The following is a 41,198-nucleotide window of genomic DNA, read 5'->3' as shown; positions in this document are numbered from 1 at the left end:
CAGATCGGCCACGCGCTGACCACGCTGGCCTCGGCGCAAGCCGGCGACGGCGAGGCCATGCGCGCCGCGCTGGCGCAGGCCACCCGCACGCTGCAACTGCTGGGCACCGAGTCGATCAGCGACACCCTGGCGGGCATCACCGATTCGCTGCCCTCGCTGGCCACCGAGCTGGGCAAGGAGCCGCCGCACGTGACGATCAACGCGCACGGCATCGTGCTGCGCAATCAGATCGTCGGCCTGCTGAAGAACGTGTTCACCCACCTGCTGCGCAACTCGATGGACCATGGCCTGGAGACGGCCGCCGAGCGGCAGGCCGCCGGCAAGAGCGCCGCCGGGCACATCAACCTGGAAGCCGGCCTGGCCGATGGCAAGCTGGTGCTGCGCCTGCACGACGACGGCCGCGGCCTGGCCGTGAGCAAGATCCGCCAGAAGGCCATCGACAACGGCGTGATCAGCGCCGACGATCAGAAGAGCCCCGAGGACATCGCCCAGCTCATCTTCGCCTCGGGCTTCTCGACCGCCGAGCGGGTCACCGAGGTGTCGGGGCGCGGCGTGGGCATGGACGCGGTGCGCGGCTTCTTGCAAAAGGAAGGCGGCAACGTGGCCATCCGCTTCACCGACCAGGACGCGACGGCCGACTGGCGCACGTTCGAGCTGGTGATCACGCTGCCCGACAAGTTCGCGGCGCAATCGTGAGCCGCGCCCGAACCCTCTCAGCCAACCATCAACCCCGCGCGGATTGAGCCGATAACCCGACAAGCCGCGCCGCATGCCGCGGCCCACCCTATCGAACGTTTTCAGGACACGACGATGCTGATCTATCTCTGTCTGACCCTGCTGTCCTTCGCGCTGGGCGCGGGATGCGCCTGGTTCTGGCAGCGCCGAGCCACCATCAAGCGCGGGCCGGTGGTGCTGCTGGACGAGGCCCGTTCGCGCGAGGCGAACTTGCAGGACAACATCGCCGAGCTGCAGGCGATGCTGCAGGAGCAGGATCGCAAGCTCGAGCACCAGCGCAGCAGCTCGCAACGCGAGATGACCGAGCTGTCCGACTCGCTGGGGCAACAGCTGCGCAGCCTGCGCGAATCGACCTCGCGCGAGCGCGAGAGCACGCTGGCCTCGTGCGGCGAGCTGGCCGATTCGATCGACAAGCTGCTGCACCTGATCAAGACCTTCGAGCGCTGGCACACCGACATGAACGTGCTGCTGACGCACAACCGCGAGATGCACGACCGCAACGACGACTTCGCCTCCATCGTGCGGCAGGTGATCATCGTGGCGCTCAACGCCTCGATCGAGGCCGCGCGGGCCGGCGAGCAGGGCAGGGGCTTCGCGGTGGTGGCCAACGAGGTTCGCACGCTGGCCAACCGCGCGGCAGCCTTGTCCGAGGACTACCGCAACAACCTCTACAAGAACGACCTGATCACCACCACCACCTTCCAGGATCTGCAGGCTGGCGGCAAGATGATCATCGGCGCCGTGACCGCCCTGCAGCTCATCACCCGCAACGCGCAGAGCGCCCTGCACGCAGAACTGGCCTGAACAAGATGATCAGCCCGTCCGCCCGCGAAGCCATCGACCATTACGTGAGCACCGCGCTCAAGAGCGCGCTGTGCGCGTCGAGCGACGACCAGTGTGTGGTGGAGTCGTTTGACGACCCCGCCGAGATCACCGAGAAGAAGGTGGTGATGCTGACGGTGTCGTCGTATATCTTCCGGGCCATCACGCTGGTCTACTTCACGCTCAACGCGCAGACCAGGCAGCACTTCGCGGCCATCAACCGATCCGACGCCGAATCGATGACGGAAGCCGATTTTCTCGACGTGATCTGCGAGTGCGGCAACATCTTCTGCGGCGCGTTGAACCGCTCGCTGGCGCACCACTACCCGCACATCGGCATGTCCACGCCGAACGTGCTCGACCGCGATTGCGCGGCCTACCTCGACGAGCTCGACGCCAGCCACACGCGGCACTTCCGCGTCACGATCAATGACTCTTTCACGATGCATGCCAGCTTGTGCGTCTGTGACTTTGCCGACATGGACTTCGCCGCCGACGTTGCGCAGGCCGAGCCCGAAAGCAGCGGAGAGCTGGAACTCTTCTAACCACCCGCCTGCCGAACACATCCTGAGGAATCCATCGTGGTTGAACAAGCCGAACTCGTCAGCAAAGTCCTCGTGCTCGAGGACAACCCCGAATGCACCGCGCGCATCAAGGCGTTCTGCGAAGCCAGCCACCTGGTGGGGCTGAAAGCCCAGGCCGAGAACGTGATGGCCATCTTGCGCACCAACCTCGACTTGGGTGCGATCTTCGTCAGCGAGAACTACGGCGGCTCGGCCGGCGGTGGCCTGCGCGTGGGCAGCGAGATCCACTCGATCCGCCCGGAGCTGCCCATCTTCTTGCGGCGCGACGGCACCGATACCCTGGAGGGGTTGCCCGATGGGACGCAACGCGCCTTCGCCACCGCCTACCGCATCGACGAAATCGACGGCAAGCTCGGCCCGGTGATCAACGACACGCTGTTCAACCTGACCTACCCCAGCAATCTGGTGCGCGGCATCGTCGAGATCTCGAAAGCGGCGCTGGAGAGCCAGTTCAAGGGCGTCGAGGTGTCATCGGAAGCGCCGTTCATCGTGCGCGACCGCATCATCTACGGCGAGCTGTTCACGCTGATCCCGCTGGAGAGCAACTGGTGCCGCGGCTACATGATGCTGCAGACCGAAGAGCAGCCGCTGGTGCACTTCGTTGCGCAGGAAAAGACCCACATCGTCACCGAGGAAGTGGGCTTTCGCGACATCAACCACGTGCTGGGCGAAGCCACCAACCTGATCTGGGGCTCGTTCAAGAACCGCTTCATCGCGTACGAGCCGCTCGAAGGCCGGCAGTCGCAGGTGCCGATCATCGTCAATCACCTGCATCGCTACATCTCGTTCGGCTCGGAAGACCCGCAGCTGTGCTTCAAGTACACGCTGACCGACACGACCGGCGAGGCGCCGCCGCTGGTGATCTACCAACGCTTCGTCTTCAACCTGAGCTGGAACCCCGAGAAGTTCAAGGAAAACGAAGCCTTGGTCGAAGACCTGTTCGAGTCCGGCGAACTCGAAATGTTCTGATTTTTTTGCAAGGGCACAACACCATGGCACAAGTACTCGTCGTAGACGATTCCGCAGCAGTCCGCAACGAAGTGGGCGATTTCCTGAAGAAGAACGGGCTCGATGTCATCACCGCGATCGATGGCCGCGATGGCTTGGCCAAGCTCAAGGCCGACCCGCGCGTCAAGCTCGTGGTCAGTGACGTCAACATGCCCAACATGGACGGCCTGACGATGGCCGAGAAGATCCGTGGCGAGCTGGGCAACGCGGCGGTCAACATCATCATGCTGACCACCGAGAACACGCCCATCATGAAAGAGCGCGGCAAGGCCGCCGGCATCAAGGGCTGGATCGTCAAGCCCTTCAAGGGCGACGCGGTGATCGCCACGTTCAAGAAGCTGGCCGAGGGCTGACCGGCCCCGCCGGGAGCGCCACCCGCGCGCTCGCCCCCGCGCCATGGCGCCCCACAGCGCCGGCGCGGATAATCGCGGCCATGAGCATCCAAACGGACAAGCTGGCCGCGAGCGACTTCAGCCGGCCCGACGCGCGCATGGTCGCCCCCCAGGCGGCCGCCCCGCAGGAAGAAGCGCTGGAGCGCGCGCTGCGCCCCAAGGATCTCGACGAATACGTCGGCCAGACCAAGGCGCGCGAGCAACTCGAAATCTTCATCGGCGCCGCCCGTCAGCGCGCCGAAGCGCTCGACCACGTGCTGCTGTTCGGCCCGCCGGGCTTGGGCAAAACCACGCTGAGCCACATCGTGGCGCGCGAGCTGGGCGTGAACCTGCGCCAAACGTCAGGCCCGGTGCTCGAAAAGCCCAAGGACCTCGCCGCGATCCTGACCAACCTCGAGCGCAACGATGTGCTCTTCATTGATGAGATTCACCGCCTGAGCCCGGTCGTCGAAGAGATCCTCTACCCCGCGCTGGAGGACTATCAAATCGACATCATGATCGGCGAAGGCCCCGCCGCCCGCTCGATCAAACTCGACCTGCAACCCTTCACGCTGGTGGGTGCCACCACGCGCGCCGGCATGCTCACCAACCCGCTGCGCGACCGCTTCGGCATCGTCGCCCGGCTGGAGTTCTACACCGCCGACGAGCTCACGCGCATCGTGCGCCGCTCGGCGGGGCTGCTCGACGCGCCCATCGACGACGACGGCGCACTCGAAATCGCCCGCCGCTCGCGCGGCACCCCCCGCATCGCCAACCGGCTGCTGCGCCGGGTGCGCGACTACGCCCAGGTCAAGGGCACCGGGCGCATCACCCGCCAGATGGCCGACCAGGCGCTGGCCATGCTCGACGTCGACCCGCAAGGCTTCGACATCATGGACCGCAAGCTGCTCGAAGCCGTGATCCACAAGTTCGACGGCGGCCCGGTGGGGCTGGACAACCTGGCGGCGGCCATTGGCGAAGAAGCCGGCACGATCGAGGACGTGATCGAGCCCTATCTGATCCAGCAAGGTTATTTGCAACGCACACCGCGGGGGCGCATCGCCACGCAAATCGCATTCCGGCACCTGGGGCTCACGCCGCCGACCACCGGCGCAAGCGGTTTGTTCGAGGCCTGAGCAGCGCCCGGTTGCGCCAACCAGCGCAGGCGTGCGAACACGCTCCCACCAATGAGAAACGGGCGCCGAGGCGCCCGTTTTCATGGCTGGTGAGCCGCGCTCAATCGAGCGTGAGGACCACCTTCACCGAGCTGTCGACCGCCGACTTTTCGATGTAGCCGATGGCTTCGGGGTTGTTGGCCACGAACTTCTTCACGTCGGCGGCAGAGGGCAGCTCCTTGGGCGGAACAGCCTTGCCGGAGAAGGTCAAGCGCGCCCAGGTTGCCTTCACTTGCGCAGCCGACTTGCCGGCGGCCTTGCTGTAGAAAGCTTCGTGAGCGTTGCTGCCTTCGGGCAGGTCGGCCGGAGCCGCCGTGCCACCGCCGGGCAGCGACGTGGTCTTGCCCAGGAAGATCGCAGACGCCTGTTCGGGCGTGATGCTGGCCAACGGGCTCTTGGGGTTGACGATGACGGCCACCTGAGCGCTTGCAGCTTGCGCGGCAAACAGAGCAGCAACGGCCAGGACGTAGCGGAGGGCTTTGATGATGTTCATTTTGTCGTCCTCCTGGCTTAGAACACGAAGTCAACCGAGAGGCTCAAGACGTTGATCGTCTTGTCTCGCACATTGGCGGTTGGCGTGGCGGCATACATCAGGCCGGTATTGGAATCAGGTTTGATCATTTCAAACTGACCCTTGACGGCAACGTTCTTGAATGCATCCCAGCGAACCCCTGCTGCCAGGGCCTTTTGCGCGACATTGGCCTTATTGAGAACAGCCGTACCGTAAGCACTTGCCGTGAGGAAACTCGTAGTGAGTCCGCCATAAGTACGATTGGTAGGGATCGGATTGCTGGGCTGATGGTCTACCTTCACTTCGCTGGCGTAGACGAACGGAGTGAACTTGCCAAAACGATACCCGGCAGAGGCATACCAACCCGTTGTATTGGGAATATACGAATCCGTGCGACGCTTCGTGAATTCACCCGAGAACGTCCAATTACGAACATCCCAAGTCGCGCCAAAGCCTAGAAAGCTCGAGCGGGCATCATCGGCAGCCAGTTGATTCGCGAAATAGGTGAGGTCACTTGCAGACAGCCCGACAAGAGACGCATATGGCGCCAGCCCGGCATACGCTGCGCTGACCTGCGGCGTAAGCGAACTTGCGAAAGTCAGCTTGCTTCGCGCATAACCGAGCCGGAACGTGAGGTCACCCCCAAGCTCCGCCGTGGCATTGAAACCAAACTGGTCATTCAATTTAACCTTGCTGGTTTCGTAGTAAGACCGCGAAGGCCCGCCGAAAACCGTTCCTGTCAAGGTTGTGTCGCCAATATCGGTTTTGTAGGTCAGGTCGGCACCATTGAAATTCGTGATTGGCACTTGCCCATAGACCTCCAGGGGCGGGCGCACCCACAGATTGGCGTAATTCACATCACGAAAATCGGAAATCATGAAGAACGGCGTTCCCATGCGTCCAACCCGTGCCGAAACGGCCGGCGTGAGCTGCGCCTTAACAAAAAGCCACTCCGGCGAAGGATTCCAGTTGCCCTTGCCATTTTCTTTGCTCAGCACCTGAGCTGTCGCCGACAACATCTGGTTGATTTTGTAATCGGTCTGGACACCCAGCTTTGTGTCAGGGGAAAAATCAAACCCCGTGCTGGTGGCCCCGTCGCCCGGCTGCCCTGGCGTCAGAAATTCAACATCATGGCTGTTGGTATGTGCCAGCCCCACCGTACCGAATCCCGAAAAACGGAACCCTGAATCTTGAGCCTGCGCACCTGCGCAAACCGCCAGACACGCGACGGCAAGAGCCGCCGGTGCAAATCGCTGCAATGTCATATCACTCTCCTCAAGGGGATAGGGCGAAATATTTGCACGCGAATACCGGTCACCAACGATGTACTTCTCTTATTGACCGATATCGCCACAAGCCACGCGCTCAGGCGACAAGCCTTTACGCGGCAGGGAGATTCTTCGGCCTGTAAAGATTTGTGCGTAGGCGGAAAAACGCTGTTGGAACGGTGCAAATGCAGCGATGGAACCCAAAGGCCCACGTGGTATTTGGCACGGAGTCCGCGCTATTGCGCTTGAAGGCTTGCGCCGGTGGTGCTACGCCGAAGTGGCCGGCGGCAACTGTTCCTGGATCAGCTCGTGCAGATGCCCCGCCAGCGCGCGGCGATCGGCGTGCGCGATGGCGTGGGCGTCCAGCACGCGCACATGCACCCGCAAGCCGCGAGCGCTCACCACCATCCACAACGATTGCAGCAAGGAGGTGTCGCCAACGTAGGCGACGGCCGGGCTGATGGCATGAGCCGGATCGCTGTAGCGCAAGACCACGGGTTGCACGGCCGTGCTGGTGGAGATGGCCGCTTGCAGCAGGTTGGCATGAAACGGCAACACGCCGTTGCCGTCGGACGTGGTGCCCTCGGGGAACACCGCCAAGGCATCGCCCTGCGCCAAGGCCTCGGCCATGGTGTGCACCACACGAACGGCGTCGCGGCGGCTGGCGCGCTCGATGTAGAGCGTGCCCGCCATCGTGACGAGCCAGCCGACCAGCGGCCAGCGCCCCACTTCGGCCTTCGAGATGAAGCGCACCGGGCGCACCGCGCTGATGGCCATGATGTCGAGCCACGAGATGTGGTTGGCCACGATCAGCACCGCGCCGGGCTTGGGCTTGAGCCCCTCGATCACCAGCTCGATGCCGAGCACGCGCAGCAGCTTGGCGGCCCACCACTGCACCTTGGCGTCGCGCGCCTCGGCGCTGCCGCGCGGAAACACGATCAGCGCGACCACCATGCCGTGCAGCATGTGCACGACGGCTCGCAGCAAGCGCCAGATGGCGCGCAATTGCTTCACCGCCGCCTCCGTCAAACCGGCACGGCGGGTGCCTCGTGCGCCACGGTGCCGGCCACGATGGTCCAGCGCACGCGTGCCGGCAAGGCAGCGCCCACGGCGTCGAAGGCAAACGGGGTGGACTTGCCCTGGCTCACCAGCGCCTCGGGCGAGGCTTGCCACACGGCTTGCGGGTCGAACACGCACACGTCAGCCACGCCGCCCTGGGTGAGACGCCCGGCGCTCGACACCAGCGAGCCCAGCGCGTCGCCTAGCACCCGCACCGGGTCGCAGGTGATGCGCGCCAACGCCTTGCTCAAGCCCACGCCGGGCTCGTCGCCCCACTTGAGCGCCAGGCTGAGCAGCAATTCGAGCCCCGTTGCGCCGGGCTCGGCCTCGCCGAACGGCAGCGTCTTGGCATCGGCATCGACCGGGGTGTGGTCGGACACCAGCGCGTCGAGCGTGCCATCGGCCAGGCCGGCGCGCAGCGCATCGCGGTCGCGCGGCTGGCGCAGCGGCGGCACCAGGCGCATCGCCGAGTTGAAGTAGCCGATGTCCACATCGGTGAGGTGCAGCGAATTGATGCTCACATCCGCCGTGATCGGCAAGCCTTGCGCCTTGGCCTGGCGCACCAGCTCGACGCCCGCCGCGCTGCTGATGCGGCACAGGTGCACGCGCGCGCCGGTGGCCTTGGTCAGCTCGAAGATGGTGTGCAGCGCCACCGTCTCGGCCGCCACCGGCACGCCCGACAAACCCAACCGCGTCGCCACCGCGCCGCTGGCCGCCACGCCCTTGCCGAGCCAGGGGTCGTTCGGACGCAGCCAGACGGTGTAGCCAAACGTGGCCGCGTATTGCAGCGCGCGCTGCAGCAGCTGCGTGTCGCGCACCGGCACGTCGGCTTGCGAGAAGCCCACGCAGCCCGACTCGGTGAGCTCGGCCATCTCGGTGATGGTCTCGCCTTTGAGTCCGCGCGTCAGCGCGCCGAGCGGAAAGAGCCGGCACAGGCTGAGCTTGCGAGCGCGGAACTTGAGCATGTCAACCAGGCCGGGCTCGTCGAGCGCGGGGTCGGTATCGGGCGGACAGACGAGGCTGGTGACGCCGCCGGCCGCGGCCGCGTTCAGCTCGCTCTCGAGCATACCTTCGTGCTCGTGGCCGGGCTCGCGCAAGCGCGCCGCCAGGTCGACCAGACCAGGCGCCACCACCAAGCCCGTGGCGTCGATGCGGCGATCGGGCTCGAAGTCGGCAGGCACCTTGCCCAACGCCACAATGCGGCCCGAGGCGATGGCGAGGTCGCCGATTTGGTCAAGACCGGTGGCGGGGTCGATGAGGCGGCCGTTTTGGATGAGGATCTTCATGGTGTGTCAGCGCTCGGTGGGGTTGCCCAGGTGCACGAAGGGCACGGCGCCCCCGGTCATCTGCGGCAACTTGCCGTCCCACTTGCGGATGGCTTCGCGTTCGTTTTCGATCTTGCGCAGCTGCAGCAGCTCGGACGTGACCTGCTGGCGCTGCAGCGCGAGCGACTCGGCCTCGGCCTTGGCGCTGGCCACCTTCTGGCGCGCCTCGACCTCGATGCGCTGCAGGTCGCGCTCGGCCTTGAGCTTCTCTTGCTCAGCCTTGACCTTGGCCTCGATGGCCTCGGTAAACGTGCGCGAGAACGCGAAGTTGACGATGGCGAACTCGTCGAGCTCCAGGCCGTGGCGCTGCATCTTTTCTTTGAGAAGCAGCACGATGCCGTCGCGCACTTCGGTGCGGCGCGAGATGAGTTCTTCGGCCGTGAAGCGCGCGGTCACCGCCTTCACCGCCTCTTGCGCGGCGGGCAGGATGATGCGCTCGGCCGCGATGTCGGTGGACGGCCCGATATCGCGGAACGCCGACACCGTGGCCGACGGCCGCAGGTGGTAGTTGATGGCGATCTTGGTGTGCACCGATTGCAAATCGCGCGAGGCCGCGTCGCCATCGCCCTCGCCCTTTTGAATGCGCACGTCCATCAGGTGCATGGTCTGCGCCAGCGGCACGACGAAGTGGATGCCCGGGTCGAACACCGCCTCGTTGGGCTTGCCGAAGGTGGTCAGCACGCCGCGGTAGCCGGTGGGCACGATGGCGATGGGCGCGAGGTTCCAGAGCACCACCAGGCCGATCACCACGAAGAGGGCGCGGCGGGCGAAGAGCTGAATCGAATTGCTGCCGAAGTCGGTTGCCATATCAAGCCTCGTTGCCTGCAATGATGCTCATCACCGCCATACGCACGGCGATGCCGAAGGTGACCTGCGGCAGGATCACGCTGTGCGTGCCGTCGGCCACCGATGATTCAATCTCGACGCCGCGGTTGATCGGCCCCGGGTGCATCACGATGGCATCAGGCTTGGCCAGCGCGAGCTTCTCGGGCGTGAGGCCGTAGGCCTTGAAGAACTCGCCGGTGGACGGCAGCATGCCGCCGGCCATGCGCTCGTTTTGCAGGCGCAGCGAGATGATCACGTCGGCGCCCCGGATGCCCTCGGCCATGTCGTGACACACCCGCACGCCCATCTGCGCCAAGTCGCCCGGCACCAAGGTCTTGGGGCCGACCACGCGCAGATCGGGCACGCCGAGCGTGGTCAGCGCGTTGATGTCGGACCGCGCCACGCGGGAGTGGACGATGTCGCCCACGATGGCCACCGACAGCTGGGTGAAGTCCTTCTTGTAGTGGCGGATCGTGTACATGTCGAGCAGCCCCTGCGTGGGGTGCGCGTGGCGGCCGTCACCGGCGTTCACCACATGCACATGCGGCGCCACGTGCTGCGCGATCAGGTGCGGCGCACCGCTCTCGCTGTGGCGCACCACGAACATGTCGGCGTGCATCGCGCTCAGGTTGGCGATGGTGTCGAGCAGGCTCTCGCCCTTGGCCGTGGAGCTGCGCGCGATGTCGAGGTTGATGACGTCGGCGCTCAGGCGCTTGGCGGCGATCTCGAAGGTGGTGCGGGTGCGGGTGCTGTTCTCGAAGAACAGGTTGAACACGCTCTTGCCGCGCAGCAGCGGCACCTTCTTGACCTCGCGATCGTTGACGCTCAGGAAGGTCTCGGCCGTATCCAGGATCTGGTGAATGATCGGGCGCGGCAGGCCTTCGGTGGACAGCAGGTGGATCAGCTCGCCGTGGCTGTTGAGTTGGGGGTTGCGCTTTGCGAGCATCAGGCCCTCTCGATGTTGAAACTGAAGACGCCGCTCTCGCTGCGCGCCAGCGACAGGCGCTCGGCAGCCGGCAAAGCGATGCGCGCGGCCGAGAACGCGGCCTCGATCGGCAGCTCGCGCCCGCCACGGTCGACCAGCACGGCCAGCGCCACACTCGCGGGGCGACCGAAGTCGAACAGCTCGTTGATGACCGCGCGAATGGTGCGCCCGGTGTAGAGCACGTCGTCGACCAGCAGGATGTGGCGGCCCTGCACCTCGAAGGGCAGGCTCGTCGGGTCGGTGGTGGCGGCCATGCCGCGCGAACCGAAGTCGTCGCGGTGCAGGGCGCTCGAGATCACGCCCGGCGGCGTGGTGAGGCCCAGGTCGCGGTGCAGGCGCTCGACCAGCCAGGCGCCGCCCGACCAGATGCCGACCAGCGCGGTGTCGGGCTTCAGCAAGGGCCGCACGCCGGCCAGCAAGCTGGCGTAGAGCGCTTCGGCGTCAAGGTGCAAGGTGCTCATGTGGATGCCACGTGTTCGCGAAAGTATTGATCCAGGATGATGGCCGCCGCCGCCGCGTCGACCGAGCGCTCGTCGGCGCCCTGCGCTTGGGCCTCGGTGGTGGTGTAGCGCTCGTCCACCTCGACCACCGGCAGGCGAAAACGCCCGGCCAGTTGCCGACCGAATTTGCGGGCGCGCTGGGTATTTTCATGCTCCGCCCCATCGGGGTGAAACGGCACCCCGATCACGAGCGCTTCAGGTTGCCACTCGGCAATCAGCTTCTGGATCGCGGCGAAGCGGGCATCGCCCTCGGCGGCGATGGTGCGCAGCGGCTGCGCCTGGCGCATCAAGGTGTTGCCGCAGGCCACGCCGACCCGCCTGGTGCCGTAATCGAACGCCAGCAGGGTACGGGGTGCGCTCACGCGTGTCCGGCGCTTTGCATCAGCATGCCGGGGTCGATGCCCAGCAGCGACAACGCGCGGTCGTAGCGCGCCTCGACCGGCGTGTCAAAGATGATCGACGGCTCGGCATCGACCGTGAGCCAGCCGTTGCGCGAGATCTCGTCTTCGACCTGACCAGCGCCCCAGCCCGCGTAGCCCAGGGTCACGAAGATCTTCTTCGGGCCCGCGCCGTTGGACAGCGCTTCGAGCACGTCTTTCGAGGTGGTCATCTCCAGCCCGCCGCCCGGGATCTTGAGCGTGGAGTTGTAGTGCCCGCCGTCGTCGTCGAGCCGCTCGTGCAGCACGAAACCGCGCTCGGTCTGCACCGGCCCGCCGAAGTAGACCGGCGCATCAGCCAGATCGGTGCGATCGAGCGACAACTCGACCTTCTCGAACAGGCTCTTGAGCTTGATGTCGATGGGCTTGTTGATGACCAGGCCCAGCGCCCCGCGTTCGTTGTGCTCGCACATGTAGACCACGGAGCCGGCAAAGTTGTCGTCCACCATGCCCGGCATGGCGATGAGAAACTGGTTCGTGAGGTTGATGCTGGCGGTGTCGGTGGACATGAGCGGCATTTTACGGCAGCCCCCACAATCGCAGGATGACCTCCTCGCCCTCGCATCCGGCGCCACGACTGGGTCGCGCCCTGGTGTGGTTTCGGCGCGATTTGCGCGCCCACGACCACGCCGCGCTGTACCACGCGCTCAAAGCCGCTCGCCAGGTCTGGTGCGTGTTCGTGTTCGACCGCGACATCCTCGACCCGCTGCCGCGCACCGATCGGCGGGTGGCCTTCATCCGCGAGAGCCTGGTCGAGCTCGACGCCGCGCTGCGCGAGCTGGGCCTGCGCCACGGCCAAGCCGGCGCCGGGCTGATCGTGCGGCACGCCCGCGCCCAGGACGCCGTGCCCAGGCTGGCCGCCGAGCTCGGCGTCGAGGCCGTGTTCGCCAACCACGACTACGAGCCGCAGGCCGTGCAGCGCGACGCCCACGTGCGCGGCGCGCTGTCCAACGCCGGTATTGCGCTGTACACGTCCAAAGACCAGGTGGTGTTCGAGGGCGACGAGATCCGCACCGGCAGCGGCCGCCCGCTCGGCATCTTCACGCCCTACAAGAATGCCTGGCTCAAGAAGCTCGACGGCTTTTACGTCCAGGCCTACCCGGTCGCCCGCTACGCCGAGCATCTGGCGCCGCGACCAACGGCCCACGCTCGCGACGTGCCCGGCCTGCATGAAATCGGCTTCGAGGACACGCAAAGCGCGACGCTGAAGATCCACGGCGGCACGCTGCAAGCCCGCGCACTGCTGGCGGACTTCATCGAGCGCATCGACGCCTACGACCGCGCGCGCGACTTCCCCGCCGTCAAGGGGCCCAGCTACCTGTCAGCCCATCTGCGCTTCGGCACGCTGTCGGTCCGCGAACTGGCCAAGCTGGCCTGGTACCGCCTGCGCGGCGGCTCGCGCGGCGCCGAGGTGTGGTTGTCCGAGCTGATCTGGCGCGACTTTTATCACCAGATCCTGCACCACCACCCGCACGTGGTCGGCCACAGTTTCAAGCCAGCCTACGACGCCATCAAGTGGGAGCGCGGCAAGCACGCCGATGCCCTGTTCGCGGCCTGGTGCGCGGGCCGCACCGGCTACCCGCTGGTGGACGCCGCCATGCACCAGCTCAACAGCAGCGGCTACATGCACAACCGGCTGCGCATGGTGACGGCGAGCTTTCTGGTCAAGGACCTGGGCATCGACTGGCGCTGGGGCGAACGCTACTTTGCCGAACAGCTGATGGACTTCGACCTCGCCGCCAACAACGGCGGCTGGCAATGGGCGGCGTCGAGCGGGTGCGACGCGCAACCCTACTTTCGCATCTTCAACCCGGTCACGCAGAGCGAGAAGTTCGACCCGGCGGGCAAGTTCATCCGCCGCTATCTGCCCGCACTGGCGCACCTGCCCGACAAGACCCTGCATGCGCCGTGGCTGGCGTCAGAGGCCGCTCTGGCCGAAGCCGGCGTTGTGCTGGGGCGAGACTACCCCGCGCCGATCGTGCGGCACGACGAAGCGCGCAAGCTGACGCTGGAGCGTTATGCCGTGGTGAAAAGCGAAGCCTTGCCGCGCTGAGCGCAGCCGCAGAACGTGCTCAGAAGAGCTCGACGTCGCCGACCTTGGAGGCGTCTTCGAGCGCGCCGATACGCACCAGTTCGGCTTGACTGCGCACCTGGTTGCGACCGTTCTGCTTGGCGTAATACACCGCCTTGTCGGCCCGCTCGAACGCCGCGGCCGGCGTGTCGCCCGCCACCACCTCGGTGAAGCCCAGGCTCACGGTGACGCGCCCGACCTGCGGGAAGGCGAAGTTTTCCATGTTGTGACGGAAGCGCTCGAAGGCTTGCAAGGCTTCGGCTTCACCCTCGCAGCGCAGCATGATCACGAATTCTTCGCCGCCGAAGCGGTACAACTGGTCTTGAAACCGGAAGGTGCTGCGCAAGATGCGCGCCACCAGCAGCAGCACTTCATCGCCGATCAGATGGCCGTATTGGTCATTGACGTGCTTGAAGTGGTCGATGTCCACCACGCCCATGAAGTGCCGCTGGACATGCGAAAGCCGGCGCCCGCCGTCGGCCTCGCGCGCCGCGTCGGCGGTCTGCTGAGCCGATTTGTAGAAGGCGTCGTCGAAGGTCTTGCGGTTGAACAAGCCGGTGAGCGTGTCGCGCTGGCTGTAGTCCAGCAGCCCCTGGAAGTTGCCGTAAATGCGCAGCAGCGTCTGGATGGTTCGCAACGCCTGGGCGTTGAGCGGCTCGGCGGTGGTGAACTCGACCACCGTGGCCGAGGTCGGGTCCCCCGTGAGCGGAAAGACGCTCAGATGGCGCGTCGGGGCGGCCGACTCGGGCGCGATCACCATGCCCTGCCGCGTCACGCATTCTTCGCGCCATGGCGCGTCCTGCTTGGCTGGCAGAGAGTGAAAGTCCACCCACGGCGGGTCGGACAACGGAGCGATTTCGCCCCTGTCCATGCGCGCGCACAGCAACCAACGCCACTCGTCGGCCTCGCCGACCAGCCGGTAGACCGCCACGCGCTCGCATTGCAACAAGCTCATCAAGGCCTGCACAAAAGACACGTCGACCCGCTCACGGTCGCGGTTGGCCGTGAGGTTGGCAAGGAGGTCGATTACTTCAGCCATGTCGTGTGCGGCGGCCTGTCGATCACTGGGGTCTGGGTGCGCGCACTCAGTTTGCCGCGCCGGCGGCGGCATCGTGCGCCGTGGTCAAGGCCGTGTAGTGCCCGATCAGTGCCAGCAATTCTTCTTCGCTGTAAGGCTTGCCGAGGTAGTGGTTCACACCCAGTTCGGAGGCGTAATCGCGGTGCTTTTGCGCGATCCGCGACGTGATCATGACCACCGGCAGGTCGGCCAGACGCTTGTCCGCGCGGATGTTGCGTACCAGATCGAAGCCGTCCATGCGCGGCATCTCGATGTCGGACAACACCACCGCCGGGCGCTCTTCGGCCAGACGCTCGAGCGCGTCGAGGCCGTCCTTCGCCAGGGTGACGCGGTAGCCTTCGCGGGCCAGCAGCCGCTGCGTGACGCGGCGCACGGTGAGCGAGTCGTCCACCACCAGAATGAGCGGCACGGCCGGCGCAGCAGGTGCCTCGGCTTGCGCCACCGGCACCAGCGGGGCGCCCGCTTCAGCCTCGGCAGGCTGCAGTGCCGCCAGCGTCATGGCGCGAGCTTCTTCGCCGTACACCGTGGCCAGCGCCACCGGGTTGTAGATCAGCGCCACGGCCCCCGACGCCAGCAGCGTCATGCCGGCCAAGCCAGGCAAGCGCGCCAGTTGCGGCCCGAGGTTCTTCACCACCACTTCCTGGTTGCCCAGCACTTCATCGACGTGCAGCGCCACGCGTTGCGCCGCCGAGCGGATCACCACAATGGGCAGAGTGCGAGCGGCCTCGGTGCCGCGCGGGCTGATGTGCAGCAGCGAGCCCAGCCAGAAGAACTGCAGGGTCAGATCGGCAAAGGTGTAGACGCCGCTTTGATAAGCCTGCTCGACCTCGGCCGGCTTGGCGCGGCGCACGATCTCGATCAGGTGGGTCGGCACCGCCACGGTGGTGTCGCCGCAGCGCAGCATCACCACCTGCGTCACCGCCGTCGTCAAGGGCAGCACGAGCTTGAAGCTGGTGCCCTGGCCGGTGGCCGTCGCGGTCTCGATGCGACCGCCCATGGCGTTCACTTCGTTGCGCACCACGTCCATACCGATGCCGCGACCGGCCAGCTCGGTCACCGTGTCGGCGGTCGAGAAGCCCGGCGTGAAGATCAGGCTGGCGAGTTCGGCCTCGGTGGGCTGATCGGTCGATTGCAACAAGCCCTGGGCGACACCCTTCTGGCGGATGCGCTCGAGGTTGAGGCCGGCACCGTCATCACGGAACTCGACGCTCACTTCGTTGCCTTCCTGGCGCAACGACACCACGATCAGGCCGGATACGTCCTTGCCCGCCGCCTGACGAGCTTCCGGCGACTCGATCCCGTGCGACACGCAGTTGCGCAGCAGGTGCTCGAACGCCGGGGTCATGCGATCCAGCACGCCGCGGTCGACTTCAGTCGAGCCGCCCACGATGTCGAGCCGCACCTGCTTGCCGGTTTCTTTTGCGGCCAGGCGCACCACGCGGTAGAGACGATCGGACAAGCCCTCGAACTCCACCATGCGCGTGCGCAGCAGGTCGTCTTGCAAGTCGCGCGTCAAGCGGGCCTGCGTGGCCAGCTGGTCTTCGGCCGTTTCAATGGTGCGCTGCAAGGCGCGTTGCACGGTGGCCACGTCGTTTACCGACTCGGCCATCATGCGGGTGAGTTCCTGGAAGCGCGTGTAGCGGTCGAACTCGAGCGGATCGAAGTCCTTCGCCTCGGCCCGCGCAGCTTCCATGCGGGTGCCCATCTGCGTTTCGGCTTGCAGCTCGATGTCGCGCAGTTGCTGGCGCAGACGCTCCAGGTTGTCGGTCAGGTCGTTCAGCGAACCGCGGATCTGGGTCACTTCGGAGGCCAGACGCGAACGCGAAATACTCACCTCGCCGGCCTGATTGACCAGCCGATCCAGCAGCTGCGCGCGCACGCGCACCGCGCCTTGCGCAATACCCGCGTGCGTCTTGGCCATGACCGTGGCGGCCTGGGCCACCGGATTCATCGCGAAACGCGACCAGTCAATGGCCCCGCCAGCCGGCGTCGCGGCAGGAGCCACGGGAGCCGATTCGGCCGCCGCACCTTCGGCTGGCGCATCCACCACGGGCGGCAGGCTCTCGGCCACCGTCGGCACGTGCACGACGGGCGCTTCCAGCGGCTGCATCACGGCAGCCGGTGCCGGCGTGGCTTCAACCACGTGCTGCGTGGCCTGCTCGTAAGCCTGCGCATCCTGATTGCGCAGCGCTTCGAAGACTTCGTTCAACGCGTCGGCGTTGCCTTGCAGGTCTTCAACGTCGCCGGCTTGGATGTTGCCGCGAGCCAGCAGCTTCTCGATCGCCGACTCCAGCCGGTGCGCCAGTTCGCCCAGGCGCATCGCACCAGCCAGACGCGCCCCGCCCTTGAGCGTGTGCAGCGTCCGCATGCAGGCCGTGGAGGCCGACGGATCGCCAGGACGACGCACCCAGTCGCGCATCTGCGAAGCCAGCGCCGGCAGCAGCTCTTGCGCTTCTTCCTCGAAGATCGGGAACAAGTCGGCGTCCACCGCGTCGACGGCATCGAGGTCTTCATCGAACTCGGTGCCCGTGCCGCGCGGCGCGGTGTGCACGGGCTGCGCGGCCGTCGTGGCCACGTGCAGCGGCTCCAGGGCCTTGAATTCAGGCTGACCCAATTCGCCCGGCGCAGTAGCCTCGTGCTCTTCGGCCACGAAGGTCGCCAGCAGGTCCGGCGCCAGCTCGGGCTCGACCACCGGGGGTGCGTCAAAGGCCAGCACGGCATCGGCCGACTCGGTGGCTTCATCCGTCACCAAGGGCAACTCATCGAGCGCCGAGTCGGCCTCGCTCACCTCGGGCGCATGACTGCGCGCCTCCAGGCGCTGCGCGGCGTCGCGCTCCTGCTCGGTCAAGCGATCGAGCAACGTCTGCGCCGGAGCCTTCAGGAAGCCCGCCGCGAATTGATGCAGCAGGCGGCGAATCTCTTCGGCCACGTCGCTGTACAACTGCGCGTCTTCTGGCGTGCCGTTGCCCAGCGCCTGGCTGCGCATCAGCGCGTGCTCCAGCTGGCGTGCCAGATGCGACAGATCCTGGAAGCCGACCGTGGCTGAATTGCCAGCCAGCGAGTGCGCCAACGCCACCGCTGCGTCGCTCACCGAGCGGTGCAACTCCATCGACCATTCGGCCAGCTCGGTGGTCAGGCGGCGCGACAGCTCGTCGGCCTCGTTGAGGAAGATGTTGAACAGGGGGATGCTGATGCGCAGCGACCCGATCACCTTGACTTGCTCGTTGGCCGAATCATCGGCGCCCTCGGTCGCCATCTCGGGCTCGACCACTTCGGGAACCGGCGTCGGGAACTGGATCACCTCGGCGGTCGGCACGGCTTCGGGCTCGGCCACCGGCGCCATTTCGGGCACCGATTCAGCGCCCGACGACAGATCGAGCGCCAGCGGTTCGACGGTTTCGTCCAGCGAAGCCAGGCGGCTCGGCGTGGTATCGACGAAATCGTCGTGCCGCTCGGGCTCGACGGCCGACAGATCGAACGTCAGCTCGGGCGCCTGGGCGGGCTCGAGGGTCTCGACAACCGGCACCGCTGCAGCCTCGGACGGCCCCTCAAGCGCCGACAGGTCGAGACTGAACGCCACCGCCTCGGGCGCGGGTACCGCTTCAGGCACCTCGACCACTTCGACCGGGGCGGCCATTTCCACCGCCTCGAAGGCTGGCGCATCGATCACCGGCTCGGCAATCGGCGCGGCCTCCACCACCTCGGGCACGGCCACAGGGGCCTCGCCGACCGGAGCCAGCGGGATGTATTCGCCATGTTGACGCAGAGCGTCAGCACTGCGGCAGATCGGCTCACGACGGCCACGATCAGGCGAGCGCGCCTCGATTTCGTCCGTCCAGACGCGCATCGAATCGAGCGCATCGTGGGTCAGGGTCTGCAGATCGGGGCTGGCCGGGTGCTGCGACGCCAGCCAGGTGTTGTAGAGCTGCTCGCAGGCCCACCCGGCCTCGCCGAATTCGTTCAGCCCGACCATGCGCGAGCTGCCCTTGAGGGTGTGGAACGCACGGCGGATGACCGTGATCTGCTCGATGTTGCTCGGCTCGGTCGCCAGATGCTGGAGCGCCTCGCGGGCGTTCTCGATGACCTCGCGGGCTTCTTCCAGGAAGATGCCGCGCATCTCGTCGTCTTCTTCGAGGCCGGTATCGACCACCGTCGGCGCGGCCACCGGGGCCAAGGGCGGCGGAGCAACCGGCGTCGGGACGGGAGCCGACACCACGGCGGGCGCGACCGGCTCACCCGGCGCGCCGAGTTCATCCAGGCCGATCGGCTCGGACACCGACTCGACGAAGTCGGCCATGGCCTGCGCCACCTGCTCGCGGGCGGCGTGCACGGTTTCGGGGCCGGCGCCCGGTTGCTCGGCCTGCTCGAGCGCGGCTTGCGCGTTCGAGATCGAGGCGGCCAAGGCCGGCTGTTCGGTCACCACCGATTCGTTCGACAGCAGGTTCAGGCTGTGCGACACGTCGGCCAGCGGCACGGCGTCGGAGGCCACAGCCTCGGCCACCGATTGGGCCTGCTCGATCAGACGCGGCGCGTCCGGGAAGGTCAGCGCAACCGGCGGCTCAGCGACCGGCTCGGGTGCACTTCCGGGCGCGGCTTCGGCGCGGCGCCCCATCAGCGATTTCAACAGACCGGTGTCTGCATCGAACTTGAACAGCGACTTGGCCAGCTGCGGCTGCACGCTGAGCATGTCGATCAGGAAACCCAAGGCTCCCAGGTTGCTGGCCAGTCGATCGAAGTAGCCTTCGGCGGCAGCCTGCTGGGTATCGATCTGCCCGCCCGTGAGGCGATCGATGTCGTCGCACATCCGTACGACGGCCTGCGAGGCCTGACTCAGGTCGAGCACCGAGAACACGCCGCGCATGGCCTTGAGCTGGCCCGGCACCTGGATCAGGGGGCCGCGTTCGTCGGGCTTGCGGAAGAATTGATCGATCTGCTTTTCGGCCTCGGACAAGCTGTTGCGCAACTCCTGCACCACGCTGCCCATGGTCTGACGGTCGGAGACGCGGCGGTAGAGCTCCTCCATCCAGCTCTCGAGCGGCTCGGGTTCGGCGCCCGCGCGCACTGCTTCGATGCGGTCGGCCAGACGCTTGACGCGCTGTGCCTGATCGGGGTGGTCGAAGTCGCCGTCTTCGAGCGAGGCTTCGAGGTAGAGCACGCTGGTCGCCACCTCCATGGCCAGCGGTGCCGGCGGCATCGCACCGGTCTGCACCGTGCGAGCCATGGTGTTTTGCAAGGCGTTCGACAGCGACTCGCCCTCGGGGTACAGGCGCACGAGCGAATCGCCCACCAGGGCGAACTGCTCGGGCAGGCTGGACAGCCGCAGCAACTCGCCACCCGCCACGGCCGACCACACCTCTTTGGCCGAGGCGACCCGCTTGCGAGCTTGCGTGATCCAGGCCGGGTCGAAACGACCCAGGTTGGCGGCGTGGTAATCGACCGGTTGCTCTTCGGTCAGCTCGTAGGCCGCGCGGGCCGCGTCGAGATTCGGCGTGGCCTGCGCGCCGGCCACCGTGCGAGCCTGGGCGCAAAAGAAAAGCAGGTCTTGCGCCAGACGCTGCGGCGAGTCGTTGTTGCCCGCCAGTTGCCCGCGCAGTTGCGCCAGCAGCCGCGATGCCGCGCGCTTGGTGTGCAGATCAGACGTGATGCGGCCTTCAGCCTGCCCTTCAAAAAGGGCGGCGGCGAGCTTCCAGAGCGTGGCGAGCTGCCCCGCCTGCCCCCCCGCCATGTCGGCACACAGGCTGGCCATGCGGCGCAGCGCCTCGGCGCCCGGGTTGCGCATCACGGTCAGCAGCAGCGATTCAAACTCGTTCAGCGCCTGGGCATCGGCTGCGCGCGGCGCGCCCATGGCCTGCGAGCTCCAGTCGCGCCAGCGCCAGTCGTTGGGCCACAGATCGGCCGGGTGCGCGCGTTCGGCGCCCGCCAAAGTCTGCAAAGCCTGGTATTGCGGATACAGCGCCACGGCCGGCACCGGCTTGCCGGCAAGCAAGCGGGTGATGTAGTCGAGCAACGCGAACGAGGCGCGCTCGATCACGTCTGCGGCGGCGGAATCCAGCTTGTGCGGCTTGGCCACGAAGCGCTGCACGGCGGCCTCGCTGGCGCGCAGCAGGGTGGCACCCGCGCTCAGGTTGACCAGCTCCAGCGCGCCCACGCCCTGGTGCACATGCAGACGCGCCGTGCGCAACACGGCGGGGTCGACCGCGTCGACATCGGAACCCGAGTTGGCCTCGGCTTCCTTGAGGTAGCGACGCAGCGCCTTGTGCGCAGTGTCCAGCGATTTACGCAGTTCTTCCTGAACCCAGGCCAGGGCGCTGAGATCGTTGTTGGACTCGTTAGTGCGAGTATTCATCCGGCGGCGCCTTCACACAGTGTGAAACAGAAGAGAGCGGGGTCGATCAGGCAATCTTGAATCGCGACACCGACTGCTTCAGTTCCTCAGCGGTCTTGGACAGTTCACGCACCAGCTGGGTGGTCGAGCGCGTACCTTCTCCGGTCTGCTCGGTCACCGCGAAAATGTGCTGGATGTTCGACACCACCACGTTGGCCGATTCGGCTTCGTGCAAGGCTTGGCGCGAAATCTCTTGAATCAGGTCGGCGAGGCGGCGTGACACGCGGTCGATGTCGCCCAGCGCGGTACCGGCAGCGTCGGAGAGTCGGGCTCCTTCCACCACGCCCTGCGTCGAACGTTCCATAGCGGCCACGGCGTCTTGGGTGTCGGTCTGAATGGTCTTCACCAGCGCGGCAATCTGCTTGGTCGCATCGCCGGAGCGTTCAGCCAGACGCTGCACTTCCTCGGCCACCACCGAGAAGCCGCGACCGGCTTCACCGGCTGACGCGGCCTGAATGGCGGCGTTCAAGGCCAGCACGTTGGTCTGCTCGGTAATGTCCGAAATCAGTTCGGTGATTTCACCGATCTCCTGCGACGATTCACCCAGCCGCTTGATCCGCTTCGAGGTGTCTTGAATCTGGTCGCGGATGGCGTTCATACCGCCGATCGCGTTTTGCACAGCGGTCAGGCCGGTTTCAGCAGCCGTCAGCGATTGGCGCGCCACCTCGGCGGAGTGCAGCGCCTGCGCGGACACTTCGTTAATCCGGCCCGCCATCTGCAGCACCGACTCGCCAGTTTCGCGAATCTCGCGCAGTTGTTCGTCGGATGCGGCCAACAGTTCGGTGGACGTCGAATCGACGTGCTGCGTGGTTTCGGTCACCCGCAGCACGGTGTCTTGCACCTGCGCCACCAGGGTTCGCAGCTCTTCCACCGTGAAGTTCACCGAGTCGGCGATCGCGCCGGTGATGTCTTCGGTCACCGTGGCTTGTTGCGTCAAGTCACCTTCAGCAACCGCCTGCAGTTCGTTCATCAATCGCAAAATGGCGGCCTGGTTGGCGTCGTTGACGCGCTTGGCCTCGCGCTGCTGGCGTTCGGCTTCGAGCTTTTGCTGCTCGGCCAAGGCACGGCGGTTCTGCTGGTCGGTCATGTAGACGCGCAGCAGGCCATAAGCACCGGCCGCCACCATCAGCAGGGCCACCACGATCACGATCAGGTTGACCGTGCCCACGCCCGAGCTGGCGGTCAGGCGCGTCTGAACCTCTTCGAGGCCTTTGCGCAGGTTTTCGGATTCGGCAATGATCGCGGCCTGCGCGTCACGCGCGGCCACCAGACCTTGCAGGGTACCCAGAATGTAGGTGGCCTCTTCGCGGGTCTGATCGAACATCTGCAGCAAGGCGCCGACCTGCTCCTTGGTCTGCGCGTCCTTGGCGGCTGTCAGGTGCAACTCGCCGCTGCCCTCGGCCAGACCCTGCGCGATTTCGCGGAAGGCGTTCAAGTCCTTGCCCAGCAAGAACACGGCTTCGGTCGACACGCCCTCCACGGTCAGGAATTCGTTGGCGGACTTGCCGATGCGCTGCGTCAGCATCACCAACTGACCAGCCGCCGCGATTTCAGCCGGCGCGGCGTTTTGCTGCACCTTGAGCTGCGAGATCGAGTCGGCCAGCTCCATCAAGTCGGACGACTGCTGGTTCACCTCACGCAACGACTTGCCCACCTTGGTCAGCACGGGCTGCTGACCAAGCAGCACCTTGGCGTTCTTTTCGGCGTGGTCCACCAGCGGCAACACGGGCGCCAGGGCGTCTTGCATCGACCCCGGCACAGCGGTCAGCCCCATGGCCGAATCACCAGCCTTCAGCCCACGCGTGCTGCTGGCCAGCACTTCGATCGAGTTCTTCACTTCCGGGAACGCCCCGGCGCTACCAATCAGGGCTTGCGACACCGATTTCGCGAGCCGCTGAGACTGCGTCAGCGCGCGCCCAACGGCGCCGATCTGCGCGGCCCGTTCGTTGGCGGTCTTCACCGAGAAGAAGGCCGCCAGACCCAACCCTACGCCGCCGATCAGCAAGGTGATCAGCAAGACCCTTTGTTGACGCCCCAGGCTCCAGCGGCCGATCAGCGGCAGGCCGGTGGTGGACTCGAGCGAGACCGCATCGTCGGCGCCGGACTCCTGACGCAGACGCGTGTCGCCGAAATCGCCCGGCAACTCGGACGGCGCCGCCTCGGAAATGATGGACGAGTCGGCACCCACCGGATGAAGCGAACTGGGCGCGGCGGTATCGTGCTCGGCGCCCGCCTGCGTGGTTGCGGCGTCGCCTTGATGGTGAGCATCTTCGCCAGCGGACGAGGCTTGCGGATTGCCGGAATCCTTGATTTTGTCCAGGAAACTCATAGATACCTCTTGCTCTTATGGAGTCGCGGCGCACCTCTTGTGGCGCCCGCCACCGTTCATCAACCAACGATCTTGAGAAACGCTTCGTTGCCCGCCAGCGCTGCCAAGCCCAGCTCATGCCAGACGCGGCCTTCCGCGTCCTGCCACACACCCAGCACAAAGTTCGGTCGCGGCGACTTGTCGCCCTGATGCGCCACCAGCTGCTCACGCCCTCGCAGACCGGCAAAACGGTCGACCAGCAGGGCGCAGTTTGTTTCGAGCGACGGATTGAGCGCCACCAGGCTGGACGACTCGCGCTGCAGCGCCTCGATCGTCGCGCCGGTTGCGCGCAACCCGAGGAACACCGCCAGATCGACCACCGAATGCAGATGCCCCCGGAGGTTGGCCACCCCCAGGAACCACCGGGCCGTATGCGGCACATGCAGGCAGGTCAGGCGACCCGTGAAGATTTCACCTGCTTCAGCCAGCGGCAACAAAAAACCGCGCCCGCCAGCCTCAACGGCCAGCCAGGTCGCGGTGGCGGCTTCGTCTTTCGACGCTTGCAGTCGCTGGGCCAGCCGGCTTTGCAATTCCCTGAGGGCTTCTCTCTTGGACATTCAGTGTCGAATCATTCGGTTGTGGAGTGACTCAAACCAGCCCGCCGACCGATCAGCCGAAGGCTTTGATCTTGGCCACCAGTTCGTCGGCGTTGACAGGCTTGACGACGTAATCGCTCGCGCCCTGCCGCATGCCCCAGACCTTGTCGGTTTCCTGGTTCTTGCTGGTGCAAATGATCACCGGCACGTTGGCGAAATTGGGGTCGCGAGTAATGGCTCGCGTGAGCTGGAAACCATTTTGCCCCGGCATGACCACATCCATCAGGATCAAATCGGGTTTTTCCTCAGCCAGACGGCGCAAAGCTTCTTCGCCATTTTCGGCGGTGCGAACCTGATAACCCCGTTTGGTCAGCAGGTCGCTGAGGTGATGCAATTCGGTTTTGGAATCATCCACCAGAAGAATCTTTTGAATCGGCATGGTCGTATCCTCAGTCAGCAATCAGGCGTTTTGGTTTTATTTGCACCTGTGTAGGTCCACCCTCTATTTCGGCAGATACAAAATGCATCCGCCATCAGAAATCAGGCTGTAACACGGTGTTGTTCCACCGCTTGCAGCAACTGATCCTTGGTAAAGGGCTTGGTCAAATAATCTTCCGATCCGACCATGCGGCCGCGCGCCTTGTCGAACAATCCATCCTTGGACGACAGCATGATGACGGGCACCGTCGCAAAGTGGGGGTTGCGCTTGATGATGGCGCAGGTCTGGTACCCGTCGAGGCGCGGCATCAGGATGTCGCAGAAAATCAGGTCAGGCTGGTGATCGCTGACTTTCGCCAACGCATCGAAACCATCTTCGGCCAGCACCACGTCGTAGCCGCCTTGCTTGAGAAATATCTCGGCGCTGCGGCGAATGGTATTGCTGTCGTCGATGACCAGAACCTTCGTGGCACAAACTTCGCCGGCGGTTGCATCACTCACGAGTTGTACTCCTTCACGACGACGGCCCGCGCAGGGGCCGAATATCGAGTGAACTAGATTTGCACCATTTCAAAGTCCTCTTTGCGCGCTCCGCATTCCGGGCATACCCAGTTCATCGGCACATCGGCCCAAAGCGTGCCGGCTGCGATACCGTGTTCGGGGCAGCCGGTTGCTTCGTCGTAAATCCAGCCGCAAATGAGGCACATCCAAGTCTTGAATTCAGTCACGTTCTTCTATGAGCGCATGTCTACAATGGTCGAAGATTGTAGCGACGCGAATCCCCTGAAATGCGAGGGTTTGTGGGCACAAACACAACAATCCGGCGCCATTTCATGGTTTATTGCACAGACCCGCGGCAACCATTACCGACAGCCCGGAGATACGATTTGTGACCCGATATTTCAGCAACCGGATCGCCGCTCGCCATAAGTCCATAAGCCCAACGCTCCTATTTGCATGACCAATCCAAGCACCCACCCGCAAGCCGACCACGAAACCGGCGCCGCCGAGCAGGAGCCGCCGGCGCCTGTCTGCGTGATGAGCTTCAACGCCAGCGAGCCCAGCGGCGCCGGCGGGCTGGCCGCCGATGTGGCAACCATCTCGGCGATGGGCGCGCACGCCCTGCCGGTGGTCACCTCCATCGTCATGCGCGACACCGCCGAGGTGTTCGATTCGCACGAGATCGACCCCGAGGCCATCGTCGAGCAGGCGCGCAGCATCCTCGAGGACGTGCCCATCGCGGCCTGGAAGGTCGGCTTCCTGGGCAGCGCCGAGGGAGTCAGCGCGGTGGCCGAGGTGCTGTCGGACTACCCTGACGTGCCGTTGGTGGCCTACCTGCCCAACGTGTCCTGGCTGGACGACGACGCCGAGATGGCCTACCTCGACGCCTTCCGTGAGTTGATCCTGCCCGCCACCGAGGTGCTGATCGGCAACCACAAGACGCTGACCGACTTTCTGCTGCCCGACTGGAACGCCGAGCGCGCGCCATCGGCTCGCGAGCTGGCCGTGGCAGCTGGCGAGGCCGGCGCCCGCAGCGTGCTGGTGACCGGCATGCAACTACCCGATCAACACATCGACAACGTGCTGGCCTCGCCCGAAGGCGCCATCACCGGTGAGAAATTCGAGCGTTTCGAGGCCACTTTCGTGGGCGCGGGCGACACGCTCTCGGCCGCCATGACCGCCCTGCTCGCCAGCGGCAACGAGTTGCACGTGGCCGTGGGCGAGGCACTGAGCTTCCTCGACCAGTCGCTCGATGCCGGCTACCGCCCCGGCATGGGCAACGTGGTACCCGATCGCTTTTTCTGGGCCTTGCCGCCCAACGAGGAAGGCGAGGAGGACGCTCCCGGCGAGTTCGCCGACGATCTGCCTCCGCCCGGCAAGCGCCAGATTCACTGACCGCCGGCCGCCGGCTGCTGGCGGCCTTCTTGTTTTTCACTGCACCGCCGCCGATGTCCGACTCGAAGTTCTCCCCCACCCTCCCCGCCTCCGACCGCAACGCCCGGTTGTTCGAACGCGCGCAACGCAGCATCCCAGGCGGCGTGAATTCGCCGGTGCGAGCCTTCAAGGCCGTGGGCGGCACGCCGCGCTTCATCAGCCGCGCGCAGGGCGCCTACATCTTTGACGCCGAGGGCCGCCGCTACATCGACTACATCGGCTCGTGGGGCCCGATGATCCTGGGCCACGGCCACCCCGCCGTGCTCGAAGCCGTGCAAAAGGCCGCGCTCGACGGCTTCTCGTTCGGCGCGCCGACCGAGCGCGAGATCGAGCTCGCCGAAGAGATCTTGAAGCTCGTGCCCAGCGCCGAGCAGGTGCGCCTGGTGAGCTCGGGCACCGAAGCCGGCATGAGCGCGATCAGGCTGGCGCGCGGCTTCACGGGTCGCAGCAAGATCGTCAAGTTCGAGGGCTGCTACCACGGCCATGCCGACGCGCTGCTCGTCAAGGCCGGCTCGGGCCTGGCCACCTTCGGCCACCCCACCAGCGCCGGCGTGCCGGCCGAGGTGGTGCAGCACACGCTGGTGCTCGAGTACAACAACGTCGCGCAGATCGAAGAAGCCTTCGCCACGCAAGGCCGCGACATCGCCTGCGTGATGATCGAGCCGATCGCCGGCAACATGAACTTCGTGCGCGCCAGCGTGCCCTTCGTCAAGCGCATCCGCGAACTGTGTGACCAGCACGGCGCGCTGTTCGTGTTCGACGAGGTGATGACCGGCTTTCGAGTCGCCCTCGGTAGCGCGCAGAGCCTGTACGCCCAGGCCATCCCCGGCTTCAAGCCCGACCTCAGCGTGTTCGGCAAGGTCATCGGTGGCGGCATGCCGCTGGCGGCGTTCGCCGGCCCGCGCGAGGTGATGGCCAAGCTGGCGCCGCTGGGCCCGGTCTACCAGGCCGGCACCTTGAGCGGCAACCCGGTGGCCACCGCCTGCGGCCTGGCCACGCTGCGCGAGATTCAAAAGCCCGGCTTCTTCGACGCCCTCGGCGCGCGCACCCGCTCGCTGGTCGATGGCCTGCTGGGCGTGGCGCGCGAGCAAGGCGTGCCGATGGTGGGCGATTGCCAAGGCGGGATGTTCGGCTTTTTCTTCGCCAACGCTCTGCCGCAAAGCTACCCGGCCGTGATGGCCACCGACCAGGCGCGCTTCAACCGTTTCTTCCACGGCATGCTGCACAACGGCGTCTACCTGGCGCCTGCTCTCTACGAAGCGGGTTTTGTCAGCGCCGCGCACACCGAGGCCGACATCGCCGCCACGCTCGACGCCGCGCGCGCTGCCTTGTCCTGACGGGTGATCGGCGGTGCGGCAACCTCGCCGCATCGCCTCCCGCATTCATTTGTCTCACCACACTGAACCAGGGAGTTCTCGATGACCGCCACCTTTCGCTTCGTAGTCGCCATGTGGCTGACCAGTCTGGCCTGCCTCAGCGGGCTCGTGCAGCCGGCACGCGCAGCCGACACCCCCGACCCGCGCGAGGCCGAACAGCAGGCCGCATTCGAGGCTGTCAAGAAGGCGCAGGTCGTGGGCCCGGCCGAGATCAAGCTGCGCGACCAGGCCGTGCTGAAGCTGCCCACCGGCTACGTGTGGGTGCCCGAGCCGGCTGCGGCCCAGTTGATGCGCGCCATGGGCAACCACCCCGACGAACGCGAGATGGGACTGGTCTTTCCGCAAAGCGATGACGAGCACTGGATGGCGGTGGCCGAGTACGAATCGGCCGGCTACGTGAAGGACGACGACGCCAAGAACTGGAACGTCGATGACCTGCTCAAGAGCGTGAAAGACGGCACCGACGCCGGCAACGAAGAGCGCCGCCAGCGCGGCTTCCCCGAGCTCGAGGTGCTGGGCTGGGTCGAGAAACCCGCGTACGACGCCGGCCACCACCGGCTGGTCTGGTCGATCTCGGCGCGGCACAAGGGTGCTGCTGCCAACGAGCCCACCAGCATCAACTACAACACCTACGCGCTGGGACGCGAGGGCTACGTGACGCTCGACCTGATCTCGAGCGCCGACCGCATCGAGCACGACAAGGGCAACGCCACCACGCTGCTCGCGGCGCTCGACTTCAACACCGGCAAGCGCTACGCCGACTTCGACGCCAAGACCGACCACGTCGCCGAATACGGCCTGGCCGCATTGGTGGGCGGGCTGGCCGCCAAGAAGCTGGGCATGTTCGCGCTGGCCGCCGGTTTGTTCGCCAAATTCGCCAAGGTGATCGCGCTGGCCGCGGCGGGGGCATTCGGCGTGTTCACCAAATTCTTCAAGGGCAAGAAGGACTCCTCGACCCCACCTTCTGCCTGAGGACGTTGACGCATGTTCAAGCTGTTGATGCTGCTGCTGAGCGGCCTGAAGTTCGGCAAGCTGCTCACCACCGGCGGCACGATGCTGATTTCGCTGGTGGTGTATGCGTGGATCTATGGGTGGCGCTACGCGGCCGGCTTCATCGCGCTGCTCTTCGTGCATGAGATGGGCCACTACATCGCCGCCAGGCAACGCGGACTCGATGTGGGCGCGCCCACCTTCATCCCGTTCGTCGGGGCGTGGATCCAGCTCAAGGAGCTGCCGCACGATGCGGAAACCGAGGCCTACGTGGGCATGGGCGGCCCGCTGGTCGGCACGCTCGGGGCGCTGGCCTGCTACTTCTATGCTCGCGACGGCGGACACGAGCTGCGCTGGCTGCTGGCGGTGGCTTACGGCGGGTTCTTTCTCAATCTGTTCAACCTGATCCCGGTGTCGCCGCTCGACGGCGGGCGCATCACCGCCGTGCTGTCGCCGCGCATCTGGCTGCTGGGCGCGCCCATCCTGGTCGGGATGTTTCTGTGGCACCCCAGCCCCATCCTCATCCTGGTGGCGCTGAGTGCCGCGCCGCAGGTGATGAAGGCCTGGCGCTATCGGGCCGACGACCCTGAGCACGGCACGTATTACCAGGCCTCGGCCGAGACGCGGCTGAGCTACGCGACGCTCTACATCGGTCTCGTGGCGTTTCTGGCCCTCATGACGCACGACGTGCACGAGATGCTGGCCGGGCCCAGCTCGTCGTTCTTCTGAGCCGCGCGTTTTTACAATTCGCCCCCATGCACATTCACATTCTTGGTATCTGCGGCACCTTCATGGGCGGCATCGCCGCGCTGGCTCGCGAGGCCGGCCACCGCGTGACGGGCTGCGACGCCGGCGTCTACCCGCCGATGAGCACGCAGCTGCAGGCGCTCGGCATCGAGCTGATCGAGGGCTACACGCCCGACCAGCTCGCGCTCCAGCCCGATCTGTTCGTCATCGGCAACGTGGTGTCGCGCGGCAACCCGCTGATGGAAGCCATCCTCAACGCCGGCCTGCCCTACACCAGCGGGCCGCAATGGTTGGCCGAGAACGTCTTGCAAGGCCGGCACGTGCTGGCGGTGGCGGGCACGCACGGCAAGACCACGACCACGTCGATCCTGGCGTGGATCCTGGAGCACGCCGGGCTGCAGCCGGGCTTTCTGGTGGGCGGCGTGCCCGAGAACTTCGGCGTGTCGGCGCGGTTGGGCAAGGGTCAAACGTCGAGTGCCGCCGGGCCGTCCCAAGGCACGAGCGCCCCCTCGGGGGGCAGCGCAGCCTCGCCAGAGGCCAGCGTGGGGGCGCCATTCGTCATCGAAGCGGACGAGTACGACACGGCCTTCTTCGACAAGCGCAGCAAGTTCGTGCACTACCGGCCGCGCACCGCCATCCTCAACAACCTCGAGTTCGACCACGCCGACATCTTTGCCGACCTGGCCGCCATCGAGACGCAGTTTCACCACCTCGTTCGCACCGTGCCGGGTCAGGGCCGCCTCGTGGTCAACGCCCGCGAGGCCAGCCTGAGCCGCGTGCTCGAGCGCGGCTGCTGGAGCGACGTGGCGCGCTTCGGCGTGCGCGGCGACACGCCGGGCTGGCGCGCGCGTGGCGAGCCGCATGCCTTCGACGTGCTGAAGTCGGGCATGCAGGTGGCGCGCGTCGAGTGGAGTCTGCTGGGCGAGCACAACCAGATGAACGCGCTGGCCGCCATCGCCGCCGCCGAGCACGTGGGCGTCTCGCCTGAAGCCGCCGCGGCCGCGCTGCGCGAGTTCGCCAACGTCAAGCGCCGTATGGAAGTGCGCGGCGCGGCCGGCGGCGTCACCGTGTACGACGACTTCGCGCACCACCCCACGGCCATCCGCACCACGGTCGATGGCCTGCGCCGCAAGGTCGGCCCGAACGCGCGCATCCTCGCCGTGTTCGAGCCGCGCTCCAACACCATGAAGCTGGGCACGATGAAGGCGCAGCTGCCCTGGTCGCTCGAAGACGCCGACCTGGCCTTCTGCCATAGCGGCGGCCTCGGCTGGGACGCCAACGAGGCACTGGCCGAGATGGGCGACAAGGCCGTGGTGGCCGACAACATCGACGCGCTGGTGCAGCGCGTGGTGCGCGCCGCCCGCCCCGGCGACCACGTGCTGTGCATGAGCAACGGCGGCTTCGGCGGCATCCACCAGAAGCTACTGAACGAATTGGCTGCGCTGACGGCAAAGTAGCCCCGCCGTGATCACCCACCTCGCCTACCTGCACGGCTTTCGCTCGTCGCCGCGCTCGTTCAAGGCGCAGCGCATGCAGGCTGTGGTGAACCAACTCAACGCAGGCGGGGCGGGGCTCACCTACTGGTGTCCGCAGCTGCCGCCGTCGCCGCGCGAGGCCGTCGAGCTCGTCGAGCGCGAGTTGCGCACCTGGCCTGCCGATCAACGCGCCGTGATCGGCAGCTCGCTCGGCGGCTTCTACGCCACCGTGATGGCCGAGCGCCTGGGCTGCCCGGCCATCGTCATCAACCCGGTGGTGGAGCCGGCGCGCGATCTGGCCCGCTACATCGGCGAGCAAACCAGCCATCACGACCCCGACGACCGCTTTTTCTTCCGCCCCGAGTTCGTCGAGGAACTGAACGCCCTCGAAGTGCGCCCCACCCGGCCCGAGCGCTACTTCGCCCTCATCGCCACGGGCGACGAGGTGCTCGACTGGCGCGAGATGCAAGCCCGCTACGCGGCCTGCCCGATGCGGGTGGTGCAAGGCAGCGACCACTCGCTGCGCGATTTCGACGCCTGGCTACCCGAGGTGCTGATCAAGCTGGGGTGGCCGGCGCCGAAGCGCGACCAGCACCGGTAGCGGGTGCCGCGTCAGGGCATCACCTCGACGTATTCGTAGACCTCGCAATCGAGGATCTGCTTGCGCACCGGCAACGTGGCGCGCTCGAACCAGGCCACGGGGTCGTGGCGGTCGATCTCGCGACCGATGAAACGCAGCAGCTCGCAGATCGGCTCGACCACGTTGTTGCGGTAGCGCTCGTCTTGCTTGACGTAGCCCAGGTACATGTTCTTCATGCAATTGCTGCGGCACCACGAGAAGGCCTCGCAGCCCTCGCAAGGCATGGCCTCGGTGCGCTGCAGCGGGCTCGGGCGCAGCCAGTTGGCCTTGACGTCGCCCATCTTCATGGCCGGCAGATACATCATGTCGGGGCAGGGGTAGACCTCGCCGTTGGGCATGACGTTGAGCAAATGGCTCGACACGCGGCACTGCGTGCGCCCGGCGTAGAGCTCTTGCGCGCGCGTCGGGAAGACCTTGTTGCGCACGATGCCCATGAGCGGGATCACCGGGTAGAGCGCATCGGTGCGCGAGAAGAACTTGTCGATCAGCTGCACCAGCACGGCCTTGCGCTTGTCGACCGAATCGCCGGCATACATCTCGTCGGCCACGAACTGCCAGTAGAGGTAGTCGAACACGCCCTCTTCGCTCACCAGGCGGTCGAGCTCTTCAAACGTGGTGTCCGGGTTGCCCCAGGTGACGCGCGCCGTGACGCTGCCGCCGATGTGCTCGCGCATGGCCTTGAGGTTCTTGACCACCTGGCGGTAGATGCCGCGCCCGCGGTAGCCGTCGGTGATGGTCTCGCCGCCGTCGATCGAGGCCAGCACGTTCGACAAGCGCCCCAGCGCCCAGGGCGGCAGATCGTCGAGCAGCGTGGCGTTGGTCTGCAGCTGGAAGCGAAAGCGCGGATAGCGGCGCATCACCTCGAGCATCAGCGATTGGTTGAGCGTGGGCTCGCCGCCGTAGAAGGTGACGTACACCTCCTTGCCCGTGAGGTATTTGTCGACAAACGCCGTGAGCTGATCGAAGGTGTACTCGACGTGCGTCTGCGAGCCCAGCACCTCGCCCACGCCTAGCGAGCAATACGTGCACTTGAGATTGCACTTGAGCGTGGTGAGCAGCTGCAGCTCAACGCGCCCGCCGAGGATCGGGTCGGCATCGGTGAGCTCAGGCACGGCTTCGCGCGAGCCGGGCGAAAAGAAATGAATCGGTTGTTGAGAGGCTTCCATCGTTGTTCTTCGCATGAGGTTGCGGTTGATCCGGGCGGCGGCATCGTACGGCGCCCCGAGCCCGATCAACCTGACAGCCGCCGGCTTGTCGCCGCGAAATGCACGAGGTTTGACCTCGCTCATGGTCGCGCGCGCCCGAACGCGTCGCCACCGCCGCCGTGGCGCAGTGGGACAATCCCCCGCTTATGTCTACCTACGCCCTGTTCGATGAGTCCGGCAAGTTCTTGGCCGGGCGCGTGATGTCCGAAGCCGAGAGTTCGCTGCAGATCGAGCTCGACTCGGGCAAGCGCGTGAAGGCGAAAGCCGCCAACGTGTTGCTGCGCTTCGCCAAGCCCGCCCCCGCCGAGCTGCTGGCTCAGGCGCAGGCGATGGCCACCGAGATCGATCTCGACCTGATCTGGGAGGTGGCACCCGAAGAAGAATTCGGCTTCGAGGACATCGCCGCCGAATACTTCGGCGCCAACGCCGACGCCACCCAGAAGGCCGCCGCGCTGATCCGCCTGTTCGAGACGCCGCATTACTTTCATCGCCGTGGCAAGGGGCGCTTTCGCAAGGCGCCCGAAGACATCCTGAAGCAGGCGCTGCTGGCCATCGAGCGCAAGAAGCAGGTGCTCGCGCAGATCGAGACCTGGGCCGGCGAGCTGGCCGCCGGGCAGTGCCCGCAGCCGATCCGCGAGCAGCTCTACAAGATCCTGTTCAAGCCCGACAAGAACGGCCCCGAATACAAGGCCGTGGTGGACGCCGCCAAGCGCGCGCAGCGCGCGCCGCTCGACCTGCTGAAAGACGCCGGCGCGATCGACAGCCCGTATCAGTTCCACTTCAAGCGCTTCTTGTTCGAGTACTTCCCGAAGGGCACGGGCTTCCCGGCCGTGACGGCACCGCCGATCAAGGACGACCTGCCGCTGGCCGCCGTGCGCGCCTTCTCGATCGACGACTCGATGACCACCGAGATCGACGACGCGCTGTCGGTGCAGGGCCTGGGCTCGGGCACGGTGGTCTACGGCGTCCACATCGCCGCGCCGAGCCTGGCCATCGCGCCCGGCACGCCGGTCGATGCGCTGGCGCGCGGCCGCATGTCCACCGTCTACATGCCGGGCCACAAGATCACCATGCTGCCCGACGACGTGGTGCAGACCTACACGCTGATCGAAGGGCGCGACTGCCCGGCCGTGTCGCTCTACGTCACGTTCGACGAAGCCACGCTCGAAGTGAAGGGCAGCGAGACCAGGCTGGAGCGCGTGCCCATCGCCGCCAACTTGCGCCACGACCAGCTCGACGGCGTGATCACGGATGCGACCTTGAGCGGCGAAGCGCCGGCCGATTACGCCTTCGCGCCGGAGCTGGCGTTTGCCTTCCGCCTCGCCAAGCACCTGAAGGCTCAGCGCGAGGTGATGCGCGGCAAGCCCGAGACCTTCAACCGCCCCGACTACAGCTTCAAGCTCTTCGGCCCGAACGACGAGAACACGATGAGCGACGGCATCGAGCCGACGGGGCAGGAGCGCGTGGTGATCGGCACGCGCCAGCGCGGCTCGGCGCTCGACCTGATCGTGGCCGAGGCGATGATCCTGGCCAACAGCACCTGGGGCGGCTGGCTGCACGAGCTGGGCGTGCCCGGCATCTACCGCAGCCAGGCCAGCCTCGCGCCGGGCATCAAGGTCCGCATGAGCACCAAGGCCGCGCCGCACGCCGGCATGGGCGTCAAGCAGTACACCTGGGCCACCTCGCCGCTGCGCCGCTACGTCGATCTGGTCAACCAGTGGCAGATCGTGGCCTGCGCCCGCCACGGCCGCACCGCCGCGCTGGCCGCGCCCTTCAAGCCGAAGGACGCCGAGCTGTTCGCCGTGATCTCGAACTTCGACACCGCCTACAGCGCCTACAACGGTTTTCAATCCAGCCTGGAGCGCTACTGGACGCTGCGCTATCTGGCGCAAGAAGGCATCACCGAGCTCGACGCCGCCGTGATGAAAGAAGGCCTGGTGCGCGCCGACACGCTGCCGCTGGTGTTCCGCGCCATCGGTGCCGACGGCCTGCCGCGCGGCGCCCGGGTGCGGGTGCGCGTCACCGGCGTCGATGAGCTGACGCTCGACGTGCACGCCAGCGTCGTCGCCAAGCTCGACGAGGCCGCGCCGGCCGACGCGGCGGTCGAAGACAATGACGACGACAGCGAGGAGCCCACTGGGGCGATCACCCTGGCGATCGATGTGCAGGACGCCGACAATGCCGCCGAACCCGGCGCGGCGGCCTCCTGACCCCAGCCTCACCCAGACCCGACCACTCAGCGTCTTTCGATGAACTGGCTGCGCAAGCTCACCACCCTGCAAATCGCGCTCGGCGTGTCGGTCACGGTGCACGTGGCGCTGCTGGCGTTTCGCATCGTCGACCCCGAAGGCTTCAACAAGCTGTTCGACCAGACGCCGCTTGAGGTGGTGCTGGTCAACGCCAAGTCGGACACCGCCCCGGACAAGGCCCAGGCCATCGCCCAGCACCACCTCGAAGGCGGCGGCGAGGCCGACGCGGGCATGGTCAGCTCGCCGCTGCCGCCCTCGCCCAGCGCCGAGGTGGGCGACTCGCCCGACACGGCAGCGCGGCAGATGCAGCAACTGCAGCAGCAGCAAAACGAGCTGCTGGCGCAGATCCGCCGCGAGCTGGCGGCCATGCCGCCGCCCGACCCGCGCAAGATGTCGTCCAGCCAGCAGGCCCAGGCCGAGCAGGAGCGTCGCCGCCAGTTGCTCGACATGCTGGCAGCGATTGAAAAGCGCATCAACGAAGAAAACTCGCGCCCCAAGAAGCGCTACCTGAGCCCGGCCACGCGCGAGTCCAGCGAAGCGATCTATTACGACCAGTTCCGCCGCAAGGTCGAGCACACCGGCACGGCCAACTTCCCGACCGCCGGCGGCAAGAAGCTCTATGGTGAGCTGGTGATGCTGGTCTGGCTGAACAAGGGCGGGCAGGTGATCGACACCGAAATCGCGCAGTCGTCGGGCTCGAAGGCGCTCGACAAACGCGCCGCCGCCATCGTGCGCGCGGCGGGCCCGGAAGGCGCCCGGCCGCCGCACAAGCGCGCCCCCGCCGATCTCTGGGCCATTGCCTCGCGCTTCAAATTCACCCGAGACGCCGGGGTTGAAGCACGCTTGAGCACGGTCAACCCGGAGGCGCCGTAAGCCCGCGAGCATGGTGCCCCCCGCGAGCTCCACCGCGTGCCCACCCCTCGCTTGCCGACACCCTCGTCATGACCGCTCCAGATCGCTACGCCGTCGTCGGCAACCCCGTCGAGCACAGCCGCTCGCCGTTCATCCACGCCGAATTCGCCCGCCAGACCGGTCAGGCCATCGACTACGGCCGCCTGCTCAGCCCGCTCGACGGCTTTGCCGCCACGGTGCGCGCCTTCGCGGCCGGTGACGCGCAACACGCGGCAGCGCGCGGCTGCAACGTCACGGTGCCGTTCAAGTTCGAGGCCTTCGAGCTGGCCGCGCGCCGCTCGGCACGCGCCGAGCTGGCCCAGGCCGTCAACACGCTGCGCTTCGACTCCGAAGCCGAGGGCGGCTGGTTCGGCGACAACACCGACGGTGCCGGACTGGTGCGCGACATCACCGAGCGCGCGGGAGTCGATCTGGCCGGGCGACGCGTGCTGCTGCTGGGCGCGGGCGGCGCCTCGGCCGGCGTGCTCGGGCCGCTGCTGCTGGCGCGGCCCAAGCGGGTGGTGGTGGCCAACCGCACCGACTCCAAGGCGGCCGACCTGGTCGAGCGCCACTTCAACCTGGCCGCCGAATGCGGCGTGGCCCTGCGCGCCACCTCGCTCACCGGCTGCGGCACGGGTTTCGACGTGATCATCAACGGCACCGCGGCCAGCCTGGCCGGCGCCAGCGTGCCGGTGCCGGGCTCGGTGCTGGTGCCCGGCGCCCTGGCCGTGGACATGATGTACGGCCCCGCCGCGCACGGCTTCTTGCAGTGGGCCGCCGACCACGGCGCCCGGGGGCGCGACGGCCTGGGCATGCTGGTGGAGCAGGCCGCCGAGAGCTTCTTCGCGTGGCGCGGCGTGCGGCCCGACACCCGCCCCGTGCTCGCCTTGCTGCGCGAACGGATCGGGGGCTGACGCTCGATGAAGGCGCTGGGTCTGGGCTCGCTGGCCCGCTTCGTGGGTCTGGTCGTGGTGTGCGGCCTGGCCTTGCAGCTCTACTTTTTGGGGCGGATCGCGCTGATGCGCTGGGTGGATCCGCAGTCCACCACCTTCCAGCGCGCCGAGATCGCCCGGCTGGCCGTCGAGCAGCACCGCGTGGTCTGGAGCCAAGCCTGGCGCCCCTACGGGCAGATCAACGACACGCTCAAGCGCGCCGTGATCGCCTCGGAGGACGCGGGCTTCGCCGAGCACAGCGGCGTGGAGTGGGACGCGCTCGAAAAAGCCTGGGAGCGCAACCAGCGCGCCGAGGCCAAGGCGCAGGCGCAGCTGGCCCAACTCGAAAAGCGCCATGCCCGCGACATCGAACGCGCCCAGCGCTCGGGCCGCACCCCGCCGCCCGCCCCGCCCCCCAGCGCCAAGCCGGCCAAGATCGTGGGCGGCTCGACCATCACCCAGCAGCTGGCCAAGAATCTCTTCCTGAGCAGCGAGCGCCATTTCGTGCGCAAGGGGCAGGAATTCGTCATCACCTTCATGCTCGAGGCCCTGCTGCCCAAGCAGCGCATTCTCGAGATCTACCTCAACAGCGTCGAATGGGGCGAAGGCGTGTTCGGCGCCCAGGCGGCGGCGCGCCACTACTTTCATGTCGACGCCGCCCAGCTGGGCGCCTACCAGGCCGCGCGGCTCGCGGTGATGCTGCCGGCGCCCAAGCGCTTCGAGCAGCGTCCGGATTCCTCATACGTGCTGGGCCGCGCCGGCACGGTGGTGGCGCGAATGGGGGCGGTCGAGTTACCCTAGCGAGCATGCCCGATCATCCGAACGATCGCTACATCGCTCCGTCGCAACTGTGCATCGGCCTGCACATCCACCTCGACCTGTCGTGGATGCAGCACCCGTTCTCCTTCTCCAGCTTCAAGATCCGGAGCCTGGAGCAGATCGCCACGCTGCAAGGGCTGGGGCTGGAGCGCATCCGCTACACGCCCGCCAAGAGCGACGGCGAGCCGCTGCCGCCCAGCGACAACCCGCCGCTGCTGGCCACCACCCACGTCGAGGACCCCGAGGCGCTGCGCGCCAAGCAAGAGCGCGTCCAGCGCCTGAGCGCGCAGCATGCCCGGGTGCACGCCTGCGAACGCGAATTTTTGTCGGCCGCCAAGTCGCTCAAGTCGCTCAACCAGAAGGTCTTCGCCCGGCCCGACGAGGCGCACCACGAGGCCGACGCGCTGGTCAAGACGCTGGTCGATTCGATGCTGTCCGACACCGAGGTGGCCATCGTGCTGATGAGCGACAAGCTCGGCGGCGACGACGTCTACGACCACTCGCTCAACGTGATGCTGCTGTCGCTGATGCTGGCCAAGGAGCTGAAGGCCCCGGCCGAAGCCGCCCGGCTGCTCGGCATGGGCGCGCTGTTCCACGACGTGGGCAAGGCCGACGTGCCCGAGAACATCCTGCGCAAGACTCTGCCGCTGACCAAGGCCGAGTTGAACGCGCTGCACGAGCATTGCAACTACGGCGTGGCCATCGGCCGCAAGCTGGGGCTGTCGCACGAGGGGCTGACGATCATCGAGCAGCACCACGAGCATGTGGACGGCAGCGGCTACCCCCATGGCCTGAAAGGCCCGCAGTTGTCGCTGTTCTCGAAGATCGTCGCGCTGGTCAACAGCTACGACAACCTGTGCAACCCCGTCAATCCGATGAAGGCCATGACGCCGCACGAGGCGCTGTCGCTCATGTATGCGCAGCAGCGCGGCAAGTTCGAGGCGTTGCCGCTCGACACCTTCATCCGCTGCATGGGGGTGTACCCGCCGGGCACGGTGGTGGTGCTGTCGAACGAGACGGTGGGCGTGGTGGTGGCCGTCAACAGCTCGCGTCCGCTCAAGCCGACGGTGCTGATCTACGACCCCGACGTGCCCAAGCACGAAGCCATCGTGGTGGATCTGGAGCAGGAGCCCGACGTCGCGATCGCCCGGGCGATCAAGCCGCAGCAGTTGCCGTCGGCGATCTTCGATTACCTGGCGCCCCGCAAGCGCATCAGCTACTTCTTCGACCACCCGCCTGGCAGCGCCCAGCCATAGAAGCGGGCCCCGGCCGGCGGCCGATCAGCTCGACGACTTGGACCCACCCGAGCCGCCGAGCAGCGTCGCGACCTTGCGCTTGGGCTTGATGAAACGCGACAGGCTCGAGGCGTTGCCGCCGGCCGGCGTCGTCGCGGCGCCCTTGCGCTCCCAGACAGGGTCGGCGTTCGGGTCGGGTTCGTAGGGCTTGTCGAACAGCGGGTCGGCCGGCGCGCGGCTGGTGCGGCGCGGCATCGGTGGCGGCGGCAGCAACTCGGCGCTGCTGGCCGTGGCCTCGTTGACCTCGCGACGGCGACGCGGGCGCTCGTCGTCGAGCTCGATCGGCTCGATGTCGAGCTTCTTCTTGATGAGCTTCTCGATGTCGCCGATCAGGCGCGTGTCGGACTTGGTCACCAGCGACACCGCGAGCCCCGATGCGCCGGCGCGGCCGGTGCGGCCGATGCGGTGCACGTAGTCCTCGGCGTTGAACGGGATGTCGAAGTTGAACACCGCCGGCAGGTCGGCGATGTCGAGGCCGCGGGCGGCCACATCGGTGGCCACCAGCAACTCGATGTCGCCGCGCTTGAAGGCTTCGAGCGCCTTCAGTCGTTCGTCCTGCGACTTGTCGCCGTGCAGCGCGGACGTCTTCAAGCCTTCGCGCTCGAACGACCGCGCGAGCCGCGCCGCGCCCAACTTGGAGTTGACGAACACGATGCTCTGCGTGATCGAGCGCTCGCGCAGGATGCGCGTGATGGCGCGGCGCTTGTCGTCGTCTTCGACGCGATAAAACCGCTGCTCGACGTTGGTGGCCGTGGCATTGGGCCGCGCGACTTCAACCAGGACGGGGTCTTGCAGGTAGCTGGCCGCGAGCTTCTTGATCTCGGGCGAGAAGGTGGCCGAGAACAGCAGGGTCTGGCGCGCCTTGGGCAGGTAGCTCAGGATGCGCTGCAGGTCGGGCAGAAAGCCGATGTCGAGCATGCGGTCGGCTTCGTCGAGCACGACGTATTCGACCTGCGAGAGGATGCAGTTCTTGGCCTCGATGTGGTCGAGCAAGCGGCCGGGCGTGGCGATCAGCACCTCGACGCCGCCCTTGAGCTGGGCCGTCTGCGGCTTCATGTCGATGCCGCCGAACACGCAGGCCACGCGCAGCTGGGTGTGCTTGGCGTAGGCCTTGACGTTCACGGCCACCTGGTCGGCCAGTTCGCGGGTGGGCGCCAGCACCAGGGCGCGCACCGGGTGCCGCGCCGGCGACATGCTGGGGTTTTCGTGGCGCAGCATCTTTTGCAGCAGCGGCAGCGAGAAGGCCGCCGTCTTGCCGGTGCCGGTCTGGGCGGCGCCCATCACGTCGCGCCCAGCCAGCACGATCGGGATGGCCTTGGCCTGGATCGGCGTGCTCTGCGTGTAGCCCTGGTCGGAAATGGCGCGCTGGAGCTTGGCGTCGAGCGACAGCTCGGCAAAACGGACGACGGGCTCGGGCGCCGCGGCAGCCGAAGGAGTGGCCGCGCTGGCGGCAGAGGTGTCAGGTGAATTCATCGACCGCGATTATCCCGCGTTATCCACAGGGCGAAAACCCTGAAAACAGGCTGCGGACAAGACTTTGTCCGGATCGGAGGTATCGCGCTCGCTCCGGGCCACGTTCAGGGAGGGTCTCGGCAATGGCGCGGTGCGCCGGAGCGAGGCGATACGGTCGCCGCCAGACCCAAAAGGGCCGGGGCTCGTGGGGTCAGCCCTGAAAACTGTGGTCCTCGGGCTCGAAATCGGGTTTCTCACGCACCGCGCAGTCCGGGCAGGCCCAGTTGTCGGGCACCAGCCGCCAGGGCGTGCCGGGCGCGAAGCCTTCGCGCGGGCAGCCGTCCTGTTCGTCGTAGACGTAACCACAGTTGGGGCAGCGGAAACGAGCCATCGGGGCAGCACCTCGCGCCACGCGGCGCCTGGAGTGGGAGAGAAGCGAATCAGTGATTGTCTGTAGGCACAGGGCGCCGTGAATACGCGAACCTCCGCTACATTGTTCCGAAGCGCCGCGCGAAAACTAGCGTAATCACCAACGCCCGATGAAACATCGCCCGCGCCAATCTCGGGTCTTGCCCCTCGCCCCGCCATGGACACCCTCAGCCTGATCCTCGACGACATGCGCCTGCAAGGCGGCGTCTTCGTGCATGTCGAGCTGACGGCGCCGTGGGCGCTCGGCCTGCACACCCCGGGGCTGGCAAGCTTTCACATCAT

Annotated in this window: 38 protein-coding genes; 19 read left to right on the top strand and 19 right to left on the bottom strand. The window is 66.6% G+C overall.

Annotated features, from left to right (window positions below; all coding sequences use genetic code 11):
* The 6 genes from ACE3SS_RS07175 to ruvB all read left to right on the top strand — a co-directional run.
* Positions 1-696 (top strand): ATP-binding protein (locus ACE3SS_RS07175; RefSeq protein WP_374592483.1); only part of this gene is annotated, 696 nt, incomplete at its 5' end.
* A gap of 114 nt (positions 697-810) precedes the next feature.
* Complete coding sequence (locus ACE3SS_RS07170; RefSeq protein ID WP_374592482.1) at positions 811-1,539, top strand: methyl-accepting chemotaxis protein; 729 nt, start codon at positions 811-813, stop codon at positions 1,537-1,539.
* A gap of 5 nt (positions 1,540-1,544) precedes the next feature.
* Complete coding sequence (locus tag ACE3SS_RS07165; protein ID WP_374592481.1) at positions 1,545-2,102, top strand: hypothetical protein; 558 nt, start codon at positions 1,545-1,547, stop codon at positions 2,100-2,102.
* A 36-nt stretch (positions 2,103-2,138) separates the two neighbouring features.
* The gene (locus ACE3SS_RS07160; RefSeq protein ID WP_374592480.1) at positions 2,139-3,110 is read left to right on the top strand and encodes a chemotaxis protein CheX; all 972 of its coding nucleotides are present in this window, start codon (positions 2,139-2,141) and stop codon (positions 3,108-3,110) included.
* Positions 3,111-3,133: 23 nt separating this feature from the next.
* Positions 3,134-3,502: a response regulator gene (locus ACE3SS_RS07155; RefSeq protein ID WP_374592479.1), complete on the top strand. Its 369-nt coding sequence runs from the start codon at positions 3,134-3,136 to the stop codon at positions 3,500-3,502.
* Between the two features lie 80 nt (positions 3,503-3,582).
* The gene (ruvB, locus tag ACE3SS_RS07150; protein ID WP_374592478.1) at positions 3,583-4,656 is read left to right on the top strand and encodes a Holliday junction branch migration DNA helicase RuvB; all 1,074 of its coding nucleotides are present in this window, start codon (positions 3,583-3,585) and stop codon (positions 4,654-4,656) included.
* Positions 4,657-4,756: 100 nt separating this feature from the next.
* Here ruvB and ACE3SS_RS07145 read toward each other — a convergent pair whose 3' ends face one another.
* The 9 genes from ACE3SS_RS07145 to ACE3SS_RS07105 form a co-directional block, all read right to left on the bottom strand.
* Entirely contained in the window at positions 4,757-5,188 is a 432-nt protein-coding gene (locus tag ACE3SS_RS07145; protein WP_374592477.1) for a hypothetical protein, read from the bottom strand.
* A 17-nt stretch (positions 5,189-5,205) separates the two neighbouring features.
* A complete protein-coding gene (locus ACE3SS_RS07140) occupies positions 5,206-6,471 on the bottom strand; it encodes a porin (RefSeq protein ID WP_374592476.1) in 1,266 nt (421 codons plus the stop codon).
* Positions 6,472-6,741: 270 nt separating this feature from the next.
* Complete coding sequence (locus ACE3SS_RS07135; protein ID WP_374592475.1) at positions 6,742-7,488, bottom strand: lysophospholipid acyltransferase family protein; 747 nt, start codon at positions 7,486-7,488, stop codon at positions 6,742-6,744.
* Between the two features lie 11 nt (positions 7,489-7,499).
* Positions 7,500-8,819 carry a dihydroorotase gene (locus ACE3SS_RS07130; protein ID WP_374592474.1) on the bottom strand — a complete coding sequence of 440 codons (1,320 nt, stop codon included), beginning with the start codon at positions 8,817-8,819 and terminating at the stop codon, positions 7,500-7,502.
* Positions 8,820-8,825: 6 nt separating this feature from the next.
* A complete protein-coding gene (locus tag ACE3SS_RS07125; RefSeq protein ID WP_374592473.1) occupies positions 8,826-9,665 on the bottom strand; it encodes a prohibitin family protein in 840 nt (279 codons plus the stop codon).
* Between the two features lies 1 nt (position 9,666).
* A complete protein-coding gene (locus tag ACE3SS_RS07120) occupies positions 9,667-10,629 on the bottom strand; it encodes an aspartate carbamoyltransferase catalytic subunit (protein ID WP_374592472.1) in 963 nt (320 codons plus the stop codon).
* Entirely contained in the window at positions 10,629-11,129 is a 501-nt protein-coding gene (gene pyrR / locus ACE3SS_RS07115) for a bifunctional pyr operon transcriptional regulator/uracil phosphoribosyltransferase PyrR (RefSeq protein ID WP_374592471.1), read from the bottom strand. Before pyrR ends, ACE3SS_RS07120 begins: the two co-directional genes overlap by 1 nt.
* Positions 11,126-11,530, bottom strand: coding sequence for a Holliday junction resolvase RuvX (gene ruvX / locus ACE3SS_RS07110; RefSeq protein ID WP_374592470.1), 405 nt, complete (start codon positions 11,528-11,530; stop codon positions 11,126-11,128). The genes pyrR and ruvX overlap by 4 nt, the downstream gene beginning before the upstream one ends.
* Positions 11,527-12,114 (bottom strand): YqgE/AlgH family protein, encoded by a 588-nt coding sequence (locus ACE3SS_RS07105; RefSeq protein WP_374592469.1) that lies wholly within the window; start codon positions 12,112-12,114, stop codon positions 11,527-11,529. The genes ruvX and ACE3SS_RS07105 overlap by 4 nt, the downstream gene beginning before the upstream one ends.
* A gap of 35 nt (positions 12,115-12,149) precedes the next feature.
* Between ACE3SS_RS07105 and ACE3SS_RS07100 the strand changes: the two genes are divergently transcribed.
* A complete protein-coding gene (locus tag ACE3SS_RS07100) occupies positions 12,150-13,658 on the top strand; it encodes a deoxyribodipyrimidine photo-lyase (RefSeq protein ID WP_374592468.1) in 1,509 nt (502 codons plus the stop codon).
* A 19-nt stretch (positions 13,659-13,677) separates the two neighbouring features.
* Here ACE3SS_RS07100 and ACE3SS_RS07095 read toward each other — a convergent pair whose 3' ends face one another.
* The 7 genes from ACE3SS_RS07095 to ACE3SS_RS07065 form a co-directional block, all read right to left on the bottom strand.
* Positions 13,678-14,715 (bottom strand): GGDEF domain-containing protein, encoded by a 1,038-nt coding sequence (locus tag ACE3SS_RS07095; protein ID WP_374592467.1) that lies wholly within the window; start codon positions 14,713-14,715, stop codon positions 13,678-13,680.
* 46 nt (positions 14,716-14,761) lie between these two features.
* Entirely contained in the window at positions 14,762-21,100 is a 6,339-nt protein-coding gene (locus ACE3SS_RS07090; protein WP_374592466.1) for an Hpt domain-containing protein, read from the bottom strand.
* A 46-nt stretch (positions 21,101-21,146) separates the two neighbouring features.
* Positions 21,147-23,468, bottom strand: coding sequence for a methyl-accepting chemotaxis protein (locus ACE3SS_RS07085; protein WP_374592465.1), 2,322 nt, complete (start codon positions 23,466-23,468; stop codon positions 21,147-21,149).
* A gap of 59 nt (positions 23,469-23,527) precedes the next feature.
* Complete coding sequence (locus tag ACE3SS_RS07080; RefSeq protein WP_374592464.1) at positions 23,528-24,064, bottom strand: chemotaxis protein CheW; 537 nt, start codon at positions 24,062-24,064, stop codon at positions 23,528-23,530.
* Between the two features lie 52 nt (positions 24,065-24,116).
* Positions 24,117-24,482, bottom strand: coding sequence for a PleD family two-component system response regulator (locus ACE3SS_RS07075; RefSeq protein ID WP_374592463.1), 366 nt, complete (start codon positions 24,480-24,482; stop codon positions 24,117-24,119).
* A 101-nt stretch (positions 24,483-24,583) separates the two neighbouring features.
* Positions 24,584-24,982, bottom strand: a complete 399-nt coding sequence (locus tag ACE3SS_RS07070; protein ID WP_374592462.1) for a PleD family two-component system response regulator — start codon at positions 24,980-24,982, stop codon at positions 24,584-24,586.
* A 53-nt stretch (positions 24,983-25,035) separates the two neighbouring features.
* On the bottom strand, positions 25,036-25,188 hold the full coding sequence (locus ACE3SS_RS07065; RefSeq protein WP_374592485.1) for a rubredoxin: 153 nt from the start codon (positions 25,186-25,188) through the stop codon (positions 25,036-25,038).
* A gap of 250 nt (positions 25,189-25,438) precedes the next feature.
* On the opposite strand from ACE3SS_RS07065, the gene ACE3SS_RS07060 reads away from it, so the two are divergent.
* The 6 genes from ACE3SS_RS07060 to ACE3SS_RS07035 all read left to right on the top strand — a co-directional run bounded on the left by ACE3SS_RS07060 (position 25,439) and on the right by ACE3SS_RS07035 (position 31,605).
* Positions 25,439-26,377 (top strand): hydroxymethylpyrimidine/phosphomethylpyrimidine kinase, encoded by a 939-nt coding sequence (locus tag ACE3SS_RS07060; protein ID WP_374592461.1) that lies wholly within the window; start codon positions 25,439-25,441, stop codon positions 26,375-26,377.
* A gap of 53 nt (positions 26,378-26,430) precedes the next feature.
* Complete coding sequence (gene hemL, locus ACE3SS_RS07055) at positions 26,431-27,753, top strand: glutamate-1-semialdehyde 2,1-aminomutase (protein WP_374592460.1); 1,323 nt, start codon at positions 26,431-26,433, stop codon at positions 27,751-27,753.
* 81 nt (positions 27,754-27,834) lie between these two features.
* On the top strand, positions 27,835-28,764 hold the full coding sequence (locus ACE3SS_RS07050) for a DUF2167 domain-containing protein (protein ID WP_374592459.1): 930 nt from the start codon (positions 27,835-27,837) through the stop codon (positions 28,762-28,764).
* Between the two features lie 12 nt (positions 28,765-28,776).
* On the top strand, positions 28,777-29,511 hold the full coding sequence (locus ACE3SS_RS07045) for a site-2 protease family protein (protein WP_374592458.1): 735 nt from the start codon (positions 28,777-28,779) through the stop codon (positions 29,509-29,511).
* 26 nt (positions 29,512-29,537) lie between these two features.
* Positions 29,538-30,986: a UDP-N-acetylmuramate:L-alanyl-gamma-D-glutamyl-meso-diaminopimelate ligase gene (mpl, locus tag ACE3SS_RS07040; protein ID WP_374592457.1), complete on the top strand. Its 1,449-nt coding sequence runs from the start codon at positions 29,538-29,540 to the stop codon at positions 30,984-30,986.
* Between the two features lie 7 nt (positions 30,987-30,993).
* Positions 30,994-31,605: a YqiA/YcfP family alpha/beta fold hydrolase gene (locus ACE3SS_RS07035; RefSeq protein WP_374592456.1), complete on the top strand. Its 612-nt coding sequence runs from the start codon at positions 30,994-30,996 to the stop codon at positions 31,603-31,605.
* A gap of 11 nt (positions 31,606-31,616) precedes the next feature.
* Here the strand turns inward: ACE3SS_RS07035 and ACE3SS_RS07030 are convergent, their stop codons facing one another.
* The gene (locus tag ACE3SS_RS07030; RefSeq protein ID WP_374592455.1) at positions 31,617-32,810 is read right to left on the bottom strand and encodes a radical SAM protein; all 1,194 of its coding nucleotides are present in this window, start codon (positions 32,808-32,810) and stop codon (positions 31,617-31,619) included.
* Between the two features lie 185 nt (positions 32,811-32,995).
* On the opposite strand from ACE3SS_RS07030, the gene ACE3SS_RS07025 reads away from it, so the two are divergent.
* The 5 genes from ACE3SS_RS07025 to ACE3SS_RS07005 all read left to right on the top strand — a co-directional run bounded on the left by ACE3SS_RS07025 (position 32,996) and on the right by ACE3SS_RS07005 (position 38,996).
* Positions 32,996-35,059 carry a ribonuclease catalytic domain-containing protein gene (locus ACE3SS_RS07025; protein ID WP_374592454.1) on the top strand — a complete coding sequence of 688 codons (2,064 nt, stop codon included), beginning with the start codon at positions 32,996-32,998 and terminating at the stop codon, positions 35,057-35,059.
* A 39-nt stretch (positions 35,060-35,098) separates the two neighbouring features.
* A complete protein-coding gene (locus ACE3SS_RS07020; protein WP_374592453.1) occupies positions 35,099-35,971 on the top strand; it encodes an energy transducer TonB in 873 nt (290 codons plus the stop codon).
* A 68-nt stretch (positions 35,972-36,039) separates the two neighbouring features.
* Positions 36,040-36,903 carry a shikimate dehydrogenase gene (gene aroE, locus ACE3SS_RS07015; protein ID WP_374592452.1) on the top strand — a complete coding sequence of 288 codons (864 nt, stop codon included), beginning with the start codon at positions 36,040-36,042 and terminating at the stop codon, positions 36,901-36,903.
* Between the two features lie 6 nt (positions 36,904-36,909).
* Entirely contained in the window at positions 36,910-37,722 is an 813-nt protein-coding gene (locus tag ACE3SS_RS07010) for a transglycosylase domain-containing protein (RefSeq protein WP_374592451.1), read from the top strand.
* A 5-nt stretch (positions 37,723-37,727) separates the two neighbouring features.
* Positions 37,728-38,996 (top strand): HD-GYP domain-containing protein, encoded by a 1,269-nt coding sequence (locus ACE3SS_RS07005; RefSeq protein ID WP_374592450.1) that lies wholly within the window; start codon positions 37,728-37,730, stop codon positions 38,994-38,996.
* A 24-nt stretch (positions 38,997-39,020) separates the two neighbouring features.
* Here the strand turns inward: ACE3SS_RS07005 and ACE3SS_RS07000 are convergent, their stop codons facing one another.
* A complete protein-coding gene (locus ACE3SS_RS07000) occupies positions 39,021-40,508 on the bottom strand; it encodes a DEAD/DEAH box helicase (RefSeq protein ID WP_374592449.1) in 1,488 nt (495 codons plus the stop codon).
* Between the two features lie 190 nt (positions 40,509-40,698).
* Entirely contained in the window at positions 40,699-40,878 is a 180-nt protein-coding gene (locus ACE3SS_RS06995) for a rubredoxin (RefSeq protein ID WP_374592448.1), read from the bottom strand.
* A 195-nt stretch (positions 40,879-41,073) separates the two neighbouring features.
* Here ACE3SS_RS06995 and ACE3SS_RS06990 point away from each other — a divergent pair.
* Positions 41,074-41,198, top strand: a 125-nt coding sequence (locus ACE3SS_RS06990) for a cupin domain-containing protein (RefSeq protein ID WP_374592484.1), incomplete at its 3' end; no start/stop codon positions are given.

The organism is Aquabacterium sp. (assembly GCF_041915145.1).
Classification (GTDB): domain Bacteria; phylum Pseudomonadota; class Gammaproteobacteria; order Burkholderiales; family Burkholderiaceae_C; genus Aquabacterium.
Note: the sequence above shows the minus strand (reverse complement) of the source record. Positions and strands in the feature narration are given on the sequence as shown.

Excerpts from the sequence above, each read along its gene's own strand:
- ACE3SS_RS07165 (WP_374592481.1), top strand. The coding sequence starts at position 1,545 with ATGATCAGCCCGTCCGCCCGCGAAGCCATCGACCATTACGTGAGCACC.
- ACE3SS_RS07050 (WP_374592459.1), top strand. The coding sequence starts at position 27,835 with ATGACCGCCACCTTTCGCTTCGTAGTCGCCATGTGGCTGACCAGTCTG.
- ACE3SS_RS07105 (WP_374592469.1), bottom strand. The coding sequence starts at position 12,114 with ATGTCCACCGACACCGCCAGCATCAACCTCACGAACCAGTTTCTCATC.
- ACE3SS_RS07130 (WP_374592474.1), bottom strand. The coding sequence starts at position 8,819 with ATGAAGATCCTCATCCAAAACGGCCGCCTCATCGACCCCGCCACCGGT.
- ACE3SS_RS07060 (WP_374592461.1), top strand. The coding sequence starts at position 25,439 with ATGACCAATCCAAGCACCCACCCGCAAGCCGACCACGAAACCGGCGCC.
- ruvB (WP_374592478.1), top strand. The coding sequence starts at position 3,583 with ATGAGCATCCAAACGGACAAGCTGGCCGCGAGCGACTTCAGCCGGCCC.
- ACE3SS_RS07120 (WP_374592472.1), bottom strand. The coding sequence starts at position 10,629 with ATGCTCGCAAAGCGCAACCCCCAACTCAACAGCCACGGCGAGCTGATC.
- ACE3SS_RS07100 (WP_374592468.1), top strand. The coding sequence starts at position 12,150 with ATGACCTCCTCGCCCTCGCATCCGGCGCCACGACTGGGTCGCGCCCTG.
- hemL (WP_374592460.1), top strand. The coding sequence starts at position 26,431 with ATGTCCGACTCGAAGTTCTCCCCCACCCTCCCCGCCTCCGACCGCAAC.
- ACE3SS_RS06995 (WP_374592448.1), bottom strand. The coding sequence starts at position 40,878 with ATGGCTCGTTTCCGCTGCCCCAACTGTGGTTACGTCTACGACGAACAG.
- ACE3SS_RS07075 (WP_374592463.1), bottom strand. The coding sequence starts at position 24,482 with ATGCCGATTCAAAAGATTCTTCTGGTGGATGATTCCAAAACCGAATTG.
- ACE3SS_RS07065 (WP_374592485.1), bottom strand. The coding sequence starts at position 25,188 with ATGTGCCTCATTTGCGGCTGGATTTACGACGAAGCAACCGGCTGCCCC.
- ACE3SS_RS07085 (WP_374592465.1), bottom strand. The coding sequence starts at position 23,468 with ATGAGTTTCCTGGACAAAATCAAGGATTCCGGCAATCCGCAAGCCTCG.
- ACE3SS_RS07140 (WP_374592476.1), bottom strand. The coding sequence starts at position 6,471 with ATGACATTGCAGCGATTTGCACCGGCGGCTCTTGCCGTCGCGTGTCTG.
- pyrR (WP_374592471.1), bottom strand. The coding sequence starts at position 11,129 with ATGAGCACCTTGCACCTTGACGCCGAAGCGCTCTACGCCAGCTTGCTG.
- ACE3SS_RS07045 (WP_374592458.1), top strand. The coding sequence starts at position 28,777 with ATGTTCAAGCTGTTGATGCTGCTGCTGAGCGGCCTGAAGTTCGGCAAG.
- ACE3SS_RS07030 (WP_374592455.1), bottom strand. The coding sequence starts at position 32,810 with ATGGAAGCCTCTCAACAACCGATTCATTTCTTTTCGCCCGGCTCGCGC.
- ACE3SS_RS07005 (WP_374592450.1), top strand. The coding sequence starts at position 37,728 with ATGCCCGATCATCCGAACGATCGCTACATCGCTCCGTCGCAACTGTGC.
- ACE3SS_RS07000 (WP_374592449.1), bottom strand. The coding sequence starts at position 40,508 with ATGAATTCACCTGACACCTCTGCCGCCAGCGCGGCCACTCCTTCGGCT.
- ACE3SS_RS07095 (WP_374592467.1), bottom strand. The coding sequence starts at position 14,715 with ATGGCTGAAGTAATCGACCTCCTTGCCAACCTCACGGCCAACCGCGAC.
- ACE3SS_RS07010 (WP_374592451.1), top strand. The coding sequence starts at position 36,910 with ATGAAGGCGCTGGGTCTGGGCTCGCTGGCCCGCTTCGTGGGTCTGGTC.
- ACE3SS_RS07090 (WP_374592466.1), bottom strand. The coding sequence starts at position 21,100 with ATGAATACTCGCACTAACGAGTCCAACAACGATCTCAGCGCCCTGGCC.
- ACE3SS_RS07020 (WP_374592453.1), top strand. The coding sequence starts at position 35,099 with ATGAACTGGCTGCGCAAGCTCACCACCCTGCAAATCGCGCTCGGCGTG.
- aroE (WP_374592452.1), top strand. The coding sequence starts at position 36,040 with ATGACCGCTCCAGATCGCTACGCCGTCGTCGGCAACCCCGTCGAGCAC.
- ACE3SS_RS07145 (WP_374592477.1), bottom strand. The coding sequence starts at position 5,188 with ATGAACATCATCAAAGCCCTCCGCTACGTCCTGGCCGTTGCTGCTCTG.
- ACE3SS_RS07125 (WP_374592473.1), bottom strand. The coding sequence starts at position 9,665 with ATGGCAACCGACTTCGGCAGCAATTCGATTCAGCTCTTCGCCCGCCGC.
- mpl (WP_374592457.1), top strand. The coding sequence starts at position 29,538 with ATGCACATTCACATTCTTGGTATCTGCGGCACCTTCATGGGCGGCATC.
- ACE3SS_RS07170 (WP_374592482.1), top strand. The coding sequence starts at position 811 with ATGCTGATCTATCTCTGTCTGACCCTGCTGTCCTTCGCGCTGGGCGCG.
- ACE3SS_RS07025 (WP_374592454.1), top strand. The coding sequence starts at position 32,996 with ATGTCTACCTACGCCCTGTTCGATGAGTCCGGCAAGTTCTTGGCCGGG.
- ACE3SS_RS07080 (WP_374592464.1), bottom strand. The coding sequence starts at position 24,064 with ATGTCCAAGAGAGAAGCCCTCAGGGAATTGCAAAGCCGGCTGGCCCAG.
- ACE3SS_RS07155 (WP_374592479.1), top strand. The coding sequence starts at position 3,134 with ATGGCACAAGTACTCGTCGTAGACGATTCCGCAGCAGTCCGCAACGAA.